Origin of the sequence: Chitinophaga sp. CC14, assembly GCF_048957795.1 — a bacterium.
GTDB classification, from domain to species: domain Bacteria; phylum Bacteroidota; class Bacteroidia; order Chitinophagales; family Chitinophagaceae; genus Chitinophaga; species Chitinophaga ginsengisegetis.
In genome coordinates this window covers 576715-634385 of sequence record NZ_JARBFY010000003.1, presented here as the reverse complement: position 1 = coordinate 634385, position 57671 = coordinate 576715, and the positions used below count along the sequence as shown (strand labels likewise).

The following is a 57671-nucleotide window of genomic DNA, read 5'->3' as shown; positions in this document are numbered from 1 at the left end:
CAGTTGGTGATGCCCGCATAAGTCCTGGACCAGGTTTGGTTTACCACATCATCATCGGTAGTCCAGGTATGTTTGTGCAAACGCTGGTATACGCCGTCATCAAACCATCCCCACGGACGTTTGGGTATTACCAGTTGATCGCCTGTTACCTCCTGCGCCCGCCAGAGGCCATTCCAGTCAAGCAATATAAACCGCCATTGCGAGTATCCTGCACCCACCAGCGCGGCTATATCATCTTTGGTAGGATTAAACTGCGTGGAGATGATAGTGGTATATGGTGTATCTTTTAATTTGGTACACGCCGACAGTAAAACAATAACCATCAGCAGATTTATTTTACGAAGCATTTTCATACACGTGTTTTTGGAAGATTAGAAATTCAGGTTCACACCGGCGGTAAAGGAACGGACAGACGGGTACTTGTCGCGGTCGTCCATACCGGGGTTCAATCCCAACCTGTTTACTTCGGGGTCCAGTCCTTTGTACTTTGTGATAACGAAAGTATTCAGCGAGGAAACATAGAAACGGGCGCCTTTAAGATACTTGTTCTTTATCTGTGGAAAAGTGTAGCCCAGTGTAATGTTATCTATCTTCCAGAAATCGCCGTTTTCTACATAATAGCTGTTGAACTCGAGTGCATTTACATTTAATACTTTCTTTCCAAAAACAGGATCATACGCCGATTTCAGGATATTATAATTCTGGATAGATGGGTTCTCCATATACATCCTTTGCGAATTAATGATCTGGTACCCGAAAGCGCCGCGCATAGTGATACTGAGATCAAAGTGTTTGTAAGAGAAATTATTATTCCAGCCTGCATAATATTTAGGCAAGCCGTTACCAATTACTTTCTTGTCTTCAAAAGCATGTGCAAAATTATCGTAGTTCACCGGCTTACCATCTCTTCCTTCGTATATCCATTTCCCGTTATCGTCTATATCAATCACTTTATATCCGTAAAAATCACCGATGCCTTTGCCGATGGTTACAATGTTGGTAAATGTCTGGATGGGAACCCCTGCTGCACCGGTAGTGAAGTAAGGTGTAGTAGTCTGGTATAATTCGTTGGAAAGGCTGATTAATTTATTGCTGTTGGTAGAGAAGTTAACACTGGTATTCCAGGTGAAATCTTTTGCTTTTACCGGGATAAAGTTCAGCATTACCTCAATGCCTTTATTTTCCATTTTACCTACGTTCGCGGTAGTGGTGCGATAGAGGTTTGGCGGGCTGGGCACTTCATAATTATACAGCAGGCCCTTGATCCGGCGGTTGTATACATCCACACTACCGCTGATACGGCCCCTCAGCATACTAAAGTCCAGCCCTATGTTGGCTTCAGCTTTCTCTTCCCAGCGGATAAACGGATTGGCATTAGTGGAGGGCACCAGGATACGGGACCATTTGCCGTTGGTATATACATAGTCGCCATAACCGATCAGCGGCTGACTTAAAAACCCATCCTTTGGCGGGTTCCCGGTAATACCATATCCAGCGCGCAGTTTCAGGTCATCAAACAGCCGTTGCTGTTTCATGAAGCTTTCGTTTGAAATTCTCCAGCCACCGGATACCGCCCAGAAATTACCCCAGGGGTTCTTCGCGCCAAACAACTGGCTGGCTCCTTCCCTTCTCAGGCTGGCCATCAGCAGGTAGCGGTCTTCGTAGCTATAGTTCAGTCGTCCAAAAAAACTGATCAGGTTTGATTCTGTTTTATAACTGCTGATATTCGCCAGCTGGTTCTTGATCCCTTCTCCCAAACCAATATTGTTGTAGCCAAAAAGATCTGTCGGAAAATCCTGGTTGTCGGAATAGTTACCGGAAGATTCATTCTCCTGGTAGCCATATCCACCTAACAATGTGAAGTGATGCGCATTGAACGACCGGGTATATTCCGCCGTCCATTCCGTGAGGCGGTCGATAGACAGATCTGAAGCTACCGATGCAAAGCCATTCACGCCGCTTTTGATATTAGAGATATGCTTCTTCGTTTCCGCGTAACCTTTGTTGGAATTAAAGCGTGCATAGGAGAATAAGGCCGACAGCTTCAAATTATTAATGGGCCTGTAGGTAAGTGTAGCGTTCATGCGGGAATTTACATTCTTGGCTTCGCCATCGCTTTCATACAGCAATGCCATTGGATTCTCGTAATCAAAGTTGCCGGTTTGCTCGTAGAAGTCGCCGTTCTCTTTACGCACCGGTTCTGTAGGATTCCTGATTACTGTTTGACGGTAGATCCATCCGTTAAAACTATTATCGCCGTTATTATTACGGGTGTAGTTATTGGTTTGGTTCAGGATACCGATATTCAGTTTCAGTTTATCATCCAGCATGCTGTGGTTTACATCGATCCTGCCGGAGAAAGTATTGTTATCACTTTTTCTAAAGATCCCCTGTAACGCGCGGTAGTTGGCAGAAGCGAGGTAGTTGGTGGTAGCATTACCGCCGCGGATAGTAAGGTTATGCACCTGTGTAACCGGTGTGCGGGTGGCTTCTTTCAGCCAGTCGGTGGAGCTGCCTGCATCCCAGGAAGCGAGCCTGGTACCAGCTTTTATCTGATCCCGGTAATCCTGTGCGGTGAGCATATCCAGTTTTTTGGAGATCATTTGCGTGGTAGCATAGCCGCTGTAATCCACGGAATTGGCGAAGGTACCTTTAGCTCTTTTTGTGGTGATGATGATCACCCCATTGGAGCCTCTTACGCCGTAAATAGCCGCAGAGGAGCCATCTTTCAATACATCCACCGATTCAATATCTTCAGGCGCTACTGTTTTCAGATCGCCGGGGATACCATCGATGATAACGAGGGGGTTGGCATTGGCGCCGAATAAGGTGGTGTTACCGCGCAGCAATATCTGCGATCCATCGGTAGGGTTGCCGCTGGGCGTGGCAACGGTTAAACCAGCAACTTTTCCCTGCAGCAGTTGTCCGGCATCCAGTACCGGACCTTTCACAAAGTTAGCGGACTTCACAGTGGCTACGGCGCTGGTTACATCGCCTCTGCGTTGCGTACCATAACCAATTACCACTGCTTCGCGGAGACTTGCTATGGAGCCCTGCATCACTACGTCTATTACTGTTTTGTTACCTACCAGCGCTTCTTCATCCTGGAAGCCGATATAAGAAAACACCAGTACGGCGCCGGGATCAACGGCAATGCGGTATTTCCCCTCTGCATCTGTAGAAGTGCCTGTCTGCCCATTTTTAACTTTTACGCTTACGCCGGGTAGAGCTTCATTCTTATCATCGGTTACCTTTCCCTGTACGGTTACCTGTTGTATGGGTATCTCATTACTAGTGATTTCCGTGCGTGGGGTTTCTTTTTCCACAATAATGATCAGGTTATCTTTCTGCAGATAACTGAGCTTTGTATTTTTCAGTAGTTTGTCCAGCACAACCGACAGTGGCTGCCGGTTTGCGGATACGGACAAGCGCGTGTATTCCGCTACCAGTTTATCATTGTATACAAATGACAGTCCGCTTTTCTTTTCTATCTCTGTTAAAACATCCTGCAGGGAGCGGTTCTCCAGCTGCACATCTATTTTTACTTCCCTGGCTGTTTGCCCTGTTAAGGCGCCTGCAAACAGCAATTGCGTTCCAAGTGAAATGAGTAGGAATATGCTGCAGCCGGTGCGCATCGTTTTCCGGATGGCATAGAGATGACACCAAATGAATTGCTTCATACATTTGAGAGTTTTGGTTAAAGTAAAATGCGATTAGAATTGTACTACCTTGTTCCTGATAGACCAGTTAAGTTTGTTGGCTTTAGCGATGGCGAAAAGAATTTTCTCCAATGAATCGGTGGAGCTGAAATTTGCTGTAAAACGTATTCCCTTCGTAGCTTCATCTTTAAAAACTATTTTAACATCATAAATATTCTCCAGCAGAACGGCCACGTGCTGCAGTGTTTCATTTCTGAAGGCTAACTTTCCTGTTACCCAGCCGGTTACCGCTGCGGCGTTCACTTTTCTCTTCTGCTGCGATCCGGTAGCGGCGCGGATTACCGCCTGTTCGTCCGGCAGCACCAGCAGTGGTTTTTGTTGTGAAGATGTTTCCACCGCCACCTTTCCACGTATAACCGTTACAGTTATTTCGTCAAGTGCTTTGTATGCCTGTACATTGAATACGGTACCCAGTACTGCTGTTTGTATACCATTGCTTGTTACTGTAAAGGGATGCGCCTGATCGGTGGTTACGTCAAAACAGGCTTCACCTTCCAGCAATGTTACGGTTCTGTTCTCCTTAAAATTTTCCGGGTACCGGATACCTGAACCTGCATTCAGCGTTACCATTGATCCATCCGGGAGCGTTACTTTCAATTGCTGCCCCCTGGCGGCCGACCTGGTAACATACTGCAATGCAACGGTAGCGGTGCTTTGATAACGCAGATATGCCCATGTACCCAATGATAAAATAACAATAACGGAGGCGGCTACACGTAATAGCACCGGAAGATTAAAAAAATTTTGTCTTTTGATTTGTCCATCGATGCGGTTTTTCAACCGCTGCATCACCAGTTCCTTGTTTGCCGGCAACTCCTCCCCGCTTCCTTCTTCTGAAAGGCGGTCGAACCACTGCTCCATCCACTCTTTTTGTTCCGGCGTACATTTCCCTTCCAGGTAAAGTTCCAGCAGCGTGTTAAAGTCTGTTTCATTCATAACGGCTGTTTTTCTTTGTATAGGAACACGTGGTTAATATAGAAGTGTATAAAAAGAAGGGATGGTAGTAGATAACCTGAATATTTTTTTTGAGAAATTATACATTCAGTTTCAGATGCAGGTATTTCAATGCGTTGCTGATCTGTTTCTTCACTGTTTTATCAGAGATATTCAGTTTATGCGCAATTTCTTTATGAGAAAGTTCTTCTGTTCTGCTAAGGAGAAATACCTCCCGCATTTTCAGCGGCAGCTTATCTATTTCACGGTTTACCAGCAGGGAAAGCTCATTGGCGGCCAGTTGCCGTTCAAAGAGATCGTCTGCCTCCGTGAAGAGGATGCTCCAGGATTTGCGGAAATGGTTTCTTTTGATTTCCTGGCGGATGTACCGGAAACCACCATACCGTACGCAGGAGTAAAGATAGGTATACAGGGAATCTACGTTGTGCAGGTTGCTGCGGCGTTTCCACAGGGACACAAATATCTCCTGCAGGATATCCTCCGCTTCTGTGGTATCCTTAATTGCCTTTACCAGGTAGCAATACAGCTGCTCCCAGTAACGCATATAGATCACGTCAAAGGCTTCCTTGCTATCCTCTTTCAGCAAATTTAAAAGAATATCGTCTGCATATTGTTGAAGATGCACACCATTCATAAGTGGAAAATTAACATAAACGTGAAACCTGTCTTTACCTACGGCATTCTGTTCCTTCCCGGAACGTGAGAATTATTAATTGTCTAATATACAATTAATAGTAATTGACCAGTTATTTTTTTCCAGGTTTTTTTAAATTATTACGGGAGATAAGGCGGATAGGGGCTTGCAGGGAACAAATCAATGCTTAATTGATATTTTATATTAATTGTCGTTTTTACACTAAATAAGTTACCCGGAAGGCTGCCTTCCGAAAGATCTCAAAAACCAAGCTGCCCGCTGTAAACACAACGGGCAGCAGACAGGATGACCAGGTATTTATCTCCGGAAATTAATACCCGGGATTTTGTACTATCAACGGATCTGTTTGTGTTTCTATATAAGGAATCGGCCACAGGTAATCCCGCGCAGCATTAAACGTACGCACTTCCACCACCCGCATCTCTCCTTTGTTGGGCACCGCACTGTAATCAGCAATACCGTTGGCATCTATCTTCGGGGCAGCAGCAAGCCAGCCTCTCGGCACACGGCCATAAAATGGTCCCTTCATTACTTTATCGGCAATCTTCCAGCGGCGGATATCAAACAAACGGAATCCTTCCATCGACAACTCATACATCCGCTCTTTCCTTACAGCGGAACGCAGCGCTTCCTGCGTGCTGCCGGCAGGAATGTCGGGCATATTTACACCCGGCCGCTTCCTTACTGCATTAATGGCCTGGTATAGGGTGGCATCCAGCTCGTTGGCTTCTGTTTTTGCCTCTGCGTAAATAAGCAGTACTTCCGCGTAGCGCGCCAGGGTTACGTTCATGGTGGACTGGCGTATGTTGTCTTTATCTTTCATATCCACATACTTGCGCCAGCAGTAGCCACTGAAAGACGCATAAGCATTAACGGCATCCTGGTTCACAATCCGGGTAGCCGGATTGGTGTTGTAGTTCCAGCACTTGAGACTGTCCTTATGCGTTTCAAACTGGTAGTTAAAAAATATCGATCCCGGAAGCGCAACGGTATAACCCAACCGCGGATCACGGTTTTCAAAAGGCTTTTGCGGGTTGAATAACGGCGACTGATCAATGGTTAAGCCATCGGTACACTCGTAGCTGTCAACCAGCGACTGTGAAGGGATTTTATTGGAAGCGCCGCCGGCATTCCTGCATAAAAACGGATACGGACCTACCCAGGTTACCACCGGCAACTGGTATTGCAGGCTTAATATCACTTCAGGCGAATTTCTTCCATCATAGGAAAACAACCTGGGATAGCTGTCGTCCAGCTTATACACGCCGAGGTCCATCACGGCTTTGGCGGCATCTGCAGCAGTTTTCCACTGTTCGTTATACAGTGCAGCCCTGGCTTTAACTGTTAGTGCAGCGCCTTTGGTAGCACGGCCAAAATCTGTAGCCGGGTAAGTGGCCGGCAACCAGGCAGTGGCGCTATCTAATTCTTCGAGTACAAATTTAAGGATGGTTGCTTTGTCGCTCCGCGGCACCTGTGCATTTTCCAGTGTAAGCACGTGCGTTACCAACGGCACACCGCCAAACATGGACAACAGCTGCTGATACATATACGCACGTACGAAACGCGTTTCGCCCATGCTGCGTTGATACAACGCAGGATTGGTTACCGCTCTTACTTTTTCCGCATTGTCCAGGATATAATTACAGCGGCCAATCACCTTATAATAGTTGCTCCATACGCCTTGTGTAACCGTGTTATTGGCGTCATGATTACCGGTGCCTATTTTTTGCAGATCGCTGTTATTCCTTTCGTAGCCAATATCGCTGGTGGCATCCAGCAGTAAAACCAGGGGCAGTCCATCCAGCTGACCAGGGTCATTTTCCTTGTCCATTGGCTTATTCAGCCCTTTATACAGCCCGTTCACCGCCAGGAGCAGTTCATCCTGGTTCTTGAAATAATCGGCGTCGGAAGGGCCGGTTAAAGGATCTTTATCAAGGTAGTCTTTATTACATGCCTGTATCCCTAACAGGGTAACAGCCGCTATCATCCAACAGGTAAAACGCTTTCTCATGATTGCTGTTTTTAGAAATTTACATTAACACCAAAACTGTAAACCTTTACAATGGCATAGTTGTCGGCCACGCCCACGGCGGTTTCCACATCATAGCCCGGCCAGAATTTACTGGACGTAAACAGGTTGGAACCATTTACAAATACCCGCAGGCTGTTGAGCCGCATGGTTTTCACCAGGCTGGCCGGCAGGGTATATCCTATTTGCAGGTTCTTCAAACGCAGATAGGCAGCGCTCTTCATCCAGAAACTGGAGATCTGCTGGTTGTTGGTACCGCCAAACACCAGCCGTGGAAATGCGGCATCTTTATGTTCCGGTGTCCAGTAGTCTTTGAAACGTTCCTGCGCTGTACCGCCTACAGAGCTTACGTAAAAAGGCATGATGCCGGCGCCGTAAATCAGGCCGTCTACTTTACCTACGCCCTGCAAAAAAGCGCCCAGGTCGAAGCCTCTCCACGATGCGTTTAAGCTAACGCCGTAAGTATAGCGGGGAATGGTGTTGCCAAGAATTACTTTATCACTTTCATTGATGATGCCATCGCCGTTCTGATCTTTGTATTTAATATCGCCGGGGGCAATGGTGCCAAATTGTGTGGCGTGTTTTGCCACTTCATCTGCATCCTGGAAAAATCCTTCTGCCTGTAATCCAAAAATGGAGTTCACGGGATATCCTTCCCTGCTCACGGTTACAGCCGATTGATTAATACCATGCATATCCACTACTTTATTTTTCACATCAGATACGTTAACGCCGATATTATATTTGAAGTCACGGATCTTACCATCGTAGTTAATGCCAAGTTCCCAGCCTTTGTTGCTTACTTTTCCCGCGTTCTGGTAAGGCGCTTTCAAACCCGTGATCAGCGGGATGTTCAGCAACAGCAGGATATCTTTTGTTTTGCTGATATAATAATCTCCTGTTACCGAGAGATGGGAAAACAGGGTCACATCAAATCCTACATCACTCATCTCGGTACTTTCCCAGGTGATATTCCTGTTCGCCAGAGCGTCCAGCGTGGCGGCGCCAACTATTTGTCCGCCGAGCGAATAAGAGCTTAAATTCACCACCGTGGCAGAGGGATAAGTTCCTATGTTCTGGTTACCCAGCCGGCCCCATGATGCGCGGAGCTTTAATTCATTCACCAGCGGTTTCAGGGGCGCCATAAATGGTTCCTCTGAAATACGCCATCCGGCAGATGCAGAAGGGAATACACCCCACTTGCGGCCTTCCGCGAAACGGGAAGATCCGTCGTAACGGGTATTGATTTCGAGCAGGTATCTTTCTTTGTAGTTATAGTTGATCCTGCCGAAAAAAGAGCGCAGCGACCATTCTTCGCCGGCGCCGCCGTTATTCATATTGGTGGCCGCTCCGGCATCCAGTATAGGATAGTCGGGTAAAATGTAGTTGTCGCGGTAGGCTGTAAATCTATCCTGGCGGTAGCTGTTCTGTTCTGCACCGGCCAATATTTTCAGGTCGTGTGCACCGTATTTTTTCTGGAAGGTAAGGGTACCGCGCATGTTATTGTAAAACTGCCGCTGACTGGAAACGTCCAGTGTGCTTACCTGTGGCCACTTATAACTGGGCGTGCCATCAGGATGATAGGTTTGCAGCACCTTACTAAATTTATTCGTATAGGTTTGCACGTATTTGGGTGCAATGTTAATGGAGGCGGTAAGCCATTCTACCGGCTGGTAATTCAGGGTGGTGTTAATACTTCCCCAGGGGGCGCTTACGCGGTTCAGGCCACCATCGCTGGCGGCAGCAGCGGGGTTGAGGCCCACCCATCCTTCCCCGCGGGTACCATTGGCATTTACGGCCAGCTGGTTGGGGGAAATATTATTCATGTAAGCAAAGATAGCATCAGCGCCTGCTGACGGTTCGGTGGTTACCGGGCTGATATACTGCAGGTCAAACTGCATGTTTAATTGCTTCGAAAAAATAATATCGGTATTACTGCGGATGGTAAGGCGTTTAAATTCGCTGTTATCCATCAGTCCTTTCTGATCAAAATACCCCAGTGATACCAGCATTTTTACTTTATCCGTACCACCATTCACCGTTAAAAAATGGCTCTGCTGAAAACCGGAGCCTGTTAACACAGCCTTCTGCCAATCGGTGTTCGGTAATGAATCAGAGTTGCCGTTTCCCTGCTGCCGGTATTTTTCCAGCAGGGCATCGGAGTATAACGGGGTGCGGCCGGAATTTTTATAGGCTTCGTTGGCGAGCAGCATATAATCCAGCGCGTTGGTGAGGGCAGGCAGATTGGTGGGTTTCTGCCAGCCTACGTAGTTGTTGTAGTTAACAGACAGCTTATTGCTTTTACCTCTTTTGGTAGTTACCAGTATTACGCCATTGGCTGCACGCGAACCATAAATAGCTGCTGATGCCGCATCTTTCAACACGCTAACGGAAGCGATCACATTAGGATCGATGTTGTTGATGGAACCTTCCACACCATCGATCAGTACCAGCGGATCGGGGTTCTTCAGGGTGCCCCATCCGCGGACACGTACCGTACCACCATCGCCGCCTGGCTTACCGTTGCCCTGTGTGATGGTAACACCGGGCATGGTACCCTGTAAGCCTGCCGTGGTTTGCCCTACCGGCCGCGCTGCCAGCACTTCGCCGGATACAGTGGCTACGGCGCCGGTGAGGTTTACTTTTTTCTGGGTACTATATCCTACTACCACCACTTCCACCAATGATTTGGGGGTAACGGACAAATGTATACGAAAAAAATTTTCACCTTTCACAGGTTGTTGTTTTGTGAGATACCCGATGCTGGAAATAGTGAGCACATCCTGGTCTGTTACATTGGGCAATGAAAACTTTCCGTTTCCATCTGTGAGTACGCCTTTTGTAGTGCCTTTGATGCCTACCGTTACGCCGGGCAAACCTGCGCCGGTGCTATCCGTAACAATGCCCGTAATGGTTTTCCCCGGTGAGCTGCCTTCCTGTGGTGAAAGCTTTCCGCCGGACGTGGTATTTTTTTTGATGACGACGGTGCCATATTTAATCGTGTAAGTAAGCGGAAGATCTTTCAGGCAGATCTTCAGCGCTTCTTCCAGTGATTTGTTGGCGATATTCACACTGAGCGGCGGCGCATCTTCCAGTAATTTTTCATCACAGATAAACTGGTAACCGGTTTGCTTGCTGATAAGATCAAATACTTTATCCAGCGGCATTTTACTGACGGAAAGTTTTACGGTTTGAGCGCCGGCGGTTAGTGATGCTGCCAGCAGCAGCCAGGTGGTCAGTTTGATCACCAGCCATGTTCGTTGTTTAGCCGGCATACGGCTCCTGCTCCCGTGGGAGTGCGCAATAGTAAACAGTTCCATACTATCTTTTGGTTGAGTTTAAATAATTCATACGTGGAGTAGCACTCCTGATTTATTTCATAGTGGCGGGCATTACGGTGATACGGTTTCCTTTGACGATAAAATGCACCCTTCCGGTTTGCTCCAGCAGTTCCAGCAGCTGTGTTACATTTTCCTTGCGGGTCATGCTGCCAAACAGCTGAATACCGGAAAGATCGCCTTTGTATTCGATGTCCACATCATACCACCGGGCTATCTGCCGCATGATAACGGTGATATCTGTTTTGCGGAACCTGAACTGTCCTTCTTTCCAGGCCATTACTTCTTCCATATCCGGACGTGTAATTAAAAAATGGTCTTCTTTTTCAGCGATGCTTGCCTGCTGACCGGGCTTCATCATGGTAGTAGCGGCGCCCTGTGTAACGCTCACTGCGCCTTCCAGCAGGGTTGTTTTTACGCGGGCTTCATCGGTGTAAGCCATTACGTTAAAGTGCGTGCCCAGTACTTTCACCTGTACACCGGATGTTTGCACGATAAAAGGTTTCGCGGCTTGCTGGGCAATTTCAAAATAAGCTTCCCCGGTGAGGCGTACTGTTCTGTTACTGCCCGCAAACGCCACGGGGAATGTCAGCGAGGAAGCGGCGTTCAGCCATACCTGGCTGCCGTCGGGCAATACTACCTGGTACTGTCCGCCTTTGGGCGTACGGATGGTATTGTATTCGGGAACAGCGCTGTTACTGCCTGCGGCGTGATACGCGAGCCGGCCGCTGTCCAGTTTAATGATACGGGTGTTCCCCTGTTTGCCTACGGTGCCTGTTCCTGCATCGTCCAGCACAATGGTGCTGCCATCTGCCAGGATCAGTTCTGCTTTATTACCTGTGGATATGGGTGATACTGTTTTTTTGGATACTAACGGTGCCGGGCCTACGTAATAATAGCGCCAGGTGTAACCCGCTGCCAGTATAAATGCTATCGCTGCTGCCGCGGCCATTGTTTTATAAAAGGTGCGGATTTTTTTCCGGGAGATGTGATAACGGTTATCTGCCTCCTGGACAGGTTGTTGCGCGGAGTCGTTTGTATCCTCATCATGATCTTTCCGGGTGAGCGCCTGCCGCAGTGCTGCGGTTTCCATCACTTTATTAAAAGCCTGTTGCAGATCTGGATGAGCGGCATCAGTATACCTGTCTTCCGCCAGTATGGCTGCAATCATTTCTTCCAGTGCCGGCCCGTTACGATCCGTCTGCATCAATGCCTGCAGGCGCCTGGTTTCTTCCGGTGTGATCCGGTTGTCCAGGTATTTCTCCAATAAATCTTTTAACTCATCGTGTAACATAAAACCGGATGCAAGCACAACACTCTCATGAAGGGTTGTATAATAAAGACGAAAAAAGAACGGGCGGGAATCCTTCTGTTACCGGAAAATATTATTCTTCGTTTAACCGGCAACGTTATCACCTGTTTCCATACTTATGTAACATGTTCTGCTCTCCCACCCATATACTTCCGGATGGCGGCAATGGACCGTGCGATATAATTTTTGGAGGTGACCCTGGAAATATTCATCTGCCGGGCTATTTCATCGTGCGACATTCCCTGGAAGCGGCTCAGCCGGAAGGCCAGTTGCATCTGTGCGGGCAGCTGGTTAATGGCTGCATGCAACTGGCCTTCGAAATCCTTTAGTTCCAGTTTGTCCTGTGCAGAGGGAAGGTCTGATGCCATGTATACGTGGTGTCCTTCTTCCTGCACCGTGGGCAATACCCTTTTCCGGAATTCATCCAGGATCAGGTTTTTCGCCGTAGTGTACAGAAAGGCGTCGAAACGGTTTACCGCCAGCAGGCGTTCCCGGTTCATCCAGATCTTTATAAAAATTTCCTGTGTCAGGTCTTCTGCCAGGGCAGGCGACTTAACAAATTGCAGGGTGTTGGCATACATCTTCCCCCAGTAACGGTTAAACAACCGCTGGAAGGCGGGCTGATCCCCCGCTGCCACACGCAGCAACAGCTCTTTTTCATTATGTGGACTATCTATCGGCAAGGAAGGTCATGGAATTTATTACAAAATAATCATTTCGCGGAACTACCTGTACTTATAAAGACGATAAAAATTGTAAACCGAATCCTTCCTGTTCTTTTTTTTCCAAAATAATTATCTCGGAACAAATAACACCGCATCTGCGGCTATTATGCCGTCCGTTTTGTGATTGTCTATTTCCACGTAGGCGCCGTTTCCGGCTTTCAGCTGGTAGGTGCCCAGGCTCACCCATTCGCCGCTGGTTTGTCCCTCTACCTTTATACTTGCTGCCGCAACTTCCACTTCCTTCACGGTGCGGCCATCGAATACTTTTACGTGTGCATTCCCATCCAAACCGGGGAGGCGTGGTACATAGGTAAATACCTCATATTTACCGGCTTTCTGGATAGCAGGTGAAAAACGTATTGATTTATGCACGGCTCCCTTGCTGTCGTCTGTAAGCAGGGATGGACCATAGCCCCCATGAATCAGCTTTTTCCATTCACCGGTGATGGTTACGTGTTGCTCGTCGTTGTCATCCACCAGTATTTCAGCGGGGCTGTTATCCACCAGCGGATTGGTACGCAGCATAGTTTGTATTTTCTGTACATCAGCCTCCTGGATGGAACTGCGCTGATCGATGGCTACAGCAGCCGCCGTGGCAGCGGATTGCCCCAGTACCATAAACACCGGTTCCATGCGGATAGAGCCATAGGCAATGTGCGACGCCGATAAACAAACCGGCACCAATACATTTTTCGCATCCTCCGGTTTAGGTGTAATGGACCTGTAAGAAACCGGGTAAGGGCCAAGACCACCAATCTGCACATCTCCCTCATTTTTTACCATCCCATTTACTACAATACGCTGGCAGTTATGGGAATCCATATTATAGGCGGCCATACCAATGGGGTCCGTTACTTTTTCGCGGCCTTCGCAATTGGCCTGTGTCATCACATATCCGCCGATCATGCGTCTTGCCTCACGTATATACAACTGGGTTGACCAGTTCCCGTTATCAGTGTATTCATCTTTCGGGTATCCCCATTGTAACATTTGTTCCCGGAGATGGGCGGGCACCCGTTCGTCGTGTCCTATAAAATAGAGCAGCCCTTTGGTATACAGCTCATGATCGTGGATGATCTTTTTCCGGGTAGCCGGATCGGCCTCCGGATAGTTGTAGTTCATACCAATCATATCCGTGGAAAAAGCGCCGTAGTTATTGATATCCGTTTTCCCGTTGGGCATGAGGTCTATCTTGAGATTGGGCTTCAGGATCTTAGGCTGGGTAGCGTCCAGCACGCGTAGCAGCAGTTCATAACGCGACGGATCATAATCGTCCGGCTTTGTAATAGGAATACTGTTTTCCGGGCGGTTGCTCAGGCAGATCCTGAAATTATACGCCTGTACCTTTTTATCTCCCGTCCCGTGCGCCGCCAGGGAATCGGTACTGATGCCCCACAGCAGGCCACTTTCGGGTTTGCCGGGTATTTTGTACGGATCAATGCCATCGGGGAACTGGTGCTTATCGAGCAGTTGCACACCGTTATAGGTTTCGTTGTATTGTGCGTTGGGTTCCCGGCCAACGGTGTAGGAAATGCCCGCTTTGGCCATCAGGTCGCCTTCGTAGGAGCAATCGATGAACATTTTGGCTTTTACCACCTGTGCAGCGGGACCGTTCACGGTTATTTCCGTAACATACCCGTTTTGCTTTACAGCGTTAGTAATGGTGTATCCGTACAACACTTCCACTTTGGCGGCATCGATATACTGGTGGAAAGTAGCTTCTGCCACATGGGGTTCAAAAATCCACTGTTCCAGTTTTCCGTAGTGGTTGCCGATCCGGCGGTAGAAGTTACGCGACAACCCGGTGATAGCGTACTTATTACCGATGTCGGTATATCCCAAACCGCCGGAGGTAAGGCCGCCCAGGTGTTTTTCCGGTGATACCAGCAGCACTGTTTTGTGCAACTGCTTTGCGGTATAGGCAGCAATGACCCCTGCGGAGGTGCCGCCGTACACGCAAATGTCCACCTCCCTGGGGGGAGCCGTAAACCCGTAACTGCTAAGCGGAAGGAGATATCCTGTACATACAAGAAGGATAGAAAAGAGTTTGATTTTCATACGTGAAACAATAACCGCCCTTTAAGAAGACCGTTATGTTTATAAAGACGAAAAAAAAGGTAACAGGAATGTGTCTGTCTAAAAAAAAATATATCAAAGGGGGTTAGTATCTTTGTGCCCTTCCACGGTACAACTACCTCAACACACGGAAATAAACACCTGAATATGACAACAACAACAGTACTGCTCGACGGAAAAGCCTTATCCAAACGAATGGAAGCGGAATTAAAGATCAGGGTGCAGCGCATCATTGAAAAAACGGGTGTGGTGCCTGTACTGGCTACCATCCTGGTGGGCGATGATCCTTCCTCGGAAGTATATGTGAAAATGAAAGGTAATGCGTGTGAGCGGGTGGGTATGACCTCCGTAAAAGTACACCTGCCAAAGGAAACCACTACCAAAGAATTGCTGGATACCATCAAAAAGCTGAATAACGACGACCAGATCTGCGGCATCCTGTTGCAACACCCGGTTCCGCACCAGATCGATGAAAGGGCGTGTTTTGATAAAATACATATTGATAAAGATGTAGATGGGGTTACCTGCCTGGGTTTTGGCCGGATGTCGATGAATGAACCCGCTTATGGCAGTGCCACCCCTGCCGGAATTATGGAGCTGCTGAAGCATTACCAGATACCCATTGCGGGCAAACATGCGGTAGTAGTAGGCCGGAGTCCTATCCTGGGTAAACCGGTAGCCATGATGCTGCTGAATGAAAATGCCACGGTTACTATTTGTCATTCGCGGACCAATAATTTACCGGAGCTTATCAAACAGGCAGATATCATAGTAGGCGCCGTGGGCAAGCCTGAATTTATAAAAGCCGAGTGGATAAAAGATGATGCCATTGTAATAGATGCCGGTTATCATAAAGGCGGCATCGGCGATATAGAACTGGGGCCGCTGGCAGACCGTGTAGCCGCCTATACACCAGTACCGGGTGGCGTTGGCCCTATGACCATCGCAAAGCTGATTGCGCAAACAGTGGAATCTGCTGAAAGGAAACTGGGATCTTCCAGGAAATAATATCTTAAAAAATAAGGAACAGCTGCAGGTAACTACATACCCGCAGCTGTTATTGTCCTTTTTCGCCCGCCTGATTGTCGTATTCTCCCCCTTTCCGTATCGATATATCCGGTTAAGTTTGTGGAAAAGAAAATCATGAGACAAGAACTGCTTCTGGAAATAACCACCACCGGTGATACCCTGCAACAATTGCTAACCTCCTTTGATGAAGAACAACTGAACAAGGTACCTTTTGAAGGCAGCTGGACGGCCGCGCAGGTGGCATCGCATATTTGCAAAGCCGGCGACTGCGGCGTGTTGTATGGCGGCGCTGTGCCTACCGACCGGCAACCGGATAAAAAAGTGCCTGCCGTAAAATCCCTGTTCCTGAACTTCGATATTAAAATGAAGGCCCCGGAAATGATCCTGCCGGAAGAAGGGTATCTGCCCAAAGACGCTGTATTGCAGGACGCCGCTGCTACCTGGCAGAAGTTAACAACTGCCGCCAATACGGTGAACCTTACCGAAGAATGTACCAGCTTTGAAGTGCCGGGCTTCGGGCCTTTTACACGATTGGAATGGATACAGTTTATCAACATTCACACGCAAAGACATATACAGCAACTACAACGTATATACGATACCGTAGTAAAGGCATAAAGCGCTTACTTTATATTCACGCCGAGGCCGATCTGTACCTGGCGTGTTTTCCACTGGTACCGGTCATCAATGTCGTTTACATTGGTAAGTCCAAGCACATAGCGTGCATATACATGCAGTATATCGAAGTTCAGTGTAGCGCCGGCGGCCACTCCCACGTCGCTGCGTTTAAAAGCGTTACGGTTGTAGGTCAGGAGGTTTTCGTTGGCATAAAACAGGTAACTGTATTGCGGTCCTGCATTGATAGTAATTAACTTATTCACATTGTAACGCAATAACAACGGCAGGGTAATATAGCTGAGTTTAATGCTTTTATTGGCGTTGTCGTTACCGGTAGAGATATACTTTGCACCGAAATCATCGCCACGTTTGGGGGCCACCTGTGAGAAGAGGAGTTCGGGTTGCAGCCCCCATTTTTTTGAAAAATCATATTCGGCGTACACGCCTAATCTTCCGCCTAATGTGTAATTTGATTTAATGCCTGCCCCGTCCAGTTTAAACATGTTCAGGTCTGCCTTGATGCCGTAATGCAGTCCCTGCGCGCTGGCCGCGGCAGCAAGGCAAACCAGCAACAATACTGACAGTGATCGTTTTTTCATAGCTGATGATTTTAACCATAAAGAAACGAATTGATCAGATGCGAATTGCTGCGCCCGGACCACTAATAGATGATCCTGCTGTTTTTCACTATCACGCGGGATATTTCCTCGGCAGATCGTTCAGGATCATGACAGTTTAAGGTCTACTTTCTGTCCTGTTTTAACGGCGTGGTAAATGGCATCAATAATTTTCAGGTCTTTCAGCGCTTCTTCTCCATCCACAGCAACCACCGGTTGTTTTCCTTCCAGGATGATTCCGGCCATTTCTTCCATCTGCACGGTTTGATGGGTAACGTGTGGCTGGGTGAGTTCTCCTTTATGGGTGCGTCCGCGGATGGGACCGTAGCCCGTGGAGGGTTGCATCTCTGCAAATCCTTTTTCACCGTTGAGATAAAAGCGGTCGAGGTAGTTCATGTTGTAAGTAGAGAGGCAGGAAGCCACAGCGCCGCTGGGGAAGCCCAGCTGGAACTGGATGGTTTCGTCCACGCCTTCCTTGAATTTCACCGGGTCTGTTTTGGTTTCCTGGGCCGTTACCCAGACGGGGTCTTCGCCTGTCATATACCGGGAGCCGTTAATCGCATAGATTCCAATATCCATTAAGGAACCGCCGCCGGCCAGTTCTTTATTGAGGCGCCACTGTGTGGGGTCGCCAATGCGGAAACCACATAGTCCCTGGAAGAACATGATTTTTCCAAAGTCGCCGTTTTTGCGCATGCGGATTACTTCCAGTGTTTTGGCTTCAAAATGCATGCGGTAGCCGACCAGTAATTTTACGTTTGCTTTTTTACAGGCGGCAATCATTTCCTGGCCTTGTTTGGCATTCAGTGCCATTGGCTTTTCACAGATCACGTGTTTACCCGCCGCAGCTATGCGGATCGCCTCGTCGTGGTGCAGGGCATTGGGCGTGGTAATATATACCGCATCAATGTCTTTGTTATCTTTTATGCGATCAAAGTTTTCGTAGTTATAGCAGTTTTTGTCGGGGATAGAGAACCGGCTCTGCCAGTCTTTTATTTTAGACGGAGTACCACTGATCACGCCTACCAATTTTGCTTTTACGCAGGCCTGCATGGCGTCTGCCACGCGGCTGCCATAGCTGCCCAATCCCATAATGGCTACACGTAATACCGGGCCATCGTAGTGTTGGAGGTCTTTTGCCCAGCCGGCGAGCGGCATCAGGGGCAGTACCATAGCGGAGGCAGCAATTTTCTGTAAAAAATCACGACGAGTATTCATGACGGGAGATTTGGGTTTCATTGATTCCTTAATAATACAAAATTTATCAATACCCATCTAAGTAAAGTAATTCAATATAGTATTAAAAAAGAGGCATAAGCCTCTGATTGTTTCTATGTTCAGGTGGTGACAAATGAAAACATAACTATATCAGATAAAGTCAATTGAAGAAAATTATATAAAATGAAGAAACCGCCTCAATTAATTATGAAACGGTTTCTTTCCTAATTATAAAAAAGCATTTTAATAAGCATCCATTTGACTAATAGATCGATACGCCTCCGCATTGATACGGAAATTTGAAGATGCGGTCTTTTTTGATAAGATATGTCGTCAAATCTCCTGCCTTCTTCCGCAGGGTATCTCCAGGAGCTGCCAAATCATACATCTTGTCAAATCCAGCCTGTCTGAATATCTCTGTTTTACCCTTAGTATTTGTGCCCTCGATTACATTATACCTTATCTCTTCTGTATGCTTGTCGCGAACAACAAAATTATACTCCACAGGACGGTATTCCCGATTAGCAAAGGTGGCGCAGGACTCTCCGCATCCCTGACATAAAAGTAAAGTTGAAAGAACTATAAAAGGCTTATACATACTTGTTATCTGTTTATCTGAAAGAAAGCCATTTGAGTATACGATACTTCGTGGCCGATACCCACACTAATTGGATCAGCTTTGCTGTTATACCCAAATCCAACCGTATTAAATCCGTCTGAAACAGCTGTTACTCCTTTTCCTGGCACCCTTGTCGCACTTTGGGAATACGAACCAGAGAATTTCCCTATTGATAGACTATTCGTTACCGCAAAACCTTCAAAATCCTTATGTCTTTCTGCCAACCTGGCGCCATTATACTCACTTATAAAAATACTTGGTACAATCGCGCCAGACACTGCATCGAATCCGGTAGGCGTAGCAAAACCATATCCCAAACCGTGAAAAACGGCTATGCCCCAATTGTCGACATAAATACCGATTGAATAGCTACCATTTGCAAACCACCGATTATGCCCAAATGTGAACTGGAACCCCATAGCAGCAGGGATGAAGGGACCATAAGCCCCTGCTCCTCTGGTAGGTGGACTATAAATCGTAACTGTTTGCAACCCTACGGCATTATAGACCCGTCCATTAGCAGCATAATAATAGGTTTGTCCATCACTCCCTACTACTATCTGTTGTGTCCCTACATAAGTAGCATCTTTCCCATACTTTCCGGTTGCTTCATCCTGTGAATTTACGGTTTCATCCCAAATCATTTGTCCGCCTGTGTTTACCCAGCCCGCAATTACTATCGGCATGCGAGTAGGCTCGCGCGCATTACGTTCTGTTCCTTCATCTATTTTACTGGATCCGGATCCACCAGGATTGAACGGAAAAATCCGACCTCCTCCACCTGGGGCCGATCCAGGATTTTTACGATAATCAGGTTCCTTAATTGGGGGCTGTTTTTCCATTTTAGTTGGATCAAACCAAACCAGGCCAGATGGATCGCTGTACCTGACCGGATTATCGCGGGTATATGCATATGGCGACACTCCATACTCCAACCTACTGAGCGGATCTATGGTATTCCAATGTCCTGTTTGTGCATCATACATCCGGGGGCCATAGTCGTGCCAATCCAGACCAGTACCATCAACCATTTCTTTACTTTGTAGCTCTTTAGCATTGAACTTATACTTATTTTCTTTATATACTGTTCCTTGCAATGCATTGCTACTGATTCCATTCATTGCCAGACCAAATGGATAATAATGTGTTTCTTCGACCAATGGCCCAGGGGTAGCGAATACCGTTACATCATCGAAATATACATCTTCCGGCGTTTCTGTGTTAGTATAAACATAAAAAAATCCATTTCTTTTCATCACCATTTTTGCTTCCTCTAATACCTGTAACTGATCGGGCTCTTCCTTTACCTGTTTTACACCACTGTTTTCATCCACCATTTTAAACTGATCATCGAACAACACATAACTAAGGTACGCTTTCATGCGGCCTGGCCTATTTTCCTCCGGATTTTTCTCTTTAAGATGCTGGTAATCCTTGTCTGAGAAATTACCGGTAAAAGAAGATATCCTGTCTGCATAAGCCGCGCCATGACCGTTTGTTGCTGTTGTACTACCGTTGACAAATGCTTGCGTCAGGGCATTCGCCATCGCCATAGGTGTAGACGACGACTTGTCGTTTTTCGGAATGCCTGACTTATAAAATGCTTTGGCGGAAATACTGATGGTGTCGCCTGCCATTACACGTAATACTATAGACGGTCCAATTTTGTGGCCATCTTGTTTGGCATTGAGACGCGCCACTTGTTTATTATCCTTGCCCTCTGCTGTAGGATACCCTGCTGGTTTTGCAACACGTGTCTGATCCACATTACTAAAAAGTATACCCTCTTTTGCTGCATTGGCGGTTTCCATAGTAGCTACATAAGTACCGGCAACAGGATTTTCTGACAATACTGTACGGACATTACTCAGATGATCTTTAAGAAAATAATCAAACGCATACTGCGGTGGTTGTCCAGTCAAATAAATCAACCTAACCTTTCCTTCTTCGTGAGGGAAAAACTCAAGGGTATCATTATTATATACTGCACCATTTATATAATCAGTGATAGTTTTTTTAACACTGCTTCCTGTATTATCTGTTATGATCTTTTGCAATTTGTCACCCGCAGCGTTGTATAAGTATTCTATTGTTCCTTTGTTCGCTGCAAACGTAATTTTATCCGGTAAATCAAGATGGTTATAAGTTATCTGCGTAATGGATTTATTATTATCAACCGTTAAATTACCATTGGCATCATACAAATAATCCGCAGTACCGCTATTCTTATTCCCTGTATTATTTAGTACCGGTTCGTGAAAGTCTCCCAGCATGCTATTAGCATTGTTATTATCATCATACACATATTTCAGCTGGTTGCTGTTGTCCAGATAGCTATAATGGAGGTTATCAATAGTTGCCACCTGAGTGGCAACCAACCCGTTCTGTAGCATCGCAATTATATTTCCATTGGGATCATAAGCAGAAGACGGATTAATACCATCACCCATCCTGACACTATAGTCAACGGCTTTATTCCAACCGCTGCCGGCATTGGTCTGAAAATCAGCCAGCATCAAACGACTTTCATTGTCATAGTTAAAATTGTACTGGTATTGGTTTCCACTACCTCTCCATGTGACACCGGTAATGTCACCATTGTAGGCGGCCTTACTGTAAGAGGTTCCTGAAACAGCGGAGGTGATTTTATCATAGGCCAGTTCATATCCAAAGTAGCCAGCAACTTGTCTATTGACGTAATCCTTATTAACCCCGGTAAGCCATCCACGGATGTTATAGCTGATATTCTCGGTATTGATGGCATTTCCGACTACTTTGACAACATGTTGACCAAGGGCATTATAAGTGAAAGTTTGAATGGGTCTGGCGGCACTTTCTCCATTTATCTTTTTCTTTGTGGTCAGTAGCCGTCCCATGATGTCATAACTTTTAATCGTGAGCACTCTGGTATCAGGAGTGATACCAGACCACAAATTATTGGTGTGTGCAAAAGAGCTTAACAATTTACCGCTGAAATCGTACCTGTTGGTGAGGATATCCACCCCGCCAGATTTATTATCTGTGAGCTGTTGGAGTAATCTCCCATTGTTATCGTAATAGAGTGTAGCTGTTTGCCATTGATCTGTTCCTAATATCCGTACGCGAGAGCCCGTAGCTACGCCCCTGGTCATATTGGTAGCTGTAGTTACTATCTGAGGGCTGACAGGATTATCACCACTTTCTAGTGTGCTGAACTCAGCTGAGCGCAAGCTCTGTTTGCCAGGGAAATTATAATCGTCATAATAGTTATAAATAAGTGCATCTAATTCACTGCTGGCAATACTTGGTAAAGACATACTTATCGGCATAGTGATCGTGACGCTGCCGGCTGCCAGTTGCGTTTCAAATTCGCCGAGGTTACTGTCGAAACCTGGAGTAAACGTGACACTATTAGATGCCTGATAAACGGAACGTCCATCATGTGATGCAACTGTCAGATCCTCAATAACAGGAACGGTTTGCGTAATAGTGGTGCTGGCAGTCGCGCTATTCATGGCTGTCTGCAGATCCTGACGGCTGATATTCTTCTTATAAAAGGCCGTCATCACTTTTCTGTTTTGATCATCATAAAACATGGCGAGCCATTTATTGTTCAGCTTCATATTACCATCCTGTAAAAATATCTGGCGATCCCGGTTGTCATATACCATAGATAACGGATCTGCACCCGGTGCTTTTTTCAAAATCATCCGCGATTTTGCATCATACTGGTATTGATAGCAAAGACCATTCATTATCATACTGGTGATCGTCCAGGAGCTTTTAATTGCTTCTACTGCTTTGGGTGTTATCACTACACGGAGATGTCCCAGTTCATCATAAACGTAGTAGGTACATATCCAGCCATTGTGATTAACACCCAGGCTTGCGGTTACAGCCAATTGTGTTTTGGAGAGAATTTTCTGTCCTTTTTTATTAAGATAGTCAATGGTTTGTAATCCATGTTCATCAAGGGTTATATTTTTGGCGAGTGTACCTGCTGCGTATATCTTATTGGATAGGGGTATAGGAAGCGTGCCGGAAGGAATATTCCATATGCGAACTTCATCGGCAGCGGTGTTTACCTGATATTTGTTGTTAATACCGCGGTTACTACCTACCCATGAGCTTCCTGGCGCATAAGAGGCGAGTGGTCTACTCAGGGGAGAAGATTCATAAGTAGTTTTAGCATACGCCGGCTCACCGGGGAATAACCCCTGATAAAAGTTTTCCTGATCCGACTTTGCGGAAATTTTGTAGTTCCCATTGCTGACTGATGCCCTGGTATCATTATCATTGTAGGTATACGGCAGGTATTCTTTCTCTATTCTACCGTATGTATCGTACTCCTTAAAGGTTACGAGGTCTTTTCCTTTCCCATTGCCACCCTGGACAACACGTTGTGTTTCACGCCCCAGACCGTCATAAAATGTAGTATTCTTCTGTTTGCTCCCGGTCGTTAATGCATTTACAGCTGCTATGGTCAGTGCTCCGGAAGCAGTAACATTATTGGTGATAACATATGTTCGATCCGCAGCAATAAAGTTCTCTGGAAATGTATTGAAAAGTAAAATATTAGAATAAGCGATTACACCTCCACAGGTCACCTGTCGTCTTATATACATATTAGTAGTGAAAGAGGGAGCCGCTGAAGGGTAGTCTGCGCCGGTGCCTATGTTTTGCCAGGTAGTCCCATTTACGGATTGTTCCCACAGATACTGATATAAAGATGGATCACATTTACCTCCTGATGCAGGGGCTTGTGTAATTATTGGTTTTGTACCTGAAACAGCCACTGTATCGTCCGCATAAATATCACCAGCATTAAGGTCGTAGGTGGTAAAAGTCAATTCATTGGAACTGGCGCTATAACTACCGCAAATAGTCTCTCTCCTGATAATAATATTGGTATTAGTAACAACTGGTCCATTGGCAGGATAATCGACACCCGTGCCTATCAAGGTTTCTGTCCCCCCAGGTGTGGTTTTGTACCACCAGCGGTAACTAATGCCTGATACACCACATTGCCATCCGCCGCCTGGCTCCTGTGTTATATTCACCTTATTACCATAAGCTACCTGAGCGGAGTTATTGGCATAATAAATCTGTCCGCCACTTACTGGTTCATGTACATAGGATAATGAACCAACCTGTGTATATACAGTTGTACTGCCATAAGTCGTTTTTCTGCGGAGATAAATTGTCTTCTCAGTGGAAGATATCGGCGGTACCACACTCTGTTGATTGGCACCTGCAATGGATGTAAAGGGACCTCCTGCGTTGGTAGCAGACTCCCATTGAAAAACATAGTCACTTACATTACAGCTTCCACCTGTAGGATATGCAGCCATTACTACAGGCGGCTCAGCATCGGTATATGCCGTCGCGGGACTTACCTTTACCTCATTACCATCCGTTAGTGTAGCTGCTGTTGTGGATACAGTGATATTAACAGATCCGCTAGGTGCCCACAGCGAAATGGTACCCGAGGTAAAATTACTTTCATATATCACTCTTATCTGCAAAACGCCTGTAAGGCAATAAGATATGCCATTGATTTTTCCAGGTGCGCACCATTGCATCTGTGGCACATCTGATGACTGCCAGTTGCCTCCAGCAGTGTATATATATTCCTGTCCAGGGATAATACAATTTCTCGGCCCTGTGATAGTGATTTGCGCAAAGCCTTCCACGCCGCTGCTTATATAAAAAAATGTCAGGAGTAAAAATCTAAATATTCTCAGCATAAAAAATCATTAAAAGGAAAACAATTAGTTTTTCTGATGATATTCGTAAGACTCAATAATATTCCGGAAGGCATCTCTTTTTAGGAGGAGTCTCCCCCCACTATCATATTCATAGTAAACAATCGCTCCCAGAGGTGAACAGATAGAAGTAACACCTATGTTAGGGTCATATGTATAAGTAGTAATTTGTGCCTTATCAGGATATAACCTGAGCTCATCTATGATTACCGCTCCACTGACTTGTATGCTTGCAGTGCCTGCCGGTACTTTATGTTCATAAAAGGTCCAGCCGTTATTGACGCTCCCTACTGATGCCGTTGTCCCACTGATGGTGGCCGCACCGGATTTACTCCAATAAGTAATGATATGTATATTTCCAGTGGAAAGACCGTTAGCTGTTAAGGCCCCGCTACTAAGGTTGTAGGCGCGTTTTCCGGTAGGAGCTGTATTATCGTTCACAGGAGTACCAATAAAGTTCCAATTGCCTTTTCCGTCTGCTTCAAAGCTTGTATAGGCAACATCTGTAATTGCGGCATTTTTCACTTCTGCAACCGCCATTTTAGCACCATAGTCCCATATAATTGACACGGGTCCTGCATTTCTACTGGTGTATTGCAACAGGTTAGTATTATTGTCATAACTATCCATGCTAGCCAATGTACTATACCTACTGTCTGTACTCATCTGGCCACTACTGATGCCGGCCGGAACAAAATTAGTAATCGGTTCCTCCAATAATAACTCCATATGTTTATCCATTACAATGGCTTTATTGGATATTGCTTTATAAGTTGTAAGTTGTGCATCTGTTGTAACATTACCAGAGATTCCCTCAGTACCTGCTACATTGGATACTTTTTCAACGACAGCAGCCTGCATATTACGTGCAAGCATAGTGTCCATCACAGCATTACCTGTTTGCAAGGCAGCTCCGGTTAAAAAATCGGCTACGTACTTCCTGCTTTCTGTAGCAACATTACCTTTACTATCTATGGTAGTGGTACGGGTTACCTGCTGGTGTTTAATATTGTCATAATAATAATTCTCGGATACCGCGACCGATTTTGTTTGGTCATCTGAATCGTAACTCGTGGAAGTTCTGCTAATAGGATAATTATCATCTGACGATATTGAATAGTACGAATAAGTATAGCTGTACGAATCATGGTAATCTCCGCAGGCGCCATTGGGATTTCTTTCACCAAGACTAACATCGGAGGTATAGGTGCCACCAGATGACTCGTCAGAAATGATAGTCTTCCCCACTACAAACCCTACATTATTATACTGTTTTTCAGGAAACGCGGAATAGGTATAAACATCTTCTTGCACTTTATTGTAACTGCTACCTGTGTTAACGTACTGACTTTTTCTTAGCAGCTGTCCACGTGCATAAAAATAACTATTGATAATCGGAGTACCCGTCAGAGATGCAGTTTGTAAGGCATCTGGTCTATCAGAATAGTGATAGTCAATGCGTCCGATGTTGTTCAATTCATTTCCCATATATTCTGTAACATCGGAATATGCAACAGGTATTGCATCAAAGGGTTCAATGTCTATCACAGGGGAAGACACATAAGTGGTAATATTCCTGGTACCTGCCAGCACCGGGCATATAATGCCATCCACATGCAACAGAAAAGCACGACCTGTTTGAAAAGTACTGAAATAATAATTCTTAAGTGTGAAATTAGGACGAGCTGTAAGGTAATTATACGTTTTTGTGATAGGCTTGGAACGATAGCCTGCACTACTGGTTATTGACTTTACCCTCAGACCACCAGCCAGCTTAAACGCGCCATTCAATTGATATCTATTGGCTTCATAGATAAATGCTGAATATCCTCCCGTCGGAAAACTGATCTTCTTTAATACACATGCCTGCATATATTCATTATCACATTCCCTTCCATCCAATGTGGAACTACCGATCGTGATAGTACTTAAATTATATGGAACAGTCATCTGTGGAATAAGTGTACTGTTTGGCTTGCCATTGTAATATCCCCAGTAATCCTTTGATGCTGATGTATAGGCGGGCAGTACCTTATCAGTGTTATACTCAAATCTGTACTTTTCCAGAATATCGCCATTGCCTGCAATAATAGCAAGCGAATCGAGCTTCAGTCGTTTGGACATTACATCTGTGCCATTGATGAAATAACTGGTGTAAAACTGAATTGACTTAAGTAGCTTGAACTGTGCACTACTGTAATCATAGCTATATACTCTAATAGCATTCAAAGCATTACTCCCTGCTCTATAATCCTCACGGGGCGTAGTGGCCGACTCAAAAACTACTTTACCGTCGCGGTAGTTTATTTCCTGTAGCGTACGTTGGAAAATGGTACTCGTATTGTTAATCTGTGATTGCATGGTAGCACTGGGGCTAAACGCAGGATGAGCATTGTCATAATTATACACGTTATCTACTACTGTCCAAGTGTGCGTAAAATCAGGTATCTCACTCGTTGTCGCAGTGTTATACTTAAATGAAACAGTATCCCGTTTGCTTTGAGATATCATATTATCCAACAGCCACGCAGAAGTGTTGGAAAGACTGATGCCGCCGTTGGAATTAGATGTCGACTCCTTTGCTGTATTTCCAAAAAGGAAATTATTTCCGTTTTCATCTTTCATGGTAAAGTAGGAGAGATTTTTACTATCTGGTGTTATCACCACAGGGGAAAATGGAATCATCGCTACTTTATAATTATCTGTTCCGTCAAAGAAAAATTTACCAGAGTGATTATTACAGACATAAGAAAAAATATCTGGTTGTACATCATACTCTTTCCTTCTCACAGAACCAAGAAACATAATGCCTGCATTCGTCGTAGCATCTACATTAGCTGCAGATTGCAATTTTCCCTGGAGATAACCAAACAGATCTTCATCTGCCCGTCCCATGATTTTACGGGTAATCTGTCCGCCGGCAAATACTGTCCATCCTAGCCCTGCCCATCCGGCTTTTTCATTCACCTTAAAACCAGCTGCGTGGTAACTTAATGTGATGGGAACCTTAAAAGCACCTGCGGTTATCTCATATAAAGAAATACTTATATCCGGAATACCTGAAAATTGATTTACGGGATAATCTCCATATTTATCTATTGATGCCGCAGTCGGCGACTTAGGAAAGACAGTGGGTGCAAAATAATTACTAACTGTTTGTGCCCCGGAATGTACTGCCAACAAAACAAATATTCCAATAAGCGAAACAAGACTGGGTTTTATAAACAAAAATCTCATATGGTATAGGGTTATAAATCTCAATACTTTTAGCTACAAACTACAAATAGTATTTGTACTAATGAAAATAAAAGAACAAATATACCTTCACTTTCTTATTGCACTAATACTTAAATACTTATCTACATATTGAGTTTTTATACCGAAGTTATCTAGTTAAACTTCAATCATCCAGCCACGTCAAATCCTCGCTGTCCCAATATAAAGGGCTGGCATCAAAGAGGATCATCCATAAAGGCAGCTCCTTATAATTGAGGCGGCCATAGTTACATTTTGCGGCTACCTATTTTATTATCGACCGGAACCTCAAACTGTATTTGTGGTTTATCCGGTTAAAATTATATCAAAAAAAAAGCCGCTCCGGGTTTACGGAGCGGCTGCTATCTTTATAAAAAATCAGTTCTTTACATCATACAAAATTACAAACTCCACTCTCCTGTTCTTTGCCTTTCCTGCCTCTGTATTGTTGGTGGCAATAGGATCACGGTCCGACAGGCCCCAGGTAAACATACGGTCGTTGTTCACTTCAAAGCTGTTGAGCAATTGTTTAGCGCCTGTTGCGCGGCGTTCAGATAGCTCACGGTTGTATTCTGCCGTGCCGGTGTTATCCGTATGCCCGGTGATCAGGATCTTTGTTTTATTGTATTTGTTGAGCACATCTGCAAAATGTTTGAAGGTGGGCTTTACGCTTTCGTTCACCTGGTCGGAAGACGATGAAAACAGTACGTTGTTGGGGAAGATCACTTTCAGGCTGTCTTTGATGATACTTACTTCCGCATCATTCAACGTATTTTTCAGCTCTTCATACTGCTTGTTCATATAAGCATGCTGGCTGCTGCTTTTCCGGGAAGACGCGCAGGAAGCCATTACAACAATGGACACTATTGCCATCAGGCAATAACGTGAGGTCAATAACATTCTTTTCATATCCGCTGTATTAAGGTGCAAAGGTATGTAAAATAGCCATTATCAAGCTGTTGCATAAATAATCTCTAATATTTACAAAAACATATATGCGTTAATGTTATAACACTGTTACGGTAACACCTATACGGGGTATTGCGTAATTCTTTTTATCTTGGAGGGATATGAATACCATTCCTTTGATACAAAGCATGCTGGGATTGCTGGCGGGCATTGCGCTCATTGTGTTGCTCACTGCGCGCTTCCGGGTGCATGCTTTCTTTGCATTGCTGCTGGCCAGTGTGCTCACCGGTATCATTTTACAGTTGCCCGTAACGGAAATCCTCGGCAGTATTAAAAGCGGTATGGGGAATATTGTAGGCTCATTAGGATTGCTCATCATACTCGGCACTACGCTGGGGCTCATCCTGGAACATACCGGCAGCACTACCGTGCTGGCCAACTACGTACTGCGCCGTACCGGTACCGGCCGCTCTGCCCTGGCTATGAATATCATCGGCTACCTGGTAGGCATGCCCATTTTCTGCGACTCCGGTTTCATTGTATTAAGCGGACTAAATAAAGCGCTGGCCAAACGCTCCGGTATCTCCATGATTGTAATGGCATCTTCACTGGCCACCGGCCTGTATGCCGTTCATTGCCTGATGCCGCCGCACCCCGGCATTACTGCTGCCACCGGCACCATACATGCAGAAACAGGCAGGGTAATGCTGTATGGATTGCTCATTGCCATCCCGGCATCGGCAGCAGGCTACCTGTGGTCCATATTCGCCGGGCGACGCATAGCCGTTGACGTTAGTGACACAGCAGACGTTGCGGAAGAGGCACGCCGCGGTCCTTCTGTGCTGATGTCGGTACTTCCTATTGCTGTTCCTGTACTACTCATTGCCATCCGTTCCCTGAGCGGACTGGAATTAACACATCCGTCTCCTGCACTGCAGGTGATTTCTATACTAGGCATCCCCGAAGTAGCTATCAGCGTGGGTATCCTGCTGGCGCTATCCCAACTGAAAAATAATATGGACGCCATCCTGCAGGAAGGGGCTGAAAAAGCAGCAGGCATACTGGTGATTATTGGCGGCGGCGGCGCCTTTGGGGCTATTCTCGCCAAAGCGGATATCGGGAGCCATATTGCGCAGAACCAGTCTATCGCTACGCTGGGACTATTTCTTCCTTTCCTTATCACCGCGCTGCTGAAAACAGCGCAAGGTTCTTCTACTGTAGCAGTGATTGCCGCGGCCGCCATTGTACAACCGCTGCTGCCCGTAATGGGCCTGGATTCCGCCAATGGCCGTATCCTTTGTGTGCTGGCGATGGGCGCAGGGTCTATGATGATTTCACACACCAATGACGCTTACTTCTGGGTGATCTCTAAATTCTCCGGGCTGGAAATAAAAGATATGCTGCGGGTGTATAGTACGGGGACGGTAGTAATGGGGCTGGTGTCAGTGGGGTTGGTGTATTTATTGTCGCTGGTGCTGGCGGTGTAGTAATTGCTTACCACACCGCTGTTATATTTTTACCCTTCCAATGCCTGCTTCAAATCCGCCACAATATCCCCAACACTTTCCAGTCCTACACTAATCCGTATCAATCCATCAGAAATACCTGCTTTCTCCCTGTCTTCTTTCTTCATCCCGGAATGCGTCATAGAAGCCGGGTGGGATACCAATGTATCCACGGCGCCCAGTGATACAGCACGTAAGCACATCTGCAGCCGGTCAATAAAACGTACGGCGGCATCAAACCCATCTTTCAGTTCAAAGCTCATCACTGCACCGGGATGGCGCATTTGTTTGGCCGATAGTGCATAATCCGGATGGGAAGGGAGGCCGTTATAATTTACCTGCGCTACGGCGGGATGCGCATGCAGGAATTCCGCTACTGTTTGTGCATTGCTGCAATGTTGCTTCATGCGCAGTTCCAGTGTTTTGATGCCCTGGATCAGTAAAAAGGTATCGAACGGATTGGCGCAGCCACCAAGTAGCTTCGCTGTTTTATTGACTTTCGTTTGCATCAGGGGAATATCTTTTCCGATGAGCACACCGCCAATAGCGGTACCATGACCGTTCAGGAATTTGGTAGTGGAATGAAAAACGAAATCGGCGCCATAGCGGAACGGTTGCTGAAGATAGGGTGTAGCAAAGGTATTATCCACACTTACTTTTACACCGTGTGCAGCGGCTATTTTACAGATGTCCGCAATATCCACACAGCGCATAGATGGATTGGCGGGCGATTCGATATGAATCATTTTAATAGAGGGATCCTGTTTCAGCAGGGTAGCTACGGCAACAGTATCATGCAGGTCCGCAATCAGTGCCTTTACGCCGAATTGCGGCAGGAAATCGAACAGGAATTCATGCGTGCCGCCATAGAGGGAGTAATGCGTTAGAATGGTATTTCCGGCTACTACATTAGAGAGGAACATGCTGGCCATCGCCGATTGTCCGCTGGCGTGCAGCAGGGCTTTCAACTGCAGGGGCTCTCCATCTGCGGCGGTAATGCCAAAAGCTTCCAGGGCGGCGATCAGCTCTTCGGCCACTGTTACAGTGGGATTGCCAAAGCGGGAATAAATATAGCCGGGGGCGGTTCCTTTAAAACGGTCCATGCCCTGTTGTGCATCGTCGAATGTAAAGGTAGCAGTGGCGAAAACCGGCACCAGGTGGGCGTGTTCGGCCATATTGGATTGGGCTGCATGGATGGCTGCAGAGGCCATTTCAGTAAAACGCGGGTGATGACTCATGCTGTAAATTTATAGTTTCCGCGGGAAGAAAATAGATATGCAGCAAAGAAAGCGCTTGCAGGAAACCCCTAAATAGTATAATATTGACCATAGCTTATCATTTTTGCCACAAAATCCGGATCACGCTGTGAGTTTATCTGAGGACAGGATACTTTTTTCGAGAATTGCAAGTGGAGATGAAGCAGCTTTCCGTTTATTATACCACCGCTATAATGCAGTACTGGCGGGGTCTGTAAAGAAGCTGCTGAAGTCCGGCATGGCATCGGAGGAAGTATTACAGGAAGTATTCCTTAAAGTTTGGATGATGCGTCATACCCTGGAGAGCATTGAAAATCCGGGCGGATGGATGTATACCCTGGCGGCAAACTATTCCCTCTCTGCGCTAAGGAAACACGCCCGTGAAAAGCATCGCCAGGATGATATTGCCGACGATATGCCCGATGATGCCGATGTGCCGGCGGGCATCTACGCCAAAGAATTACAGGCATTGATCAGGCATGCCATAGAAAAATTACCTGCCTCCCGCAGGGAAGTTTTTATGATGAATACCCAGGAAGGCAAATCACGCAAAGAAATAGCCGATGCCCTGGACATCTCTGAAAACACCGTTAAAAACCAGCTGGTAACGGCCCGCAGATTCATCCGGGAATACCTGGAAAAACATACCGGCACACGACTTCCTATCCTGTTGATTATACTCCTGTCGAAGTTTTTTTAATTTTTTTCAGAGACGCATAGTACAGTGACAATATTTCAGCGTCTATCAGCAAAAGAAGGGTTTGTACCGTGGAAGCAAAAGAGTACTACAGGTTTTTATTGGAGCGTTACTACAACGGTTCCGCTACTGCGGCGGAAGAGGAAGAGCTGTTTGCCGCACTGCGCACTGGCGAAGATGAGGAAGACTGGACCGTCATGATCAGTGAACTGCACGCGGCTGCTCCTGCCGATCCGGCGTACAATCCCTCTTTATATGAGCAACAGGTAGATAGTATCCTGCAACAACCGGTAAGAAGTATGCGCCCGGTGATTCTGCGTTATGTTGCCGCTGCCGCCATTGCCTTACTGATAGGCGCCACCGGGTACTTTGCCTGGCAGCGGGTTTCCCGCAAAGCCGCTGCACCGATAGCTGCCGCCGCCGATGTAAAACCCGGCAAAAACGGCGCGGTGCTCACACTGGCCGATGGCAGCGAAGTAGTGCTGGACAGCCTGGGCAACGGCACCGTTACCACACAGCAGGGCACGCGCGTAATACTCAGCAATGGCCAGCTCTCTTATGATGCTGCCGGCACCGGCGCGGTGAGTCAGAATACCATGACCACGCCCCGCGGCCGCAAATTCAGGCTGCGCCTCCCCGATGGCACCAACGTATGGCTCAACGCTGCCAGCGCTATCAGCTACCCTACTGCCTTTACGGGCAACATCCGCAGCGTAACCCTCACCGGGGAAGCCTACTTTGAAGTTGCCGCCAACAAAAATCAACCATTCATTGTTCAACTCAGTAACGAAACCAGCATCCGGGTGCTGGGCACTCATTTCAACATTCATGCATACCCCGATGAAAATAATATCAGCACCACGCTCATGGAAGGCGCGGTAAGGGTGAATATACAGCAACAAACCAGTTTACTGAAGCCCGGCCAACAACTGGACATCAACAAAAAATCCGGCGCTACGGCCCTCAATAACCAGGTAGATACCCTCGCCATTATTGCGTGGAAAAACGATCTCCTGAATTTCCAGGATAAAAAGCTCACGACCGTTATCAGCATGATAGCACGCTGGTACGACATTGAAGTAGTGTACGAAACAACTCCTCCCGATATCACTTTTGTAGGGGAAATTGGCAGTGATGTAAATCTTTCCAGTGTATTGAACTTCCTGCGGGAATCCGGCGTACACTTCCGCCTCGAAAACAGGACGTTAATTATAGGAAAATAAATAGCTAATCATCAAAACAGAAAAAACAGTTATAGAAAAACAGTGAACAAAATTTAAGAGATCAGCCAATGAAGTTAGCGGGTAATAAAAAACCGGAAGTGATTCGACCCACCTCCGGTAAAAAGATTACAGCTATGCAAAACAGTTGAGTAATTCCGTACATCTATCTATTTACAAGCCTAATCATTACAAAGCTATGCAAAAAAATGCTCTTTGTAACCGGTTCCCCTATGCGCCAAAATCAGGAAAAGTGCATACCCGGAGCTGGTTTCCAACCAAAATGCTGTTAGTTATGAAACTGACGTTTTTATTACTTACCGTCGTTTTTCTGAATGTGAGCGCCACCGGGTACGCCCAGCTGATCACCTGGTCAGGCAAGAATGTACGCGTGGAAAAAATATTTTCCGTGATCCGTGTACAGTCCGGCTACACCGTAGTAGCCAGCAAAGACGTGCTGGACAAGGCCAACCCGGTGACCATGAAAGTGGAGAATGTCTCCATCCGGGAGTTCCTCGATCTCATGCTGAAAGATCAGCCACTGAAATATGTGATTGAAAACAAATCCATTTTCATTTCACCTAAACCCGCCGGTGACCGGGAAAACAATATCAGCGCCGCTCCCGCCACCGATGTGAAAGGTAAAGTAACCGACGAAGCAGGCAATCCTTTACCCGGTGTATCTGTAAGGGTAAAAGGAGCCACCCAGGGCGTAAGCACCGGCGCCGACGGCAGTTATTCACTTCATATCACTACAGAAGGACCACTGGTACTGCAATTTTCCTACCTGGGCATGATCCCGCAGGAAGTAAGCGTAACCGGCAGCGGCACTTTTAATATTGTGCTGAAAGCCTCTGTGGAACAACAAACCGAAGTAGTAGTGGTGGGCTACGGTACCAAAAAGAGAAGTGATGTTACCGGCTCCGTGTCTTCCGTACCAAAAGACCGGCTGAAAAACCTCCCGGTGACCAACGTATTGCAATCCATCCAGGGTACCACTCCCGGCGTGAACATCATCAGCAACAGCAGCAAGCCGGGTAGTTCTCCTGCGTTTTACCTGCGCGGACTTAAATCCATCAACGCCAGCAACGCCCCCCTCATTGTACTGGATGGAATTCCATTCAGCGGCAGTTATAACGACATCAATCCGAATGATGTGGAAGCAGTGGATATTCTGAAAGATGTATCTGCATCTGCCATCTACGGCGCCAGGGGCGCTAACGGCGTGATCATGATCACCACCAAGAAAGGCAAAACGGGCAAACCCGTAATTTCCTACAACGGATACGCCGGACCGGAATACCAGAGCAACACCGTAAAACAAATGAACGGCGAACAATACCGCACTAAAAACCACTGGTACAATATCCAGGCGGGACGCCCGGATGCACCGGATCTTCCTTACCTCACTGAACAAACGAATTATGCCAACGGTGTACCGGAAACAGACTGGCTCAAAGAAATCGCCCAACAGGGTTATATCCACAGCCATGAACTAAGCATTTCCGGTGGTACCGATCACGTAAAATACTATATCTCCGGCACCTACCTGAAAGAACAGGGGAACCTGAAAGGCTTCCAGTACAACCGTTCCAGCATCCGGGCCAACCTCGATGCCAACGTAACCTCCTGGCTGAAAGCAGGCGTAAACCTGTTCCTCGTAAATAATAACCAGGACGGCGGCAAAGTAACCCTGTTTGATGCCAATGCCCTCAGTCCGTATGGCTCTTTATACAATGCCGCCGGCGATTATGAAGTATATCCCATTGCGCCGCAAACACTGTATATGAGTCCGCTGATCAACCTGTACAACCCCGGCATCAACCGCGGCAAAAACATGACTGCCAGTGGTTATGCAGAAGTAGCCCCCACGTTCCTGAAAGGACTTAAATACCGGGTAAACGCTTCCTATGCTTTCCGCCCTTCCCGTACAGGCGATTACTACGGCCGGAAAATGGGCGATATGAAGGGAACTGCCAGCGTAGACAATGTTGAAAATAAACAATGGATCGTGGAAAACCTGCTGTCCTATGCCATCACGAAGAATAAGCATGCACTGGACTTTACCGCCCTTTACAGTGCCCAGCAGGATGAACAGTTTTTTTCACAACTGGATGCCAATACCTTTATCAATGATAACCTGGACTTCAACAATATGAAGGCCGCACAGGTACAGCAAACCACCACCGGATACAGCGCCAGCACCCTGTTATCGCAGATGTTCCGCGCCAACTACAACTACGACAGCCGCTACCTGCTCACCGCCACCATCCGCCGGGATGGGTACTCCGGTTTTGGCGCCAATAACAAATACGCTGTATTCCCTTCCGTAGCCGCCGGATGGAATATCCACAACGAAAAGTTCATGGCCGCCGCGCCGGTGATCTCCCAGCTGAAATTACGGGCCTCCTATGGAAAGTCGGGCAACCAGGCCATAGGCGCTTACCGCACGCTGTCGAGGCTCAGCACCGTGAACTATATTTATGACGGCGTTACCTCCATTGGCGTGATCCCTGATACATTGGGCAACAGCCGCCTGAAATGGGAAACCACCGCGGGTTTAAACGTGGGCATCGACTTTGCCCTCTGGAACAACCGTTTAAGCGGCAGCATTGAAGGCTACAGCACCCGTACCTCCGACCTCTTGCTGAGCAGGAAAATTCCTTCCGTCAATGGTTATACCTCCGTGTACGACAACATCGGCGAAACCGCCAATAAAGGACTGGAAATAATGCTGAACAGCCGCAATATCCAGTCGGGCGACTTTAGCTGGAATACCGGCTTTAATATCTCCTTTAATAAAAATAAAGTGGTAGCCCTTTACGGCGATAACAAAGATGATATCGGGAACAACCTGTTCATCGGGAAACCCATGCTGGGCATTTATGATTACACCATGACCGGTATCTGGCAGGAAGGAGAAGATGCTAAAATAGATCCGGGCGCCAAACCAGGGTATATCAAATTTGCGGATATTGATAACAGCGGAAAGATTGATGCGGCAGACCGCTCCTATCTTGGTACACAATTACCAAAATATATTGCGGGGCTCACCAACACCTTTACCTACAAAAATTTCGTGCTGAATATTTTCATACAGGATGTACATGGTTCCCTGCGTGCCAACAACATCCTTGATAACAGGGACCAGGCGGGCATTATTAACCTGCCGGCGGAAATTCCTTACTGGACTTCTGAAAACAAGATCAATACCAACCCGGCGTTGTTTTACACCAATCCGAAAGGATACAAATACGCGCAGGATGCTTCTTTCATCCGTATAAAGGATGTAACGCTCAGTTACAATTTCGACAAGAGCACTTTACAGCGGTACAAGATTTCCAACCTCACGGTATATATCAGCGGAAGAAACCTTGGCACGTTTACCAAATGGCAGGGCTATGATCCGGAAACATCCCCTTCTTCCATTACCTCCAGCAGCAGCCGTTTGAGCAACGGACAAGGAGCAGGGCAGCAGAGTTCAGACTTCTACCCGTTGAATACCACGGTGATCATGGGTGTAAATATCAGTTTATAATTTTAAAGAGATAAACAATGAAACACGCTAAATATATATACAGATTTGTACTGGCGGGTATGTCGCTGATGATGGTATCTTCCTGCAGCAAAAGCTTCCTGGATGAGGAGCTGAAATCCAGCTATGCGCCGGATAACACGCTGGTAGACCAACTGGGCTTTGAAGCCGCCAGCACCGGTATGCTGAGCATCATGCGTAACGATTACGGCAACACCCAGGGATTGCTCGCCACCTTTTATGTGGGTACCGATATGGCTATTACCGGCCAGCCCAACACCGTGCAGGCGCCCTATGAAAATTACCAGAACCTCAACTCACAAACCGGTTCATTAAGCACCATCTGGAACTGGGGATATAAACTGATCAACAGCGCCAACGTAATCATTGCAGCATCGGATAACCCGGCGGCACAGCTTACCGATGAGCAAAGGAAATTTTACAAGGCAGAAGCCAGCTTTTTCCGCGCTTATGCTTACAACCATCTTTCTATACTTTTTGGAGATGTACCACTGATCGTTGCCCCTGTAACCATACCACGCACGGATTACACGCGGGCAAAGGAAGCCGATGTGATAAACCAGATCATCGCGGATCTTACTTTTGCAGAAGCCAACCTGCCCGACCCTGCGCATGTGATCAAACAGGGACGGATCAATAAATTTGCCGCATCGCAGCTGCTCACAGAAGCATTGCTGCGCGCCAACAAACCTGCAGATGCAGAAGCCGCTGCCAAAAGGATCATCGACAGTAAGTTCTTTACGCTCATCACCGCACGTTACGGCGCTAAAGCACTGCAACCCGGCGATCCGTTTGCAGACATGTTCACCTATGGCAACATGCGCCGCAGCCAGGGCAATACAGAAGCCATCTGGGTAATAGAACAGAATTACAATGTAACCGGCGGCGGATCGGACTTTGATCAGCGCCGGCGTGAGTGGGGCCCTTTCTATGTTAACGTGGCAGGTATGAAGATCTGCGATTCGCTGGGAGGCCGCGGCATAGGCAGGATCAGGCCTACCAACTGGTGGACTTATCAACTGTATGACAGGGACGATATGCGTAACTCTTCTTACAACATCCGCCGCAACTACTATTACAACGATCCGGCTTCACCGAAATATGGCCAGCCGGTAATAGTGAGCGGGTTTGATACCATACAGAATATTTATGCACACACCACCAAGTGGTATGAATTCCAGCCACAGGATCTGCAGGGAGCGCAATCGTACAAAGACCGTATCCAGATGCGCCTTGGTGAAACCTACCTCCTGCTCGCGGAAGCGCAGCTGCTCCAGGGCCGTCCCGGCGATGCGGCTGCCAGCATCAACGTGATCCGCAACCGCGCCCACGCCAAAGAAGTACTGGCCGGCGAAGTAAACCTGGATTATATCCTCGATGAAAGAGCCCGTGAACTCACCGCAGAAGAACTGCGCAGGCTTACATTGGTAAGAACAAAAAAACTGGTGGAACGTGTCAAGAAATACAATCCTAAAGTAGCGCCTACCATCAACGACTATAACATTCACCTCCCCATCCCGCAATCTGAAATTGACGTGAATAAAGATGCAGTACTGACACAGAACACAGGCTACACGAAATAATCCGGCAAATGAATAAATATTGTATCATAACTTTCCTGAACGTACTCCTGTTTTTACAGGGGTACGCGCAGGAAGGACGAAAAGTAGTTCCCTTCAATGACGGCTGGACTTTCAGGAAAGGATCATTAAACACCCCGGCTGATACGGCCTGGGAAACCGTTAACATTCCGCATACATGGAACAACAGGGATATGCAGGAAGGAAAGAATTTCTATGCAGGTGAAGCCTGTTACCAGAAAACCTTTCCTGTGGATGCCGGCCTGAAAGGGAAAAGATTATTCCTCCGTTTCGATGGCGTGGGTTCGGTAGCACAACTGTATGTGAACAACCGCTTCATCGGCGAACACAAAGGCTCTTATGCCGCTTTCTGTTTTGAAATCACCCATTCGGTGAAGTACGGAGCAGAGAACACCATTGTGGTGAAAGCCAATAACACTGCACGCGAAGATGTATTGCCTATCAACAATTTCCTGTTTGGGATTTTCGGGGGAATTTACCGGCCGGTAAATCTTCTTATCACCAATGATATCAACATCACCACCACCGACTATGCCTCTCCCGGTATTTATATTACACAGGAAGAAGTAAGCGATCAAAAAGCCATAGTGGGCGTTACGGCAAAAATTGAAAATAAGCAACCGCATCATACTAACGTACAGGTACAAACGGAGATCCGCAACCGGCAGGGGAAACGTGTAGCCGTTACAGTTAAGGAAGTAAGTCTGAGTCCGCAGGGTGTTAATATTATCCGGCAGGAATTACCGGTGATACGTCCGCATCTGTGGAATGGATTAAAAGATCCGTATCTCTACTCCCTCACTACCTCCATCCTTATTAACGGGCATATCACGGATGCGGTTACACAGCCGCTGGGCTTACGCCGTTTTGAAATAGTAGCCGGCAAGGGCTGTTTCCTGAACGGGCAGCCTTATGCGATGCACGGTGTTACCCGTCACCAGGAATGGCAGGACTGCGGCAATGCGCTCTCCAATGCACAGCATAAAGCAGACCTGGACCTGATCCGGGAAATAGGCGCCACCACTATCCGCTTTGCACACTACCAGCAATCTGAATACCTGTATTCACAATGCGACAGCATGGGCTTTGTAATATGGGCAGAGATCCCTTTTGTGAATAACTTCTCCGTTAAAGAAAGTGAAAATGCCAGGCAACAGTTAACAGAACTGATCCGCCAGAACTTCAACCATCCTTCCATTTACGTATGGGGCATGCACAATGAAGTATATTCCAAAACACCGGACGAATATGTAGCCGTGCTTACCCGGCAGCTGAACGACCTTGCCAAAACCGAAGATCCCGACAGGTACACGGTAGCGGTAAGCGGCTATGGCGAAATGACGCGCCCGGCCAACCTGGCAGCCGACATACAAGGCATGAACCGCTACTTCGGCTGGTATGAAGGTAAAATCGGGGACATAGGAAAATGGGTGTCCGGGCTGGAGAAAAATTACCCCGGTTATAACCTGATGCTTGCAGAATACGGCGCCGATGGAAATATTGATCAGCATACCGATAGCCTCAACACGCACTTTGACCCGGTAAACGGGCAGTTTTTTCCGGAAACTTATCAAACTGCCACACACGTACAACAGTGGGCAGTGATAGAAAAGCATCCCTATATTGCAGCTTCGTATTTATGGAATATGTTTGAGTTTGCCGTACCCATGTGGAACCGCGGAGGCGTAAATGCGCGCAACCTGAAAGGACTCATTACCTACGACCGTAAACAAAAAAAAGACGCTTTCTATTGGTACAAGGCCAACTGGAATCCTGCGCCCATGATCTATATTGCGGAGCGGCGGAATAACACGCGCCAACCCGAACGGGCACACGCAGAAGTGTTCAGCAACCTGGAAAAAGTAACGCTCACGCTGAACAACGGTACGCCTGTTACCGGCCGCACAGGCGCCAACAGTAAAGATTTTATTTTTGATAACCTTACCCTGAAGCCAGGTGTGAACACCCTCACAGCTTCCGGCGTATCTAACGGTAAAGTATACACGGATACAATTACCTGGACCCATTAAAAGAGGAACATGAAAAAATACTGTATAGCCGCCGCGTTGCTCATCGCACAACTGCACAGCAGTGCGCAAAACAATCCTGTTAAAGACACCATCGCCCTGCGGCACGGCGCGCACCGCAGCGGCAACAGAACCGATGCCGATATGGCCCGGTGGCGCTCTCTTCGCCTGGGACAATTCATCCACTGGGGTCTCTATGCCATCCCCGGCGGTGAGTGGAACGGGAAAACCTATAACGGCGCCGCGGAGTGGATCCGCTCCTGGAAAGAGATGCCACGCACCGACTACGACAACTTATACAAACAGTTTAACCCGGTGAACTATCGCCCGGAACAATGGGCGCAATATGCAAAAGATATGGGCGCGGGGTATATGATCATCACCACCAAACACCATGATGGCTTTTGCCTGTGGCCCAGCAAGTATACCCGTTATACGGTAGCTGCCTCGCCTTATAAAAAAGATATCATCGGACCAATGGTAGATGCCTATAATAAAAAAGGCATCGACGTATATCTTTACTTTTCTATCATCGACTGGAACCACCCCGACTGGCGCGCCTCGCTCAAAACACCGGCCGACAGCCTTGCCTATAACCGCTTCAAAGTATTTGTGAAGAACCAGCTAAAGGAGTTACTGGTGAAATACCCTACCGTAAAAGGGTTCTGGTTTGATGGCACCTGGGATGATTCCTGGAAAAATGATGGCGCCTTTTCCGATGAACTGGAACAATACCTCCAACAGCTGCACCCCGGCCTGATCATTGGCAGCCGCTTACGCGCAGATGAAAAAGGCGTGCGGCATTTTGATTCCAACAACCATTTAATGGGCGATTACGAACAGGGCTGGGAACGCAAGCTGCCGGAGAAATATACAGACATTCACGGCAACGACTGGGAAGGCGTGATGACCATCCCCGAGAACCAGTGGGGATATTGCGCCAAATGGACAGGACATATCAAATCATCGAACGAGCTGATAGAGATGCTGGTAAAATCCGCTTCTCTCGGCGGCAACTTCGTGATCAATTTTGGTCCTAAAGCAGATGGCACTTTCCGTAGTGAAGAAACACAGCGTATGCAGGAAATTGGCAACTGGATGAAAGTAAACGGCGCCGCTGTTTATGGCGGTGGCTATGCTGGCTTTGACAAACAGGACTGGGGTTATTATATCCGCAAAAACGGAACCGACAGCGTTTATATGGTGGTGTGCAATGTGCCGGTATCCGGCAACCTCCGGGTGAAGTTACCAGCGCGCACTACCCTGCTGAAAGCCTCGCCGGTAGCGCAACCTGCGGCGGCAATAACTCCGGAGTCGATTGGAAGGAATGAATATTTTATCCAGGTGGGGAATGCGCCACATGCAGCGCCTTTCGTGATCCTGTTGCAAACCGGCAACGCAGGTGCGGAGAATGGGTTGTTTGAAAAAGCAAAAACTTAATGCGGCGCGAAGGTTGTCTTTCTCCAGATTAAACTGATTAGGCTGATTACATTGATTTTATTTTTTGGGAAGATGAAAATGACAACAGCATTTTCATCTTCCCAATCTTTTTTTATTTAAATGGTAGGAATAGTACCGCCATCAATGATGTATTCTGTGCCGCTTAAATACGCCGCACGCGGGGATACGAGGAAGCCCACAAATTCGGCTACCTCTTCCGGTTTGGCGGGACGCCCCATAGGAATGCCACCCAGGAACTGCATGAGTTGCTGTAAGGCATCGTTGAAGCTGCTGCCAGCAGGCTGGTTTGAAGAATGGCGTCCCAGTGATGATCTGTTAGTACTTCAAAGCCGCCACCGGGCGTTTCGGAGCCGCCCATGTTATTAACGAGGATGTCTACCCCGCCATAGTTTTCCTTTATTTCGTTTGCCACCGTAGTAGTGCCTGCCGGGGTGCTCAGATCAGCGCCTATAAAATGAAACGCCGGGTCAGTATCTGCGGGCTTTGTTCTGGCTGTGATAATCACTTTTGCGCCGGCATTGGCCAGTCGTGTTGCTATGGCTTTTCCTGCACCTTTTGTACCGCCTGTTACCAGGGCTGTTTTACCGGATAGCTCGTTATCAAAACTTAATCTTGGTTCCATCTGTTATTATTATTTTCAGCAAAAATCCGTCAATCAACCTTGCCTGACAATAACGGAAAAACGATTCGCATAGAGTGGAATTTATCCCTATAGCCTGTTTAAGAACAATAAAGTACTTTTGAATCATGTATGTAAAAAAACTACCCATTACGCTGAATTGCGGTCTCGACCTCGTAGGGGAAGTGCTCTACGGTAAATGGAAAGTACGCCTGCTGTATTTCATCCATGAAGGGCATAAGCGCCCGAGTGAGCTACAGCGGCAGATTCCGGATGCTACGCGCCGGGTATTGAACATCCAGCTCAATGAAATGGAAAAGCATGGGCTGGTGTCGAAAGTAGTATTTGCACAGGCGCCGCCAAAGGTGGAATATAGTCTTACAGCGCTGGGCGCATCCCTCATTCCAGTAATAAAAACATTGGGAGAATGGGCAGATGAGCATGAAGAAGAATTGAAAGAAGCGATCCTGCAGGAGGATTAACTTTTTCCTACCTTCGGAAAAAAAAGGTTATGATAGCATTCTTAGGCATGGGCCTCCTGGGGTCAAATTTCGTGAGGGCATTGATTGGCAAGGGTGAACAGGTACAGGTGTGGAACCGCACTGCTTCAAAAGCCACAGCGCTGGAAGTATACGGCGCCAAAGCATTTCCTGATGTAACCGCTGCTGTGCATGGTGCAAACCGCATTCATCTTACCTTAAAAGATGATCATACTGTAAATGAAGTATTGGCCGCCGCCGCCGAAGGGCTCCAACCAGGCGCAGTAATCATTGATCATACTACCACTTCCGCCGAAGGCGCAGTAGCCAGAACAAAAGAATGGAAGGAACGTGGATTCACCTACCTGCATGCACCGGTATTTATGGGTCCGGCAAATGCGCTGGATAGTACCGGTTATATGCTGGTTTCCGGCGATCAGGCGGTGATTGGTGCATGGGAGCCCGCGCTCTCCAAAATGACCGGAAAGGTGATCAATTTCGGGGATACCACCGGTAAGGCCGCCGGCATGAAACTCATCGGGAACAGCTTCCTCGTGGGGCTCACCGCCGGACTCGCAGATACCCTGTCGCTGGCTAAAGCGCTGGCAATTCCGCTGAGCGATGTCAGTACCCTCTTTAACTCCTGGAACCCCGGAGGAGCATTGCCCGCACGTTTACAACGCATGACTTCCGGCAACTACAGCAGCCCTTCCTGGGAACTGAGCATGGCGCGCAAGGATACGCAGCTGTTTATGGACGCGGCAAATAAAAGCGATGTGAAACTGGCAGTATTGCCGGCCATTGCCGCAGAAATGGACCGGTGGATTGAAAAGGGCCACGGCAGCGACGACTGGACCGTGATAGGAAAGGATTCCATCTGAATAAAAAACTAAAAATAAAAAAGCGGGCATTTCACATATGAAATGCCCGCTTTTTATTGTGATAGATTATCAGTCTTGTTTTAATACCACCTTATAGTTAGCAGGTACAAATGTTTCTGCTGTTGGCGATGTAATCACCTGCAGGTTCATACTGCCGGAAGCCGGCGCAATGATTTTATAATGGATCTCTGCTTCGCCTGCTTCTGTAAAAACAATACTGGTTACTTTAACCGAATAACCGGACGTAGGCTGGTTTTCCGCAGTGATCACCACACTGTTTACTTTATCATTCACCGGTGTAGAAGTAAAGCTGGCGGCTTCCTTTCCGCTGTGTTCTACGGCTGCGCTTTTATGCGACTGGATAAAGGCGGCGGCCTTCTTCACCATTTTTGACGCTTCTGTTTTGGTGATATACGCCTTTGGACGGTAGTTACCATTTTCCAGTGCCACCACATTAAACTTGATCAATGTTTGCACGGCATTCATACCGCCGCTTACAAAAGACTTTTCATCCTTGATGTTAATAAACATCATATTCACGGGGTACTGGCCGGTCGACTGAATAGCGTCGTACAGTGCCAGGGCAAACTGTTCGCGGGTAGCCGGCGATTCCGGGTTTACATCGCGCAGCGACTCCACGCCGTTAAACGCCGCAATGATAAGTGAAGGCGCGTACGATGCTTTATCGTTCGCCTTTTTAAAATAATCGGTGGCTTTGGGCGCTTTGATAAAACGGACATTGTCGATGTTCAGACCGAGTCCTTTTACAATAAGATCGATACCGTTGCCGATAGAGATCCTTGACTGGGGTTTTGGAGCCGGAAATTCCGTATCAGCTTTGCCTTTGCTGTGCACATCCTGTGGATGCAGGGTCAAAAGGAATAACGGTAATGCTACTGCCGTGTATAGATTCATAAAACAGGTGTTTAACGTATTGCGAAAGTAGGCATTTGTAACAAGATGTCATGAGCGGGTGTGACAATTATTCCTCAACTGTGTAATAATACCTCCTAATAAATAATCCTGAAGGTGAGGTTAATCCTTGGTTGCAGGGGCCGGACCGATTTCGGGATGCGGTGTTCCCAATGGTGCTGCAGATCCCCTTTCATGATTAATAAGGAGCCGTTGCCTAATTTGAGGGAATACTTCTGCTGATGATCTTTCTTATTCCGGAAATCAAAGCTCCTCGCCTGCCCCAGGCTCAGGGAGGCGATGTTGGGATGCTGGCCCAGTTCTTTTTCATTGTCGCTGTGCCAGGCTACGGAATCATTTCCATCCCGGTAGTAATTCAGCAATACGCTGTTAAAATGCATATGTGTAAAGGCTTCCACCTTTTCCCGCAGCACACTCAGCGCAGGCGTCCAGGGCAATGGGTGTAATTGTTTCTCCGACAGCCGGTAGCTTTTCTGCGCATCGCCATACCAGGCCGTGAGCCGCGGGGTAAGCAATACTTTGTCTTTGATGGTGAGCGTGGTTTGTTTCCACGGCGCCGTGGCTATCAGCTCGTTCATAAGTGCCAGCGCAGGCCCTGCCTCCAGGAAATGAGGATAGTATTCCAGGAGGTTCTCCGGGAAGCGCAGGCTTTCGTTGTCATCAAAAAAACTTAACTGCGACATATATACGGCACATAATTTAGTAAAACTACTATAGATAAATTTACATCAATTTTATGCCAGAAGGACCTTCTATAGTTATACTGAAAGAAGAAGCAGCCCGCTTTACCGGGAAGAAGGTGATCACCGCCTCCGGCAATTCCAAAACAATTGATTTCAACCGGATGACGGGGAAAAAGATCCTTGCCTTTAAAAGCTGGGGAAAGCATTTCCTGATCTGTTTCCCCGGCTTTACAGTCCGAATCCACTTCCTGATGTTTGGCACTTACCGGATCAATGAAACCAAAGATATGCCTGCCCGTTTGCATCTGCAGTTTGCCAGCGGAGAACTGAATTTTTATACTTCTTCCATCAGGATCATAGATGAGCCATTGGATGAAGTATACGACTGGAGCGCCGACGTGCTGAATGAAAACTGGAATGCTTCAAAGGCAATGGCTAAACTTAAAAAGATACCCGATGCATTGGTTTGTGATGCCCTGCTGAACCAGGATATTTTTGCCGGCGTAGGGAACATTATCAAGAATGAAGTGTTGTTCCGCATCCGCGTGCATCCGCAAAGTTTGGTGGGAAAGCTGCCGCTGAAGAAGAAAAAGGAACTCGTGCGCGAAGCCGTGCAATACAGCTACGACTTTCTTGCATGGAAGAAAGCATTTGTACTGAAAAAGCACTGGCTCGCACATACGAAAACGATTTGTCCGCGTTGTGAGATTCCGCTCATCAAAGCCTATCTGGGTAAAACCAACCGGCGGAGCTTTTTCTGCAACAACTGCCAGATACACTATGAGTAGATTACTTCGCCCCGTTCAGCAACTGAAACGCTTTGTACGCCCCATTGTGTAAAATAGTGAGATGTGTTTCATCCGGCAGTGGTACATAATGAACACGTATCCCGGGATTAGCCTTCAGTACATCACCCAGCTGACGGGCAGGTTCTTCCATCATTTTTCCTTCTTTACCTACGGTAAGAAAAACGTTGGCCTGTGCGCTACCTGCGGTAGCCAGTAGCTTCCCGGCTTGTTTCAATAGTGACTCCTGGTCCCACCATAAGCTTGGACTTACAATGATATAGTTATTAAACATTGCCGGGTGTTTGAGTAATATTTCGGTAGCCAGCAATCCGCCGAGTGATTGTCCGACGAGGGTGGTAGTATCGTTGGTGCGGAAGTGTTGTTGTACGTATGGCTTCAGTTCTGTATCCAGGAAGCGGATAAACTTTTCCGAGCCGCCTGTAGTGGGATAATCGGCTTTATCTTTTTTCACGGTGGTGGGGAAGGTGAAGTCGTGCTTCCGGTCTTTGTTGGCGATGCCTACCAGGATAGTGGGCGGCATATGCTGGATCATGGTCAGGAACTGCATTACGCCGGCGATATGGATAAAGTCCTCGTTGGCAGATCCATCCAACAGGTACACCACCGGGTAGCGGGCGTTTACAGCCTGTGCATATCCATCGGGAAGATATACATTCAGGGTGCGTGTTTCATTCAATACAGCGGAAGACAGCTGGTGTGTTTCGCCTAAGGTAAAAGGAGTGGTTTGTGCCTTTGATGTGTTGATTCCTAAAATTCCAAGTAACAGGATTGCCAGTATACGATTCATCTTTTTCTTTCAAACATAAGAAAATATAGAGAGACATTTTATAGAAAGAATGAGTCAACCGGGATAACTACCCGTATAAAATAAGTATATTTTGGCGTTTCATTATGCCACGCTACAAATCATTTATGAAACGTTTTGCTATAGCTTCCACGATATTGTTGGGTCTTACTTTACAGGCAGCGGCACAGGGAAAAAAGAATACAGCGCCTGTGCCGCATTATTACGGCAACCGGGCTCCCCTCCATCCCAAACCTTACTCCATGCTCCCGTTGGGCGCTATTACGCCACAGGGATGGCTGCGCACCGTACTGGTGCAGCAAAAGAATGGCGCTACCGGTGAGCTGGATAAATTGTACCCGCTGGTAATGAACCAGCGGAACGGATGGCTGGGCGGCGATGGAGACCAGTGGGAACGCGGTCCTTACTGGATCGATGGACTCCTGCCGCTGGCTTATCTTCTGAAAGATGAGGCGTTGATTGCCAAGGTAAAACCCTGGGTGGAATGGTCCATCAAAAGCCAGCAACCCGATGGTTATTTTGGACCGGCGAAAGACTATCCCTATGAAGCGGGGATTCAAAGGGATAACAGCCGCGACTGGTGGCCCAAGATGGTGATGCTGAAAGTACTGAAGCAATACTACGACGCTACTGCCGATCCGCGGATCATTACGCTCATGACCAACTACTTCCGCTACCAGCTGAAAGAGCTGCCGCAAAAGCCGCTGGATCACTGGACTTTCTGGGCAAAGTACCGCGCCGGCGATAACCTGATGGTAGTATACTGGCTATATAATATTACGGGAGATGCGTTCCTGCTGGACCTTGCAGCCCTGCTCCATAAACAAACCTTCGACTATGCCGGTGCATTTATGCATACCAACCTGTTATCTACCACAGGCAGCATTCACGGCGTAAACCTTGCACAGGGCATCAAAGAACCTATGATCTATTTCCAGCAGCACCCCGATACGTTATACCCGCAGGCCACCGCCAAAGGGTTTGATGACCTCCGTACATTCAATGGGATGGCGAATGGTCTTTATGGTGGTGATGAATCCCTGCATGGCAACAACCCCACGCAGGGATCGGAGCTGTGCACGGCCGTAGAGATGATGTTTTCGCTGGAAAGTATCCTGGAAATAAGCGGCGACGTAAGGTATGCCGATCAGCTGGAGAAGATTGCCTTTAATGTATTGCCTTCGCAGATCACGGAAGACTTTATGAGCCGGCAGTATTTCCAGCAGGCCAACCAGGTGATGGCTACGCGGCATATCCGCAACTTTGATATGAACCACAGCGGTACGGATCTTTGTTATGGGTTGTTGTCCGGTTATCCTTGCTGCACATCCAATATGCACCAGGGCTGGCCCAAGTTTGCGCAAAACCTCTGGTATGCCACCGCCGACAGTGGCGTGGCAGCTTTAGTATATGCCCCCAGCGAAGTGAAAATATATGTAGCCGGGCAAACACCTGTTACGGTGAAGGAGGTAACCAATTACCCGTTTGAAGAAGCGGTTACGTTTACGGTTAACGCACCTAAAAAAGTAAGCTTTCCTTTTCACCTGCGGATACCTGCGTGGTGTAAGAAAGGGATTATAAAGATCAACGGTAAAGTATGGCAGGAGGCCGCAGGTAACCAGGTAGTGAAAGTGGAAAGAACCTGGCAGCCGGGTGACGTAATGGAGCTGGCGTTGCCGATGCATATCTACCAGCAACGCTGGTTTGAAAATTCGATATCGGTAGAACGCGGTCCGGTTACCTATGCGCTGAAGATAGGCGAAGAAGTAACTGCCGTAAAAAATGATAAGGACCCGGTGGAATATGGCGCCGGTTACCTGGAAGTGCGCCCCGCTACTCCGTGGAACTATGCGCTGATAGCCACTCCTGATGATAAGCTGGCGGCACATTACCAGGTAGTGCAACATGGTAATAAAACCGGCTGGCCGTGGAATCCCGGGCAGGTACCCATCTCCCTTAAAACAAGGGCAAAAAGGATTCCTTCCTGGCAGTTATACAATGAGATGACCGGCCCCATTCCGTATAGTATTACCTATGGTATGGAAACAGGCGAAGAAGAAGAGATTACATTGGTGCCTTTTGGAAGTACTAAGTTGCGGATTTCACAATTCCCGGTGGTGAATGGCCATTAAGGGTACTAAACAGTGGCGGAGGATTAGGCGAGGGGTCGCTTAGGACACGCCAAATGCGTGCAGAAAAGGTGGACTTGATGCGGTGATCAGATGCTATTGTGATGGTCTTTCGCTTCGTGGGGGCGGGTGCGGCTACGGCTATGATATCCGCTGCCATGGAGCGTTTGTTCTGTATGGCATAGGTACCGTTGAAAGGCTGCACCTGTAATATTACCAGTAGCGATCCTTTTCCGGGAACGGCTGTTTCCAGTTCCATGCCGTTGAAGGGCTGGCTCAGATCAATGGTAGCTGTGGCAGTATGCACATTTTCGATACAACGTTCCTTGAAGCAGAGCCGTACCGCAACGAGTTTTACAACCAGGTGGGTGGCTGTTTCCTGTGATGGAATTATTTGTGCAGGTATTTGCAGGGTGTTGTGCTGCATAACCGGTTGTTCCGGGAAGAAATATTCCAGGCCGCAATGCCGGTTAAACCGGAATCCTTTGATGGCCTTCAGATGTTCACGCCCTGCCGGAATAAGTGTTTTGTTCAGGCGGTTCACCAATGCCCCATCGGACCTGATATCCAGGTGAGGGGAAATAGCGTGCCGGATCAGTTTACCTTTCCTGCTGGCTATGCCAAAATGCTGTGCTGCCTTGCGGGTAGCGGAAGTTTGCCGGACTGTTTCCGGCATGGTACGAATGAAGTAGGATCCGTTTCGCCTGTAGCCGATAATATTACCGAGCCTGCCGGTGAACTGGAGTATCCCGGTTTGTTTTGCCATGTGGGTTAACTTTTCCTGAAATTACGATAATCCGGAAAAAAAACCGTCTCCCTACTTTTTAAAATTATTTATTTTTCTGTTGCAGTTTTGTTTGCAGTCCTGTTTTGAGGTTTAGTTCCACTTCCTGTTTTGTTTCTGCTAAAACAAACAGGCTGCGGATCTTATAGATATTATCCAGCTTGGATAATTTGGTGAAATTAAATACTTCATAGGCTTCCATGTCGGCGATGAGTACTTTCAGGAGGTAGTCGAACTGCCCGTTCATTTTATAACACTCCATTACTTCGGGGAAGGTATTGATCTTCTGTTCAAACTCCGGAAACCGGTCCTGGCCATGCTCTTTGAGGGTGATGCTGGTCCAGGCCACGAGATTTTTGCCCAGTTTATTTTTATTAAGTACGGCGATATAGCGTAAAATATACCCCTCTGCTTCCAGGCGTTTCACTCTTTCAAATATGGAAGTAACTGACTTACCCAACCTGGCGGCAATCTCTTTATTTGTGGTCCTGGCGTCCTCCTGCAATATGTCCATTATACACATATCAATCTGGTCAGGTATAAAATTCATGGGCCGATTTTTTATCAAAAATAATGATACTGCTACTGATTTGATGAAAAAAAATCGGAGGTATCCCCTTTTTTTAGATTTGTTTTCGCTTTTATCCGGGTTGCCGTTATTCCATTTCCGCATGATCTAATTTGGTGTCATAGAAATCTAACCACGTTTTGGGAGACAAAAAACCGTCCTTCCATATTATTATTCACTAAACTCATTTTTACATGAGAGAAAGTATTGTACTGCCGCTCCACGCGGTGGGCATGGATGCTATTGCCTTAGTTGGCGGTAAATCGGCCTCGCTGGGTGAGATGATTGCCAACTTATCGGAAGCAGGCGTAGCGGTTCCTTCCGGGTTTGCCATCACCACCAAAGCATACTATGATTTTATGAAGCAAAGCGGGCTCGAACAATTTATTGCAGAGCAGGTGGCCACAGTAGACTACAGTGACATCATCACCCTGCGCAGGGCGGGTCAGAAAATACGGCAGGCTATCAGCAGCACCCGTTTTCCGCACGAGCTGAGCGAAGAAATCATTGCCGCGTATTATGCTTTATCGCATCAATACGGACAGGAACAAACCGATGTGGCCGTGCGGTCGTCTGCTACCGCGGAAGACCTTCCTGATGCCTCCTTTGCCGGTCAGCAGGAAACCTTCCTCAACGTAAGAGGCCCCGCGGCTTTAATTGATGCCGTAAGAAACTGTTTTGCCTCTTTATTCACCGACCGTGCCATCAGCTATCGCCAGAACTTCGGGTATGATCATTTTAGTATAGGCTTATCCGTATGTGTGCAGAAAATGGTGCGTGCGGATCTTGGCGCCTCCGGCGTAGCCTTCTCCCTCGATACCGAATCCGGATTTAAGGAAGTAGTGGTGATCAACGGCTCTTTTGGTTTGGGAGAAATGGTTGTGCAGGGCGCCGTATCACCGGATGAATTTATTGTGTTCAAACCCTGTATGCAAGACGGCTACACTCCTATCATTGAAAAGAAACTGGGTGTGAAGGATAAGAAAATGGTGTACGGTGAAAGCAGTGATGAAAGAACAAAGATTATCCCGGTAGAAAAAAAGCAGCAGCAACATTTTTGTTTAAACGATGCACAGATCATGCAGCTGGCTACCTGGGTGCGCTGCATTGAAACTTACTACTCGGAGAAAAAAGGCCGCTGGTGCCCGATGGACGTAGAGTGGGCGGTAGACGGGCTTACCAATGAACTGTTCATTGTACAGGCGCGGCCGGAAACCATTCATTCGCGCAAAGATCATAACCAGATCACCACCTACGCAATCAATCATAACGGCACGCTTCCCCGGCAAGTGCTGAAAGGCATCGCCGTTGGCGATAAGATTGCAGTGGGCAAAGTGAATATCCTCTTCTCCCTCGACAACCGCCTGATTACCGGCAGCGAATTTAAACCGGGCGACATCCTCGTTACAGACATGACTGATCCCGACTGGGAACCCATCATGAAAATGGCTTCCGCTATTGTAACCAATAAGGGCGGACGTACCTGTCATGCTGCCATAGTAGCCCGTGAAATGGGCATTCCCGCCATTGTTGGCTGCGGCGATGCTACCGAAAAATTAAACGCCGGCCAGGACATCACCGTGAGTTGCGCAGAAGGCAGCGATGGCATTGTATATGAAGGCATCCTGCCGTTCCGGGAAGATAAACTGGACCTGAGCACCCTGCCTGCCATCCGCACGCCACTGATGCTGAATGTAGGATCTCCCGCGATGGCGTTCCAGTTCACACACCTGCCAAACAAAGGCGTGGGACTTGCCCGCGAAGAGTTTATCATCAACAACTACATCAAAGCGCACCCGCTGGCGTTGCTGAAACACAAAGAACTGAATGATCCCGAACTGTCTGCAAAGATTGCACAACTTATCCAGGGACATGCCAGCGAAACAGATTACTTTATTGATAAACTCGCATATGGCGTAGGAAAAATTGCTGCCGCCTTTTACCCGGAAAAAGTAATTGTTCGCTTCTCCGATTTTAAGAGTAATGAATACTTCAATTTATTAGGCGGTAAATACTTTGAGCCCACGGAAGAAAACCCCATGATAGGCTGGAGAGGCGCTTCCCGCTACTATTCCCCCGAATACAAACCTGCTTTTGAACTGGAGTGTAAAGCCATCCTCAAAGTAAGGGAAACAATGGGGCTAAAGAATGTAGTGGTGATGATCCCTTTCTGCCGCACCGTGGAAGAGCTTCAGCTGGTGCTGGCTACGATGGAGGAATTCGGACTGCGCCGCGGACAGAACGGACTGGAAGTATACCTGATGGCCGAGCTGCCATCCAACATCATGATGGCCGAAGAATTTTCTGCATACATAGACGGATTCTCGATAGGATCCAATGATCTGACACAGCTCACACTTGGTCTCGACAGGGATTCTTCCCTGGTGGCCAATCTTTATAACGAGCGTAACCCCGCCGTGCAACGGCTGATTGCACACCTGATCAAGGTAGCGAAGCAACAGAAAGTAAAGGTAGGAATCTGCGGGCAGGGCCCATCAGACTTTCCGGATTTCACCAAATTCCTTGTTCAGTTAGGTATAGATAGTATTTCAGTTACACCAGATGCAATCATAAAAACGGTGATGGCGATTCATGAGGCGGAGGATTAGAAAAGGAGTAGCCCCGGGGACCTGAGAAGTCCGGGTTTCAGGGGTTCAAATTAAAGATGGCCTGCCGGTTGGCGGGCCATTTTTAGTTTAAATGCAATAATGTTACCGGTGCATATTAATCGCTTCCATGAACTGTTTCAGATACGCATCTCCAATAGGTACATGATGATCGCCGGTGAAAATACGTTGCCGTTCTATGCTGTCTATTTTATCCAGGGAGATGATAAACGATTTATGCACGCGCAAAAAACGGAAGGGCGCCAGGATGTCTTCAAAGCTTCGGAGGTTTTGTAGCGTAAGGATCTTCTGTTTGGCAGTTTGTATAGCTACGTAGTTACGGAGCGCTTCTACAAAAAGGATATCTTTTACATCTACCCGCACGATGCGTTTATCGGTGCGCACAAAAATATAATCGGTGCCTGCGGGCTGTGAAATAGCGGGAGCGCTTTTTGCCAGCACCCGTTGTACGGTACGGGCGAAGCGCTCAAACGATACGGGTTTCAGGAGATAGTCCACCGCTTCGCGGTCGAAACCTTCCACAGCGTATTCATCGTAGGCAGAAACAATCACTACCTGCATGCCGCCCGGTGCGAGCTGCATAAATTCAATACCGCTGAGTTCCTGCATTTGTATGTCCAGGAATACTAAATCTACCTGTTCATTTTTCACAAATGCCAGCGCTTCCTGCGGATGATGAAATGTTTTCAACAACTGCAGGTCCGGCGTTTTGTTGATGAAGGCCACCAATACCTGTGCGGCCAGTGGCTCATCGTCTACCACTATACACTTTACTGCCATATTGTTACCAGTTGACCGTTAAGTTAATGAAATATTCCGCTTTACTTTCGGTGATCTCCAGCTGATGCTGACCGGGATAGATCAGTTGTAAACGTTTCCGCACATTGTCCAGTCCGATGCCGCCTGTTTTATCGTGATGAGCGCCTGAAATAAAATTGTGCACACTAAACACCAGCTGTTGTTCACTGCCTTGCAACGTAATGGTGACGGGCCTCTCCGGACGATTAGTGATCCCGTGTTTAAAAGCGTTTTCCACGAAAGGCACCAGCAGCAGCGGCGCGATACTTTTATCCGGCAGTTGCGCGGGCCAGTTGAAAATAACACCTTGCTCACAACCTGTGCGGATCCGCTGCAGGGTTACAAAATCCTGCAGGTAGCGGATCTCCGCCAATACCGACTCCCTGCCTTCAATATCAGCCGACTGATTTACCATATAGGCAAGCAGGTTAGTGAGGGTTTTATTGGCCGGCACTACCTCCGGCGAGCCTGTTAGCGCCAGTGAATAAATGCTGTTCAGACTATTGATAAGAAAATGTGAATTCAGCTGCATCTTTAAAAAACCTGATTCTGCCTGTAATTGCTTCTGTTGTAAAATGGCCCTGCGTTTATCTTCGTCCAGCCACAACATAAAAAGATGTACGGAAAAAGCGGCTATCAGGATGATGGCCCCGCTCCATAATCCGTTTACCAGGTATTGCGGCAGTGTGGTATATACTTCCACCCGTTGCCCCTGTTCTATCCGGTAGCCTCTGTGCAGCGTTTCTTCCGGGAAAAAATTTTTTGCCACGGCATACTTCAACAGGATAAACCCCAGCAGTATTGGTATCAACCAGCTAAACAGTTTTACCACATTTTTCTTTTCCAGGAAAGGTGGCAGGATCCATTTCAGGTAAATATAAAACTGGATAAAGTTCAGGAAGCCAAATAATCCGTCGTTGATGGTGATGCGCCGCAGCAACTGCGGAATGTGCCGGGTGGCCATCAGGAGACTTACACCATATACCAGCAGCATCCATACCAGCAGCAGGAGCAAAAACTGGCTGATATGTTTACGGGCGCTATGCATATAGTTTTATTTTGTGAGCAAGAGCAATGTCGCGCTGTGTGAGTAACAGCGTTAGTTCATGCGTATTCACTTCTACTGTGATATTAATATCCGCGGTTGTGTCTTTGAACTGTTGCAGGCTTTCTTCCGTTAGCTGTTGTAACTGTAGCGGAGCAATGAGGCCCGGATGTTCTTCCCCGGTTACCCGGAGATGTAAATGCGGGGTGGCTATCAGCAATGCGCGCAGGTGGACATACTTCTCAAAATGCACCAGTTCTTTTTTTACTGCCACCCGTTCGTTTTCCAGCGCTTTATCGTACAACATATACCGCAGCAGGTCGGACAGCAGCAGGATGGCCTGTGTGCCTTCGTGTTCGCGTGTCCGTTCATCTTCCAGTACCGGCGTAAGCAGCTGCAGGTGGTGGAGCAAGTGCCGCGAGCCGGTATGCATCCGCTCATACCGTGCATGGGCCTGGGCTGCAGTGACAGCCAGCAGGCGGTTGGCCGGGCCGGTATTGCGCCATTGCAGGAACAGGTAATAGCCATATGCCAGCAATGCCACGCCGGCGCCGGTTTTAAGCGTAGCAGGTAAATAATCGGTAAACGGCATATACACTTTGGGAAATCCAATGAGCGGGATCATGCCCAGCAATACCTGGTCGGGGAAAAAGAAATAGCCTGCTGCGTACTTGATCACAGAAAAGATACCGATCAGCAGCAGCGTACCGGCGGCTGCTTCCAGGTACTTCCGTTCTTTCAGGGGCCGGGGCAGCCACACAAATGCCAGCAGGTAAAACAACTGGAAGTTAATACAGCCATACAACACCTCGCGTACCAGCACCCACTTCATCCCAAAAGATGAAGGCCAGTTTACCCGGATCATGGGAAAGGCGTATAAGAATATTAATGCCATCCACACAGCGAGATGTACCAGGTACCGGTATGGTTTATATGTGCGTTTACTGTTCAACAAGTGCTGAAGGTACTATATACCCTCTTTGTTTTTCCATAAAACAGCGGGTATTTTTTTGGTCCCTGCCTCCTGCCGGTTCGTACATTATTGTACCCGGTATGTCCATTATCTGTAAGCATCAAAGAAACGATGTTTACTTTGCCGGTACATTCATAAAAATAAATTACTACCAATAATGAAGAAAGCAGTTTATGCGATGTGCCTACCCGTGGCCCTTTTAGCCGCACCGGCAGCCCTGCTGGCACAGCAGAACAACGTGGTAAAATCTATCACCGTAAAGGGTACCGTGGAATTTACCGATCCTAAAAGCAGCAGCAATATAATATGGCTGCTGAAAGACAATTTCAGCGGAAAGCCTGTAGTGGTAGATTCCTGCCTGCTGGCGAAAGACAATACCTTCACCTTTAAGATCAAACAGGACCACCAGGGCATTTATACGGTAGACGCCCTTCACTGGGACCGGGCTACTTTCTGGAGCGATGCAGATGTAAAAATGGATCTGAGGGGTTATGATACTTCTTTCTATAAAATTAAAATCCCGCATTATAACTATGTAGAAGGATCTTACGATAACAACTTCATTAACCTGATGACGCTGAACGGTGAGCTGAATTACCGCAGAATGATTGATGAGTACAACATGGAGTATTACGCCAAAAAAGCAACCGATACTACCTGGTACGGATATATGAAAAATACGAAGAAGTATAATCCTATGCGGGAAGATTTCAGCATCCGGGAAGAAGTGCTCACCCGGTCCTATGCCGATCGCCCGGTACTGGTATACGCCCTTCGCGGCATGGCAGGCACAGAGGCCGGCGCCAAATACGACAAGGCCATGCAGCTGCTCGACAAGCTCATTGCGCGTTACCCGTGGCTATCTGAAGCCAAACAGCTAAAGCAAACCATTATCACCAATAAAGCACAGGCGATGAAACTGAAAACCGGTCAGCCTATGCCAACCGTAAAATACCCCGACGCCAACGGTGCACTGGCCGGACTGGAGAAATACAAGGGTAAATACCTGCTGGTAGATTTCTGGGCGAGCTGGTGTGGTCCCTGCCGCCAGGCTATTCCAAAAGTAAAGGAACTGTATGATGAATACAAAGCCAAAGGATTTGAAGTAGTAAGCATCTCCATTGATACAGATAAAAATGCCTGGAAGAAAGCCATGAAAGAAGAAGCAATGCCATGGGATCAGTTACTGAGCGATAACAAGGATAAAACGATGGAACAGTTCCAGTTTTCAGGTATTCCCACACTTTACCTCGTGGATACGGAAGGTAAAATTATGGAAAGATTCACCGGGTACAGTGATGATACTGAAGCAAAAATAAAGGAAAGCATTTCCAAAGGCACGAAGGCCAAAGCGTCGCAAGCAGCAAGCGTTCCGATGACGGGCTTCTGATGATATTA

The 57671-nt window shown here is 47.3% G+C and carries 41 protein-coding genes (1 of these 41 running past the window's edge); 15 read left to right on the top strand and 26 right to left on the bottom strand.

Annotated elements, in window-relative coordinates:
- From PV783_RS12610 to PV783_RS12570, 9 genes are all read right to left on the bottom strand, one after another.
- A protein-coding gene (locus PV783_RS12610; RefSeq protein WP_420988215.1) for a RagB/SusD family nutrient uptake outer membrane protein crosses the window boundary here: on the bottom strand, positions 1-353 show its beginning. Its footprint begins 1273 nt before the window's first position; the window shows 353 of its 1626 coding nt (coding positions 1-353); it begins with the start codon at positions 351-353; its stop codon lies off the left edge, out of view.
- Between the two features lie 18 nt (positions 354-371).
- The gene (locus PV783_RS12605; RefSeq protein WP_420988214.1) at positions 372-3680 is read right to left on the bottom strand and encodes a TonB-dependent receptor; all 3309 of its coding nucleotides are present in this window, start codon (positions 3678-3680) and stop codon (positions 372-374) included.
- 33 nt (positions 3681-3713) lie between these two features.
- On the bottom strand, positions 3714-4655 hold the full coding sequence (locus PV783_RS12600) for a FecR family protein (RefSeq protein WP_420988213.1): 942 nt from the start codon (positions 4653-4655) through the stop codon (positions 3714-3716).
- 97 nt (positions 4656-4752) lie between these two features.
- Positions 4753-5307, bottom strand: coding sequence for an RNA polymerase sigma-70 factor (locus PV783_RS12595; RefSeq protein WP_079468449.1), 555 nt, complete (start codon positions 5305-5307; stop codon positions 4753-4755).
- A 331-nt stretch (positions 5308-5638) separates the two neighbouring features.
- Positions 5639-7339 (bottom strand): RagB/SusD family nutrient uptake outer membrane protein, encoded by a 1701-nt coding sequence (locus PV783_RS12590; protein ID WP_420988212.1) that lies wholly within the window; start codon positions 7337-7339, stop codon positions 5639-5641.
- Positions 7340-7350: 11 nt separating this feature from the next.
- The gene (locus PV783_RS12585; protein ID WP_420988211.1) at positions 7351-10677 is read right to left on the bottom strand and encodes a TonB-dependent receptor; all 3327 of its coding nucleotides are present in this window, start codon (positions 10675-10677) and stop codon (positions 7351-7353) included.
- A gap of 52 nt (positions 10678-10729) precedes the next feature.
- Positions 10730-11989 carry a FecR domain-containing protein gene (locus PV783_RS12580; RefSeq protein WP_420988210.1) on the bottom strand — a complete coding sequence of 420 codons (1260 nt, stop codon included), beginning with the start codon at positions 11987-11989 and terminating at the stop codon, positions 10730-10732.
- A gap of 134 nt (positions 11990-12123) precedes the next feature.
- Positions 12124-12690, bottom strand: a complete 567-nt coding sequence (locus tag PV783_RS12575) for an RNA polymerase sigma factor (protein ID WP_133256276.1) — start codon at positions 12688-12690, stop codon at positions 12124-12126.
- Between the two features lie 111 nt (positions 12691-12801).
- Entirely contained in the window at positions 12802-14790 is a 1989-nt protein-coding gene (locus tag PV783_RS12570) for an FAD-dependent oxidoreductase (RefSeq protein ID WP_363434308.1), read from the bottom strand.
- A gap of 165 nt (positions 14791-14955) precedes the next feature.
- Between PV783_RS12570 and folD the strand changes: the two genes are divergently transcribed.
- Positions 14956-15816, top strand: a complete 861-nt coding sequence (gene folD, locus PV783_RS12565; protein WP_079468457.1) for a bifunctional methylenetetrahydrofolate dehydrogenase/methenyltetrahydrofolate cyclohydrolase FolD — start codon at positions 14956-14958, stop codon at positions 15814-15816.
- 135 nt (positions 15817-15951) lie between these two features.
- Complete coding sequence (locus PV783_RS12560) at positions 15952-16455, top strand: DinB family protein (RefSeq protein ID WP_079468458.1); 504 nt, start codon at positions 15952-15954, stop codon at positions 16453-16455.
- A gap of 5 nt (positions 16456-16460) precedes the next feature.
- Here the strand turns inward: PV783_RS12560 and PV783_RS12555 are convergent, their stop codons facing one another.
- From PV783_RS12555 to PV783_RS12530, 6 genes are all read right to left on the bottom strand, one after another.
- Entirely contained in the window at positions 16461-17054 is a 594-nt protein-coding gene (locus PV783_RS12555) for a porin family protein (RefSeq protein WP_420988209.1), read from the bottom strand.
- Between the two features lie 126 nt (positions 17055-17180).
- Positions 17181-18290, bottom strand: coding sequence for a Gfo/Idh/MocA family protein (locus PV783_RS12550; RefSeq protein ID WP_420988208.1), 1110 nt, complete (start codon positions 18288-18290; stop codon positions 17181-17183).
- Between the two features lie 262 nt (positions 18291-18552).
- A complete protein-coding gene (locus tag PV783_RS12545; protein ID WP_420988207.1) occupies positions 18553-18888 on the bottom strand; it encodes a hypothetical protein in 336 nt (111 codons plus the stop codon).
- A gap of 5 nt (positions 18889-18893) precedes the next feature.
- Positions 18894-24635, bottom strand: coding sequence for a DUF6443 domain-containing protein (locus tag PV783_RS12540; protein ID WP_420988206.1), 5742 nt, complete (start codon positions 24633-24635; stop codon positions 18894-18896).
- Between the two features lie 24 nt (positions 24636-24659).
- Entirely contained in the window at positions 24660-27890 is a 3231-nt protein-coding gene (locus tag PV783_RS12535; protein WP_420988205.1) for a hypothetical protein, read from the bottom strand.
- Between the two features lie 396 nt (positions 27891-28286).
- Positions 28287-28817: an OmpA family protein gene (locus tag PV783_RS12530; RefSeq protein WP_079468461.1), complete on the bottom strand. Its 531-nt coding sequence runs from the start codon at positions 28815-28817 to the stop codon at positions 28287-28289.
- 161 nt (positions 28818-28978) lie between these two features.
- On the opposite strand from PV783_RS12530, the gene PV783_RS12525 reads away from it, so the two are divergent.
- Complete coding sequence (locus PV783_RS12525; RefSeq protein WP_420988204.1) at positions 28979-30304, top strand: GntP family permease; 1326 nt, start codon at positions 28979-28981, stop codon at positions 30302-30304.
- A gap of 29 nt (positions 30305-30333) precedes the next feature.
- Here PV783_RS12525 and PV783_RS12520 read toward each other — a convergent pair whose 3' ends face one another.
- Complete coding sequence (locus PV783_RS12520) at positions 30334-31560, bottom strand: trans-sulfuration enzyme family protein (protein WP_363434296.1); 1227 nt, start codon at positions 31558-31560, stop codon at positions 30334-30336.
- 127 nt (positions 31561-31687) lie between these two features.
- Here PV783_RS12520 and PV783_RS12515 point away from each other — a divergent pair, with 127 nt between their 5' ends.
- The 6 genes from PV783_RS12515 to PV783_RS12490 all read left to right on the top strand — a co-directional run bounded on the left by PV783_RS12515 (position 31688) and on the right by PV783_RS12490 (position 42119).
- Entirely contained in the window at positions 31688-32278 is a 591-nt protein-coding gene (locus PV783_RS12515; protein WP_420988203.1) for an RNA polymerase sigma factor, read from the top strand.
- Positions 32279-32346: 68 nt separating this feature from the next.
- Positions 32347-33498: a FecR family protein gene (locus PV783_RS12510; RefSeq protein WP_420988202.1), complete on the top strand. Its 1152-nt coding sequence runs from the start codon at positions 32347-32349 to the stop codon at positions 33496-33498.
- 292 nt (positions 33499-33790) lie between these two features.
- Positions 33791-37033 carry a TonB-dependent receptor gene (locus PV783_RS12505; protein ID WP_420988201.1) on the top strand — a complete coding sequence of 1081 codons (3243 nt, stop codon included), beginning with the start codon at positions 33791-33793 and terminating at the stop codon, positions 37031-37033.
- A 17-nt stretch (positions 37034-37050) separates the two neighbouring features.
- Complete coding sequence (locus PV783_RS12500) at positions 37051-38634, top strand: RagB/SusD family nutrient uptake outer membrane protein (protein ID WP_420988200.1); 1584 nt, start codon at positions 37051-37053, stop codon at positions 38632-38634.
- Between the two features lie 8 nt (positions 38635-38642).
- Positions 38643-40682, top strand: coding sequence for a glycoside hydrolase family 2 protein (locus PV783_RS12495; RefSeq protein ID WP_420988199.1), 2040 nt, complete (start codon positions 38643-38645; stop codon positions 40680-40682).
- A 9-nt stretch (positions 40683-40691) separates the two neighbouring features.
- Entirely contained in the window at positions 40692-42119 is a 1428-nt protein-coding gene (locus tag PV783_RS12490; RefSeq protein WP_420988198.1) for an alpha-L-fucosidase, read from the top strand.
- A gap of 116 nt (positions 42120-42235) precedes the next feature.
- Here the strand turns inward: PV783_RS12490 and PV783_RS12485 are convergent, their stop codons facing one another.
- Both PV783_RS12485 and PV783_RS12480 read right to left on the bottom strand, forming a co-directional pair.
- Positions 42236-42382: an SDR family oxidoreductase gene (locus PV783_RS12485; RefSeq protein ID WP_420988197.1), complete on the bottom strand. Its 147-nt coding sequence runs from the start codon at positions 42380-42382 to the stop codon at positions 42236-42238.
- Positions 42328-42762, bottom strand: coding sequence for an SDR family NAD(P)-dependent oxidoreductase (locus PV783_RS12480; RefSeq protein ID WP_420988196.1), 435 nt, complete (start codon positions 42760-42762; stop codon positions 42328-42330). Before PV783_RS12480 ends, PV783_RS12485 begins: the two co-directional genes overlap by 55 nt.
- Positions 42763-42887: 125 nt before the next feature.
- On the opposite strand from PV783_RS12480, the gene PV783_RS12475 reads away from it, so the two are divergent.
- Positions 42888-43241: a winged helix-turn-helix transcriptional regulator gene (locus tag PV783_RS12475; RefSeq protein WP_079468467.1), complete on the top strand. Its 354-nt coding sequence runs from the start codon at positions 42888-42890 to the stop codon at positions 43239-43241.
- A 29-nt stretch (positions 43242-43270) separates the two neighbouring features.
- On the top strand, positions 43271-44119 hold the full coding sequence (locus PV783_RS12470) for an NAD(P)-dependent oxidoreductase (RefSeq protein WP_420988195.1): 849 nt from the start codon (positions 43271-43273) through the stop codon (positions 44117-44119).
- A 69-nt stretch (positions 44120-44188) separates the two neighbouring features.
- Here the strand turns inward: PV783_RS12470 and PV783_RS12465 are convergent, their stop codons facing one another.
- Positions 44189-45034, bottom strand: a complete 846-nt coding sequence (locus PV783_RS12465; RefSeq protein WP_420988194.1) for a protease complex subunit PrcB family protein — start codon at positions 45032-45034, stop codon at positions 44189-44191.
- A gap of 95 nt (positions 45035-45129) precedes the next feature.
- Complete coding sequence (locus PV783_RS12460) at positions 45130-45735, bottom strand: alpha-ketoglutarate-dependent dioxygenase AlkB family protein (protein WP_336386379.1); 606 nt, start codon at positions 45733-45735, stop codon at positions 45130-45132.
- 53 nt (positions 45736-45788) lie between these two features.
- On the opposite strand from PV783_RS12460, the gene PV783_RS12455 reads away from it, so the two are divergent.
- Positions 45789-46523 (top strand): DNA-formamidopyrimidine glycosylase family protein, encoded by a 735-nt coding sequence (locus PV783_RS12455; protein WP_420988193.1) that lies wholly within the window; start codon positions 45789-45791, stop codon positions 46521-46523.
- 1 nt (position 46524) lies between these two features.
- Here the strand turns inward: PV783_RS12455 and PV783_RS12450 are convergent, their stop codons facing one another.
- Positions 46525-47331, bottom strand: a complete 807-nt coding sequence (locus tag PV783_RS12450; protein WP_363434284.1) for an alpha/beta hydrolase — start codon at positions 47329-47331, stop codon at positions 46525-46527.
- 125 nt (positions 47332-47456) lie between these two features.
- Between PV783_RS12450 and PV783_RS12445 the strand changes: the two genes are divergently transcribed.
- Complete coding sequence (locus PV783_RS12445) at positions 47457-49481, top strand: beta-L-arabinofuranosidase domain-containing protein (protein ID WP_420988192.1); 2025 nt, start codon at positions 47457-47459, stop codon at positions 49479-49481.
- Here the strand turns inward: PV783_RS12445 and PV783_RS12440 are convergent.
- Both PV783_RS12440 and PV783_RS12435 read right to left on the bottom strand, forming a co-directional pair.
- Positions 49438-50244, bottom strand: coding sequence for a hypothetical protein (locus PV783_RS12440; RefSeq protein WP_420988191.1), 807 nt, complete (start codon positions 50242-50244; stop codon positions 49438-49440). The genes PV783_RS12445 and PV783_RS12440 overlap by 44 nt on opposite strands.
- Positions 50245-50308: 64 nt before the next feature.
- Positions 50309-50812 carry an Lrp/AsnC family transcriptional regulator gene (locus PV783_RS12435; protein ID WP_079469990.1) on the bottom strand — a complete coding sequence of 168 codons (504 nt, stop codon included), beginning with the start codon at positions 50810-50812 and terminating at the stop codon, positions 50309-50311.
- A 212-nt stretch (positions 50813-51024) separates the two neighbouring features.
- Here PV783_RS12435 and ppsA point away from each other — a divergent pair, with 212 nt between their 5' ends.
- Complete coding sequence (gene ppsA, locus PV783_RS12430; protein WP_420988190.1) at positions 51025-53439, top strand: phosphoenolpyruvate synthase; 2415 nt, start codon at positions 51025-51027, stop codon at positions 53437-53439.
- 102 nt (positions 53440-53541) lie between these two features.
- Here ppsA and PV783_RS12425 read toward each other — a convergent pair whose 3' ends face one another.
- The 3 genes from PV783_RS12425 to PV783_RS12415 are packed head-to-tail and all read right to left on the bottom strand — an operon-like array spanning position 53542 to position 56195.
- The gene (locus PV783_RS12425; RefSeq protein ID WP_420988189.1) at positions 53542-54237 is read right to left on the bottom strand and encodes a LytR/AlgR family response regulator transcription factor; all 696 of its coding nucleotides are present in this window, start codon (positions 54235-54237) and stop codon (positions 53542-53544) included.
- A gap of 4 nt (positions 54238-54241) precedes the next feature.
- On the bottom strand, positions 54242-55303 hold the full coding sequence (locus PV783_RS12420) for a sensor histidine kinase (RefSeq protein ID WP_420988188.1): 1062 nt from the start codon (positions 55301-55303) through the stop codon (positions 54242-54244).
- Positions 55296-56195, bottom strand: coding sequence for a hypothetical protein (locus PV783_RS12415; protein ID WP_420988187.1), 900 nt, complete (start codon positions 56193-56195; stop codon positions 55296-55298). Before PV783_RS12415 ends, PV783_RS12420 begins: the two co-directional genes overlap by 8 nt.
- 235 nt (positions 56196-56430) lie before the next feature.
- Here PV783_RS12415 and PV783_RS12410 point away from each other — a divergent pair, with 235 nt between their 5' ends.
- Positions 56431-57663: a TlpA family protein disulfide reductase gene (locus PV783_RS12410; RefSeq protein WP_420988186.1), complete on the top strand. Its 1233-nt coding sequence runs from the start codon at positions 56431-56433 to the stop codon at positions 57661-57663.
- The last annotated feature ends 8 nt before the right edge of the window (positions 57664-57671 follow it).

Coding starts and splice junctions, on each gene's coding strand:
- PV783_RS12605 (WP_420988214.1), bottom strand. CDS start 3,680: ATGAAGCAATTCATTTGGTGTCATCTCTATGCCATCCGGAAAACGATG.
- PV783_RS12600 (WP_420988213.1), bottom strand. CDS start 4,655: ATGAATGAAACAGACTTTAACACGCTGCTGGAACTTTACCTGGAAGGG.
- PV783_RS12595 (WP_079468449.1), bottom strand. CDS start 5,307: ATGAATGGTGTGCATCTTCAACAATATGCAGACGATATTCTTTTAAAT.
- PV783_RS12590 (WP_420988212.1), bottom strand. CDS start 7,339: ATGAGAAAGCGTTTTACCTGTTGGATGATAGCGGCTGTTACCCTGTTA.
- PV783_RS12585 (WP_420988211.1), bottom strand. CDS start 10,677: ATGGAACTGTTTACTATTGCGCACTCCCACGGGAGCAGGAGCCGTATG.
- PV783_RS12580 (WP_420988210.1), bottom strand. CDS start 11,989: ATGTTACACGATGAGTTAAAAGATTTATTGGAGAAATACCTGGACAAC.
- PV783_RS12570 (WP_363434308.1), bottom strand. CDS start 14,790: ATGAAAATCAAACTCTTTTCTATCCTTCTTGTATGTACAGGATATCTC.
- folD (WP_079468457.1), top strand. CDS start 14,956: ATGACAACAACAACAGTACTGCTCGACGGAAAAGCCTTATCCAAACGA.
- PV783_RS12560 (WP_079468458.1), top strand. CDS start 15,952: ATGAGACAAGAACTGCTTCTGGAAATAACCACCACCGGTGATACCCTG.
- PV783_RS12555 (WP_420988209.1), bottom strand. CDS start 17,054: ATGAAAAAACGATCACTGTCAGTATTGTTGCTGGTTTGCCTTGCTGCC.
- PV783_RS12550 (WP_420988208.1), bottom strand. CDS start 18,290: ATGAATACTCGTCGTGATTTTTTACAGAAAATTGCTGCCTCCGCTATG.
- PV783_RS12545 (WP_420988207.1), bottom strand. CDS start 18,888: ATGTATAAGCCTTTTATAGTTCTTTCAACTTTACTTTTATGTCAGGGA.
- PV783_RS12540 (WP_420988206.1), bottom strand. CDS start 24,635: ATGCTGAGAATATTTAGATTTTTACTCCTGACATTTTTTTATATAAGC.
- PV783_RS12535 (WP_420988205.1), bottom strand. CDS start 27,890: ATGAGATTTTTGTTTATAAAACCCAGTCTTGTTTCGCTTATTGGAATA.
- PV783_RS12530 (WP_079468461.1), bottom strand. CDS start 28,817: ATGAAAAGAATGTTATTGACCTCACGTTATTGCCTGATGGCAATAGTG.
- PV783_RS12525 (WP_420988204.1), top strand. CDS start 28,979: ATGAATACCATTCCTTTGATACAAAGCATGCTGGGATTGCTGGCGGGC.
- PV783_RS12520 (WP_363434296.1), bottom strand. CDS start 31,560: ATGAGTCATCACCCGCGTTTTACTGAAATGGCCTCTGCAGCCATCCAT.
- PV783_RS12505 (WP_420988201.1), top strand. CDS start 33,791: ATGAAACTGACGTTTTTATTACTTACCGTCGTTTTTCTGAATGTGAGC.
- PV783_RS12500 (WP_420988200.1), top strand. CDS start 37,051: ATGAAACACGCTAAATATATATACAGATTTGTACTGGCGGGTATGTCG.
- PV783_RS12495 (WP_420988199.1), top strand. CDS start 38,643: ATGAATAAATATTGTATCATAACTTTCCTGAACGTACTCCTGTTTTTA.
- PV783_RS12490 (WP_420988198.1), top strand. CDS start 40,692: ATGAAAAAATACTGTATAGCCGCCGCGTTGCTCATCGCACAACTGCAC.
- PV783_RS12485 (WP_420988197.1), bottom strand. CDS start 42,382: ATGCAGTTCCTGGGTGGCATTCCTATGGGGCGTCCCGCCAAACCGGAA.
- PV783_RS12480 (WP_420988196.1), bottom strand. CDS start 42,762: ATGGAACCAAGATTAAGTTTTGATAACGAGCTATCCGGTAAAACAGCC.
- PV783_RS12475 (WP_079468467.1), top strand. CDS start 42,888: ATGTATGTAAAAAAACTACCCATTACGCTGAATTGCGGTCTCGACCTC.
- PV783_RS12470 (WP_420988195.1), top strand. CDS start 43,271: ATGATAGCATTCTTAGGCATGGGCCTCCTGGGGTCAAATTTCGTGAGG.
- PV783_RS12465 (WP_420988194.1), bottom strand. CDS start 45,034: ATGAATCTATACACGGCAGTAGCATTACCGTTATTCCTTTTGACCCTG.
- PV783_RS12460 (WP_336386379.1), bottom strand. CDS start 45,735: ATGTCGCAGTTAAGTTTTTTTGATGACAACGAAAGCCTGCGCTTCCCG.
- PV783_RS12455 (WP_420988193.1), top strand. CDS start 45,789: ATGCCAGAAGGACCTTCTATAGTTATACTGAAAGAAGAAGCAGCCCGC.
- PV783_RS12450 (WP_363434284.1), bottom strand. CDS start 47,331: ATGAATCGTATACTGGCAATCCTGTTACTTGGAATTTTAGGAATCAAC.
- PV783_RS12445 (WP_420988192.1), top strand. CDS start 47,457: ATGAAACGTTTTGCTATAGCTTCCACGATATTGTTGGGTCTTACTTTA.
- PV783_RS12440 (WP_420988191.1), bottom strand. CDS start 50,244: ATGGCAAAACAAACCGGGATACTCCAGTTCACCGGCAGGCTCGGTAAT.
- PV783_RS12435 (WP_079469990.1), bottom strand. CDS start 50,812: ATGAATTTTATACCTGACCAGATTGATATGTGTATAATGGACATATTG.
- ppsA (WP_420988190.1), top strand. CDS start 51,025: ATGAGAGAAAGTATTGTACTGCCGCTCCACGCGGTGGGCATGGATGCT.
- PV783_RS12425 (WP_420988189.1), bottom strand. CDS start 54,237: ATGGCAGTAAAGTGTATAGTGGTAGACGATGAGCCACTGGCCGCACAG.
- PV783_RS12420 (WP_420988188.1), bottom strand. CDS start 55,303: ATGCATAGCGCCCGTAAACATATCAGCCAGTTTTTGCTCCTGCTGCTG.
- PV783_RS12415 (WP_420988187.1), bottom strand. CDS start 56,195: ATGGCATTAATATTCTTATACGCCTTTCCCATGATCCGGGTAAACTGG.
- PV783_RS12410 (WP_420988186.1), top strand. CDS start 56,431: ATGAAGAAAGCAGTTTATGCGATGTGCCTACCCGTGGCCCTTTTAGCC.